The 44004-nt window shown below is 35.9% G+C and carries 34 protein-coding genes; 14 read left to right on the top strand and 20 right to left on the bottom strand.

The genetic code is table 11. From position 1 onward, the window contains the following. Nucleotides 1-131: 131 nt before the first annotated feature. Nucleotides 132-512 carry a transposase gene (locus tag IRZ78_RS26295; RefSeq protein ID WP_255552390.1) on the bottom strand — a complete coding sequence of 127 codons (381 nt, stop codon included), beginning with the start codon at nt 510-512 and terminating at the stop codon, nt 132-134. Beyond that, on the bottom strand, nt 478-684 hold the full coding sequence (locus IRZ78_RS26390) for a transposase (protein ID WP_194620125.1): 207 nt from the start codon (nt 682-684) through the stop codon (nt 478-480). Before IRZ78_RS26390 ends, IRZ78_RS26295 begins: the two co-directional genes overlap by 35 nt. Nucleotides 685-1294: 610 nt before the next feature. On the opposite strand from IRZ78_RS26390, the gene IRZ78_RS25015 reads away from it, so the two are divergent. Then, nucleotides 1295-2461, top strand: coding sequence for a serine hydrolase domain-containing protein (locus IRZ78_RS25015; RefSeq protein ID WP_194620116.1), 1167 nt, complete (start codon nt 1295-1297; stop codon nt 2459-2461). Between the two features lie 834 nt (nt 2462-3295). Beyond that, nucleotides 3296-3592 carry a hypothetical protein gene (locus tag IRZ78_RS25010; RefSeq protein ID WP_194620114.1) on the top strand — a complete coding sequence of 99 codons (297 nt, stop codon included), beginning with the start codon at nt 3296-3298 and terminating at the stop codon, nt 3590-3592. A 397-nt stretch (nt 3593-3989) separates the two neighbouring features. On the opposite strand, the gene rsgA is transcribed toward IRZ78_RS25010, so the two are convergent. The 5 genes from rsgA to IRZ78_RS24985 all read right to left on the bottom strand — a co-directional run bounded on the left by rsgA (nt 3990) and on the right by IRZ78_RS24985 (nt 10102). Further along, the gene (rsgA, locus tag IRZ78_RS25005) at nt 3990-5042 is read right to left on the bottom strand and encodes a ribosome small subunit-dependent GTPase A (protein WP_194620112.1); all 1053 of its coding nucleotides are present in this window, start codon (nt 5040-5042) and stop codon (nt 3990-3992) included. 450 nt (nt 5043-5492) lie between these two features. Beyond that, on the bottom strand, nt 5493-6251 hold the full coding sequence (locus IRZ78_RS25000; protein ID WP_194620110.1) for a glycosyl hydrolase: 759 nt from the start codon (nt 6249-6251) through the stop codon (nt 5493-5495). A gap of 328 nt (nt 6252-6579) precedes the next feature. Further along, a complete protein-coding gene (locus IRZ78_RS24995; protein ID WP_194620108.1) occupies nt 6580-6951 on the bottom strand; it encodes a CAP domain-containing protein in 372 nt (123 codons plus the stop codon). 250 nt (nt 6952-7201) lie between these two features. Next, nucleotides 7202-8236 carry a hypothetical protein gene (locus IRZ78_RS24990; protein WP_194620106.1) on the bottom strand — a complete coding sequence of 345 codons (1035 nt, stop codon included), beginning with the start codon at nt 8234-8236 and terminating at the stop codon, nt 7202-7204. A 348-nt stretch (nt 8237-8584) separates the two neighbouring features. After that, nucleotides 8585-10102 carry an amidohydrolase family protein gene (locus tag IRZ78_RS24985; protein ID WP_194620104.1) on the bottom strand — a complete coding sequence of 506 codons (1518 nt, stop codon included), beginning with the start codon at nt 10100-10102 and terminating at the stop codon, nt 8585-8587. A gap of 421 nt (nt 10103-10523) precedes the next feature. Here IRZ78_RS24985 and IRZ78_RS24980 point away from each other — a divergent pair, with 421 nt between their 5' ends. From IRZ78_RS24980 to IRZ78_RS24970, 3 genes are all read left to right on the top strand, one after another. Continuing rightward, a complete protein-coding gene (locus tag IRZ78_RS24980; RefSeq protein ID WP_194620096.1) occupies nt 10524-14522 on the top strand; it encodes a hybrid sensor histidine kinase/response regulator transcription factor in 3999 nt (1332 codons plus the stop codon). Between the two features lie 168 nt (nt 14523-14690). After that, entirely contained in the window at nt 14691-17126 is a 2436-nt protein-coding gene (locus IRZ78_RS24975; protein WP_194620094.1) for a TIM-barrel domain-containing protein, read from the top strand. A 197-nt stretch (nt 17127-17323) separates the two neighbouring features. Beyond that, nucleotides 17324-17695, top strand: coding sequence for a helix-turn-helix transcriptional regulator (locus tag IRZ78_RS24970; RefSeq protein WP_194620092.1), 372 nt, complete (start codon nt 17324-17326; stop codon nt 17693-17695). 725 nt (nt 17696-18420) lie between these two features. On the opposite strand, the gene IRZ78_RS24965 is transcribed toward IRZ78_RS24970, so the two are convergent. From IRZ78_RS24965 to IRZ78_RS24955, 3 genes are all read right to left on the bottom strand, one after another. Continuing rightward, nucleotides 18421-20865 (bottom strand): TonB-dependent receptor, encoded by a 2445-nt coding sequence (locus IRZ78_RS24965; protein ID WP_194620090.1) that lies wholly within the window; start codon nt 20863-20865, stop codon nt 18421-18423. Nucleotides 20866-21157: 292 nt separating this feature from the next. After that, nucleotides 21158-21751: a hypothetical protein gene (locus tag IRZ78_RS24960; protein WP_194620088.1), complete on the bottom strand. Its 594-nt coding sequence runs from the start codon at nt 21749-21751 to the stop codon at nt 21158-21160. Between the two features lie 637 nt (nt 21752-22388). Next, on the bottom strand, nt 22389-23396 hold the full coding sequence (locus IRZ78_RS24955) for an NAD-dependent epimerase/dehydratase family protein (RefSeq protein ID WP_194620086.1): 1008 nt from the start codon (nt 23394-23396) through the stop codon (nt 22389-22391). Between the two features lie 573 nt (nt 23397-23969). Here IRZ78_RS24955 and IRZ78_RS24950 point away from each other — a divergent pair. The 3 genes from IRZ78_RS24950 (at nt 23970) to IRZ78_RS24940 (ending at nt 28920) form a co-directional block, all read left to right on the top strand. After that, a complete protein-coding gene (locus IRZ78_RS24950) occupies nt 23970-25112 on the top strand; it encodes an FIST N-terminal domain-containing protein (RefSeq protein WP_194620084.1) in 1143 nt (380 codons plus the stop codon). A 2-nt stretch (nt 25113-25114) separates the two neighbouring features. Continuing rightward, a complete protein-coding gene (locus IRZ78_RS24945) occupies nt 25115-27775 on the top strand; it encodes a PAS domain S-box protein (protein ID WP_194620082.1) in 2661 nt (886 codons plus the stop codon). 92 nt (nt 27776-27867) lie between these two features. Beyond that, nucleotides 27868-28920: an alpha/beta hydrolase gene (locus IRZ78_RS24940; protein ID WP_194620080.1), complete on the top strand. Its 1053-nt coding sequence runs from the start codon at nt 27868-27870 to the stop codon at nt 28918-28920. Nucleotides 28921-28990: 70 nt separating this feature from the next. On the opposite strand, the gene IRZ78_RS24935 is transcribed toward IRZ78_RS24940, so the two are convergent. The 7 genes from IRZ78_RS24935 to IRZ78_RS24905 form a co-directional block, all read right to left on the bottom strand. Beyond that, nucleotides 28991-29470 (bottom strand): hypothetical protein, encoded by a 480-nt coding sequence (locus IRZ78_RS24935; protein ID WP_194620078.1) that lies wholly within the window; start codon nt 29468-29470, stop codon nt 28991-28993. 89 nt (nt 29471-29559) lie between these two features. Then, the gene (locus IRZ78_RS24930) at nt 29560-30744 is read right to left on the bottom strand and encodes a DUF3570 domain-containing protein (RefSeq protein ID WP_194620076.1); all 1185 of its coding nucleotides are present in this window, start codon (nt 30742-30744) and stop codon (nt 29560-29562) included. 18 nt (nt 30745-30762) lie between these two features. Beyond that, the gene (locus tag IRZ78_RS24925; RefSeq protein ID WP_194620074.1) at nt 30763-30996 is read right to left on the bottom strand and encodes a DUF4266 domain-containing protein; all 234 of its coding nucleotides are present in this window, start codon (nt 30994-30996) and stop codon (nt 30763-30765) included. Then, the gene (locus IRZ78_RS24920) at nt 30993-31886 is read right to left on the bottom strand and encodes an FAD:protein FMN transferase (RefSeq protein WP_194620072.1); all 894 of its coding nucleotides are present in this window, start codon (nt 31884-31886) and stop codon (nt 30993-30995) included. The genes IRZ78_RS24925 and IRZ78_RS24920 overlap by 4 nt, the downstream gene beginning before the upstream one ends. 40 nt (nt 31887-31926) lie before the next feature. After that, nucleotides 31927-32361 (bottom strand): thioredoxin family protein, encoded by a 435-nt coding sequence (locus IRZ78_RS24915; RefSeq protein WP_194620070.1) that lies wholly within the window; start codon nt 32359-32361, stop codon nt 31927-31929. A gap of 113 nt (nt 32362-32474) precedes the next feature. Next, entirely contained in the window at nt 32475-33164 is a 690-nt protein-coding gene (locus IRZ78_RS24910) for a VIT family protein (protein ID WP_194620069.1), read from the bottom strand. Between the two features lie 9 nt (nt 33165-33173). Further along, nucleotides 33174-33569: a hypothetical protein gene (locus IRZ78_RS24905; protein WP_194620067.1), complete on the bottom strand. Its 396-nt coding sequence runs from the start codon at nt 33567-33569 to the stop codon at nt 33174-33176. A 187-nt stretch (nt 33570-33756) separates the two neighbouring features. Between IRZ78_RS24905 and IRZ78_RS24900 the strand changes: the two genes are divergently transcribed. After that, nucleotides 33757-34194: a hypothetical protein gene (locus IRZ78_RS24900; RefSeq protein ID WP_194620065.1), complete on the top strand. Its 438-nt coding sequence runs from the start codon at nt 33757-33759 to the stop codon at nt 34192-34194. 344 nt (nt 34195-34538) lie between these two features. Here the strand turns inward: IRZ78_RS24900 and IRZ78_RS24895 are convergent, their stop codons facing one another. Next, nucleotides 34539-35003, bottom strand: coding sequence for a hypothetical protein (locus IRZ78_RS24895; RefSeq protein WP_194620063.1), 465 nt, complete (start codon nt 35001-35003; stop codon nt 34539-34541). A gap of 529 nt (nt 35004-35532) precedes the next feature. On the opposite strand from IRZ78_RS24895, the gene IRZ78_RS24890 reads away from it, so the two are divergent. The 3 genes from IRZ78_RS24890 (at nt 35533) to xseB (ending at nt 37532) form a co-directional block, all read left to right on the top strand. Further along, a complete protein-coding gene (locus tag IRZ78_RS24890; protein WP_194620062.1) occupies nt 35533-35790 on the top strand; it encodes a hypothetical protein in 258 nt (85 codons plus the stop codon). 121 nt (nt 35791-35911) lie between these two features. Beyond that, nucleotides 35912-37348: an exodeoxyribonuclease VII large subunit gene (gene xseA, locus IRZ78_RS24885; RefSeq protein ID WP_194620060.1), complete on the top strand. Its 1437-nt coding sequence runs from the start codon at nt 35912-35914 to the stop codon at nt 37346-37348. Further along, on the top strand, nt 37326-37532 hold the full coding sequence (xseB, locus tag IRZ78_RS24880; protein ID WP_194620059.1) for an exodeoxyribonuclease VII small subunit: 207 nt from the start codon (nt 37326-37328) through the stop codon (nt 37530-37532). Before xseA ends, xseB begins: the two co-directional genes overlap by 23 nt. Before the next feature lie 855 nt (nt 37533-38387). Here xseB and IRZ78_RS24875 read toward each other — a convergent pair. Further along, nucleotides 38388-38717, bottom strand: a complete 330-nt coding sequence (locus tag IRZ78_RS24875) for a YegP family protein (RefSeq protein WP_194620058.1) — start codon at nt 38715-38717, stop codon at nt 38388-38390. 326 nt (nt 38718-39043) lie between these two features. Further along, nucleotides 39044-39583: an NAD(P)-binding domain-containing protein gene (locus tag IRZ78_RS24870; protein ID WP_194620057.1), complete on the bottom strand. Its 540-nt coding sequence runs from the start codon at nt 39581-39583 to the stop codon at nt 39044-39046. Nucleotides 39584-40550: 967 nt separating this feature from the next. Here IRZ78_RS24870 and katG point away from each other — a divergent pair. Then, a complete protein-coding gene (gene katG / locus IRZ78_RS24865) occupies nt 40551-42824 on the top strand; it encodes a catalase/peroxidase HPI (RefSeq protein ID WP_194620056.1) in 2274 nt (757 codons plus the stop codon). A gap of 175 nt (nt 42825-42999) precedes the next feature. Next, nucleotides 43000-43602 (top strand): 2,3-bisphosphoglycerate-dependent phosphoglycerate mutase, encoded by a 603-nt coding sequence (locus IRZ78_RS24860; RefSeq protein WP_194620055.1) that lies wholly within the window; start codon nt 43000-43002, stop codon nt 43600-43602. The last annotated feature ends 402 nt before the right edge of the window (nt 43603-44004 follow it).

Below are 44004 nucleotides of genomic sequence, written 5' to 3'. Positions count from 1 at the left end.
AAAAATACTGCAGTTATGTAGCGAGCCGTGATAACGGATGGCCACGGAAATCTCAGGAGCAGTAAAAATTAAGCATAAATATTAGTTAGCCTAAAAAGGAAGTATTCTATATTTCTAACATCTCTGAATTTTCATCTGAATGCTTTTATTTTAGCATTGAATGATTCTGCAGAAGCATTTGTGCTTCTGTTGTCAAAATAATTCAATATGGTTTGATAATGATTCATAATGGTAGGAGAAATTGTACCGAAAGACTTAAACCCAGATTGATTTACTTTTTCATGCCATTTGGCTAATTTTGCAAAACCAATGATTTTGTCTTTTTTATTCTCAAAGATACTACGGAGCTCTTGAGTTAGACTATATCTTTTTGAATCAGGATATAATTCAAATAGTAACGCAGCACGTTCTATTTGCTTTGAAGTCCATTTCCATTTGGTTTTGTACAAGAAATAGCGGCTTCTGGCTAGTAATTGTTTAAGGGTATCCCATTTGAAGTGTTTTAGATTCAAAATTTACTTTTGATTTTTTGGCTTTTTCAATAACATCATTTTCCAGGTCGATAACTTCCCAACGATATTTAATGCTGATTTCCTGCAGGGCCTCTGTAGCTAGCTTTTGAACATGGAATCGGTCTGTAACGCTAGTAGCATTAGGAAAGCACTTTTTAGCTATCAATCCCATGTTTCCCGGAAAGGATAAACATACCGAATTACTTGCTCTCGTTTAAAAAATTGCTTACTATTCGCATTTTTACAATTTAATGGCATTTCGATCGAGTAATTTTACTTTCGGCAAAAATTGGAAAGTCAGAGTGGGCTCAAGTTAACACTTCCTCTATAAAGAAGCCACAAATGCAGCAGTTAATCCTAAATCCGGTAATTTTGAGAAAAAACAAAAATGAGCCAAGATGGATAGTTGTCAAAACCGAAAGCAACAAAGAGGTATCCAGGCTATTTTTTGACTTTGAGATGGAAATCTTCGAGTTGGAAGAATGCATAAAGATTAAATACGAAAATTGCGAACAGGTGCCCTCCATCTGCAGGCTGCTGGTGGATGCGAACATTGACATCTTGGAAATTTATCTTACTCACAGAATCTGAATATATTATATTTTGGATATATAATTCTAGTAATTTTAAATAACGTATGAATTATACGTTATTTGCTTAGGAAAAATTAAGGCAGCTTAATTAGTAGTATTGTAAGACTGCCCCGAAATGTAATTGTAAATATAAAAGTAGCAATATTAACGTGCCAAAATATTGCAACACATCTAAAAAACATAACTCAAATGAACCTCAGTAAACTTAATCATTTACTTATCACGTGTTGTATTGCAATTCTTTTTGCTTGCTCAACAAAACGTGACAAGACTGCAGCAAAAGAAAATAAAATCATAAAAGCAGATTTATTATCTATAGAGATTCAAAAATTAGGATTAGAATTTACCAGAAAGAACAATGTTCCCGGTATAGCTGTTGCTGTTATTCAAAATGGAAAAATCATATCGATTCAATGCATCGGTTATGCTGATGCGGCAACTAAAAAAAACATAACACCACAAACAATTTTTAATATTGGCTCAATTTCGAAGGTTGTATCCGCTTGGGGATTTATGCAACTTACTGAAAAAGGTCTTGTACAACTTGATGAGCCAATTAATCAATCTTTAACCCGTTGGCAACTGCCTAAATCCCAATACGATGTATCAAAAGTTACACTTCGACGCCTTCTCAGCCATACATCGGGTCTCTCCGTGCATGGATATGGCGGCTTTGAGCAAGGAACCAAATTATTAAGTTTAGAAGAATCCCTAAACGGAAAAACAAAAAGAAATGGAGAAAGTGTACATCTTATAAATGAGCCAGGAACAAAGTGGGACTATTCTGGGGGCGGTTACACTCTGGCGCAATTATTTCTTGAAGAAAAAACAAAGGAAAAATTTGCGGACTATATGAAAAAAAATGTATTCCAACCTTTGGGATTAGATGACACCTCTTATGAATGGACCGAAGGCATGAAAGCGAATTCTGCCACTGCGTACGACACGCTTGGAAATGCTATAAAAAACAGAATATTTACAGAACAAGCAGCAGCAGGATTACAAACATCGGTGCTGGACTTAGCACATTTTGCAGAGCTATCTATTACAACCGATTCTCGGAAGTTAAATAAAGTTTTACGGCCAGAGACAATACAATTGATGGAGCAACCTGTTTTTCCATATTCCAATGAAGGAGAAAGCGGTCTTGGATACCGATTCATGAATTATGAAGGTCTCCAAACAATTGGACATACTGGAGAAAACGTAGGCTGGAGTGCAGCAATGTTTTTACATTTACCCACCAAGAGCGGTATCGTGATGCTTTGCAATGGCTCCAACGGGGATCGTGTCTGGTTCCCAATCTATCAGAGCTGGGCAAAGACAATTAAGGCAAAGCAAACGCAGATCCACTGAAACATTAAAGCTGCTGGTAAAAAAAATAAAGAGTATTAGATAATCATAATCTACTCTATGTTATAGATAATAAAATTGAGTTTGTTTGATCTTATAAAAAATGGAATTAATACCACTTCACAAGATCTTTTTTTCATTAATCCTGTTTTGATTAAAATACCTCTGGCTCTCAAAATTGATTATACCCTCCAAGGGAAGTTCCAGAATGAGAGCCAGCTGTTCGAGTTTCTCCAGACTCAGGCTTGTTATAACCGGGTATAAGAACTCTTTTAAATCCCTTTGTTTTTTGATTTTTACCAATGTATTGTCTTATTGATGGTTATTATTTTGAAATAAAAAAACTTATAAATCGATCTCTAAGGTATATAATTGTTTAAAATGAGTTAGTTATTTTTTATTTAGATATACTATTTTTAACTTTAATAAAAAGTATTTGTATACAGAGTAAAACTTTTAATTTATTTGAAACGGACTCCATGTTCATGCTCAGAATTATAACAAGAGTTATAGTTTAGAAGACTTAACTGCAATTGGAAGTTGTATTTGAATTGATCATTATTCTGAGAAAGTAGCTATAGATGAGGAACGGGAAAACCAGGCAAAGTTTTTAGATGCCTTGATAAGATTAAACGATATAGGTTTAATCTTTTTAAATTCATCCCAAGATAAAAGTTCTATTAGTCTTAAAGGTTTAATTGCAGTTAATAGTGCGTTTTTTTTAAACTAATTTATCTTTGCTAATTAAAAATGATTGGATCAGGACTGTTGGTACTCTTTGATCTTATCGAGTTTTATGTTGCATTGTATTTTTTTTATATAAACTATCTTTATGTCATGGAAAGTAAGATTGATCAAATGCTCTTAACTTACGGACTGAGTCAAGAACAGAGTATTTTACCCCTGTTAGATGATTTTGAGCAACAAGAAATCAGGGAATATTGCTGGAAAATATTACGTCTTTATCCTGATCTGAAAAAAGAAGATTGGATTATTGGTATTGAAGGAGGAGATTTTATTTACAGTTTTGAGGGTAATTATATTTTTATTACAGACGATATCTGGAATTTTGATTTGATTGCCAAAGAGCCGGTTTTGGCACTATTGGCAGAGAAAATCAAAGTCTTACATTAATTTTTTTTTTTACTATTAATGTAGCTTGATAAAAAAGGTTTTTGAAATTCCCAGCCAAGAAAAATATCGCACTTTATCCCAATACAAGGTGTCCCTGTTCCCCCACAATTTTATGGAGCTTTGAAGATATTGACTTAATAGTGATAGATCATGTCTTTGTATATGATCATCAATTTGGAGTAGATATCCCATTAGGATTTATGGGAAAATTCATTTAATTCTAAAAATTATTTTGCAAAATGTAATCAGATGATTTGTAATTTATTTAGCTAAAAGAAAAAGGAACAGCCTTACCTTTTTGTGGCTAAAAAGTATTCGCTTCTAGGCACAAAGAGTATTTATTATAATACAGGTGTTCCAACAAATAGTGAAACACCTGTACTGAATAATAGAAAGATCAACGTTTTTTTATTCTCTTAGCCTCTTGTGAAATTTTAGCAAAAGATTTATCTCTTTGGCGTTTTTCATGTTCAGAACTAGAAAAATGCCATGACTCTTTTCGCAATTTAAGATAACTATTGTACACTTGCGGCTCTATGAGACCATTGTTTACAGCTTGGAGAACTGCACAGCCGGGTTCTTCAAGATGCATACAATTCTCAAAACGACAAGATTCTGCAAAATCAGAAACATCGAATATATCTTCTAATGTCTGGGAATTGTCTGAGGCTAAACCAAATTCTCTAACCCCTGGTGTATCTATTAAAATACCACTATGCTTCATAAGCACCATTTCTCTGCGGATTGACGTATGTCGGCCTTTACCGGAGGATTTACTTATTTCAGATGTAAAAAATACTGTGCGTTCACACAAGGCATTGATTAAAGAACTTTTTCCAACTCCTGATGATCCTACAAATACAATCGATTCTCCCGGCCTTATAAATGCTTGCAAAGGAAGTATTGTTTCAGGGGATAGAATACTTGTAAAAAAGATCGGTATTTGGTCCTTAAGATGTTTTAGAGATTCCTCTACATAATGGCGATTAAACTCCAAATCAGATTTAGTGAGGACCAATATTGGTTGAATATTTTCCTCTACAACCTGAACCATAAAGCGTTCGGTTCGGCGAACGCTGAAATTGGCATCAAGGCTTTGTACAATAAAAGCCTTGTTTAGATGGGATGCAATAGCTTGTCTGTCAGATATTGTACTGCTCCTTCTTCGGTATAATGTATGTTTACGTGGTAGAATATCAACGATTATTGCTTTGTTATTATCAAAAGGTTGAAAAATAACCCAATCGCCTGTACAGGGAAGTTCAAATGCTGACTTTCCATAAAGCACATTACCTGCCAATTCGCACAAGAGCCGACCACTCTGCGCAATGACCTCATAATTGGTTTTATTTACTGCGGCAACACGACCATGGAAAAGATGTTTGTACTGTGATGCTTGTTTGAGTTGAAACAGAGTATCGTTCCAACCATATAATGATAAGTTATTCACTGTTTATTAATTTAAAATGATGAAATAAAATTGCTTAATCCTGTATCATCCAAGTGGTTTGCTCCATAGAAATCATCTTTGGTAATACGGAAACTACCAAACTAATGATTCAAGAAACAAGAACACCCGGAATTAGGCAATCATTCCAATCGTTAAACTATAATATGTGAATAGTTGTTTTTGCATAAGCCACAAAGATATAAAAAAAAATAATTCAAAACTTTAACTCTTTATTTACTAGCTATTGATGATAAAATTGCAGTAGTAGAAAGAGGGTAGCTTTTTTGATACCCTCTTTAAATGCGTCGTCTTTCTCCCTATAGTTGAACCAATATTTTGCAATGCACAGCAGAGATTTTCAATTTAAATTGATCATGCTCATGTGAAATTAATTAGCATAAATATCGTTAAATAACAAATGAGTTTAAGATTGCTTTTATCTTATATAGATTAATTACTAGTTACAGAATAACTATTACAAGTAAAGTTTGATCCATTTCCGTTTGTACCGTAGCAGGATGAGATTTCAAATCCATATTGTATGTCTCCAACAGTAACGTTACCAAACCATCCTTTATTTTTTATCCAATTATAGATTGCTTTTGCATCTATTGTGCCACTGTTGGTTTTGGTTGTACGCAAAAATGAATAAACATTATTAGATCCATTATTTCCACGGAATACATTCCAGGTATGTCCTCCTATGCTTTGGTTTGTGTATACCGGAACAGAAGCGCCAGTTGATGAATAATTATAAGAAATTGGTTTTACATTTCCCGAACCATCGGAATTTCCTGTGTAATTTAACCACAGCATTATTTCATTGGCTTTATTGCTATCCCAAAGATCATAAGCTGAAACCCAAGCTCCTCCACTAGGGGTAGTTGCATTAAAGCTGGTTGTAAGAGTATTGATTGTACTTAACACCTTACCTACATATTTGGTTGAATTGGGGTATGATTTAATACCGGCTGAATTGGGGTGGTTTGCCCAAATACCCCAATTACTGTAATTATTTGCCCATATGGACTGGCTTGCTGCGCCAGAGCCCCATATGTTATTATAAACGGTATAACCGCCATTTGACCAACTAGCATATTGATCAGATGATGACCATGCAGCTTTAACTTCTGATTCATTGCTTAATTCACTTGTTTCGCAACCCATAAACATTAGGCTTAATACTACAAATAAAATTGTTTTTTTCATGAGATTTTAATTTAAGGTTAAATGATTAGTTATGCTAATTTATTAATAATTAAGTATTTACCTTGTTTTTTATTGATCTGCAAGTGTATTTTTAAATTATAATTAGAAAAAACAGATTATAACGTTTTAAAATTCAAATATATTTTCAAGTTATGGTTAAAAAGACTATATGTAAAATAAAAAAATGAGAATAATATAATTTGTAAAATATAAAAACAGACTTATTCTCATTATAGTGAGAATAAATCTGTTTTTTTGTATTTATTTGTTGAAGAAAAAAAATGTTTGTTGTGAGATAGCAATAACAAAGCTGCAGAAGGAAATTAGTTTACTTACCTAAATTTACTACCCATATATTTCCTGATTTTCCCACACCCATTTCTACATAATTACTACTCATCATAGCCTTGCAATGGTCTTCGCTATTTTTCCAGCCCATTACAACCTGGAAAGAAGTACTGTAATTGCGAGCAATTACTTCGCCTACATATTTTCCGGTATATCCGACAGCTGCTGCTCTTTGTATAGGACTTGTACCTTCAGGTGATATATGGGAGAAATAATTACGATCACTCATATCTTTAGCATAATTGAAGGCTGTTTTTGTCAATAATGAATTGCTTACCAATGCAGATACAGCAGGCATATTATCGTTTCCGCATTTACATCCCGCTGTTCTAAGTTTATTTATTTCAATCAAAACAGAGTCGTTAAGGGGTGTCTTGTCAATGGGAGTATCATTATCACTATTACAGGATATAAATAATAAGCAAGTCAAAAAAATATAAATAACACACTTTAGAGACATAATCGATTATTTAAGGGCAAGGTATAAAGATTTTTTAATTATTGTTTTAAGATTTCCCCAAAGTTAAGGATCATTATTTTTCTTATAGATATTTCACTCAAAAAGGTATTTTTTTTTAGTTTTTATTAAAGATAGGAAATCTTTAATAAAAGCGGTAGGTCACCTCCAGGATGCGGTCCTCAAAGTATTGGGACATCTTAGCTGTATCGGATTTTCTTTGTATTGTTTTTAGAAAACCTCTTTTGTCATAAGACATTATCAGTTCGCTTACTTTTTGCCCACTCCATATATCCTCCATCAGCACAAGATTCTTATCTTTATTATAACTGTATTGTTCGTTTTTAGGCTCCATGTTGTTTGGTGAATCAGAAAGAGTGGAAAGAAAGCCTTCATTGAAGTGATATAACTCAGATGGAGTAGTTTTATCAGCACAGCCATTATGAAGAAACAAGGCGACAGGGAGCCCGCTTAAATAGTAATAAGTCTTTTTTTGATAACAGGTATCCGCATTGTCATTCTTCTTTAAAAAATCAAAGTATTCTGTACGCTCTTCCACTTCAAATTTATTTTCAATGTAATGGCGATATTGCCATGAAGAAAACTCGTTTTGGGTGATCATCTCATTGAAGAGGCTTTCATCTGGCAAGGTACCACCTATGACCATTTTGTCTAAGCCAGGAACGGCTTGCCCGAGCCAATCGCTATTTTGGGATCTATTGGGCATTTTGGAGTTCAATGAAAAAATCAGGATTTTATCAATTCTGTTTTTCTCATCATATTGATAAGAGCTAATCCTTACCACACCATCTCGATAATCAATTCTTGCTTTTTTATCTATCAGCCCTTTTGGATTGTAATAGTATCTTGTGTAAAAGGTGGTATCTGTACTTTCTTTCTCGTATCGTATGTTGGTTATGCTCACCATCTGGCCCTTTGGGTTAAAATCATAAGTATAATTTATGCCATTCGGGCCATTATTTTTAAGGACAATGCTTTTTACTTTATTGTTTGTGATAAAAACAGGATTGAAAGGAAAGACTGTTTTTGTAAAATAATTTTCTTCTTCAAAAGGAACAGGAATATAAAAAGGTACCCTCTGTGCTTTGACATGAACTATTGTAAAGCAGATAAAAAGACCCGTTAAAAAAGAAATAAATTTATATTTTGAGTTTATCATAATTTGTTTAGCTATATATAGTTGAAGATAATATATAGCAAAAATAATAAGGTTTTATTTAACTTTTACAGCATTGTTTTTTCTCAACACTTAATCCCTGTCCATAGATCAATAAGTGGGATATCCATTTTTGCTCCTATGCTAATTATAGTACATCAAAAGTTTTATTTTTCAAAAGATGTTCTTGAAGTGTTGTTGTTTGTTTGCATTTAAGATCTTAATGGAATTTACCCTTATTTGATTAATCAAACAGAGACAACATTATTTAATAGATTTTATACCACAGGATATAATAAATTAAACACGACTTTAGATCAGTTTTAAAGACCTTAAAAGCTCCCTTTGAAATTATAAGTATTGGTCAATTTTTATATTTCTGTTTTCATTGTTTGCATCTTCTATAGCTTTTAAAATAGTTTTAATTTGGATTTTATTGATCGTATATTGATCAAAAAACACATATTCAATAGTCTTAGTGTTTTTGATATCTTCTAATGGATTTCCTGCCAGTAGCACTAAATCAGAATGATATCCTATTTTTATTTTTCCTGTATTACTTTTCATCCAGTTACCTGGTGCAACAGTTGCTGAATATAATACCTGAGAATTAGTCATTCCAGCTTTAGACAAAGATTCTAATTCACTGTGAAGTGAAAACCCGGGCACAACAGTTGCTACATTGCTGTCTGTTCCTGCCATAATGGTAACTTTATGATCCACTAATGCCTTTGTCATGATATGAATTGCCTGGACATACGTATTCCAAAAGGTCTGTGATAATTTTTTGGCAGCATAATTATTTTTCCCGTCATATTCATATCCATTTGTACCTGGCAACCATCCCATTTTGTAAAGTATGGTTCCTTCCATAATTTTGGGGTTAACATACTGTAGTTTGATGTCTTTGAGCTTTGATTTTAAGTAAAACCTTTGCTCTGGAAAACTTTCGCATAACCAAACCGTTGACGTAACACTAATTTTATTCTCTTTGAGTCTTTTTGCAATTTGATCTGAGTGCATTTTTAAATATTTGAGGTACTCTTGCGGGTTTTTAGATATTGATTTTCCAAATTCGTCAATGGTTTTTATAGTTATTTCTTCGATATGAGCAATCTCACCCTGACCTGATGGATAAAAATTTTCTAAGTTAACTAATGGTATGTGACCAATAACTTTAAGATTATGCTTCTTAGCAATGTCTATTGTTGTTTGGAACATTTCTGTATTTACAAAACCATACATTTTAACCGCATCGTAGCCCTGTTCACTTATTTGTGATATTGCTTTCTCAGCATCATTTGCATTTGAATAATTAATGGCCTGCCTAGTCCAGCTGTAATAATAACCCGTTAATCCACTCTCACTAAATATAGGAGGAGATGCAATAAACATTCCGGGTCCAATACCATTTTTTTGTATTGATTTTCTCCATTCTAAAATCAGAGGACTTCCGGCCATTTCTCTAACATAGGTAACGCCATTAACCAGATATAAAAACAAATCATTTTTGCTTTCTTTTAAATGAACATGACTATCGACCAGACCTGGAATAAGAAACTTATTTTCACCATCAATAATTCTAGCTGTACTATCGAGTAGTTGATTTTTACCTAATTGAGTTATTATGCCGTTTTTTATTATTACATCTTGATTTTTTATAAAATAGCTGCAATCCTCAGAAAGTATATTGACGTTTTTTATTTGAGTTGTTTCAGCAGGTCTTAGTATTGAAGAAATATTTATAACTTTTGTTGACCTGCCCAGGACTTTATTTAATTCATTATCTGCCCATATAAAGGCAGCGATAAAAATGACAAACAATAGTAATGTAACATATAGCAATTTTCGAAACCATAGCTTTTTCATAAATTATTTAATTTAGATTCAGCAGGCAAACTAAAAGCAAAAATATCCGTATTTGGCATCTAATGAAGCATTAGGTACGAAATGTATCGTTTTAGGTATGAAAAATCTAAAGGCCATAAATGCTGTTTATAATCTTCATGGCTAGTTTTCTAATTCTTGAATTGTCTTGATAAGTTCTTTTGTGAGAAACAATATTTTGTCTCCATCTTGAGTTTATATTGATTTATCCCCAAGGTAAATTAGCTAAGGTTATTATTCTTACAAAAGTTTCTATTTTCAATTTAGAAAGAAAAATCATCCATTTTAATTATCCACCTATTAAAAAACTGATGTTCATTTGATCCATAATATCATTATTAAAATTAGAGAGTATATTTACAACTCGATGTTAGTATTTTTTATAGATGCAACCTTTAAATAAATGACAAAATTATTATTTAAATTTTTGTGGCAGAGTCTGAGAAAAGAAAACGGCATTTTGCGAGTCTCTGCCCATGGATATTTTTTTCTTTGCACCATCTTTTTTTCTTGCAGTAGTAAAGTTTTCCCACAAGATCTTTTATTCTCTGCAATGGAAAACAGACATCAGCTCAATGAAGAGAAAATCAGGAATTTTATTGAACTCCAGGATGGGAGAATAGGTGTTTTTACCGAGGGAATGCTTAACTTATATGATGGAGCAGATTTTAAGACAATAGAAATTGACGATGATAATTCCGCTGCTCTTATCTCCTATAGGGGATTTCATCACAGTTATGCAGAGAAGAATCGCATTTGGTTCAAGCATAAAGGGGAGATCAGCCTGATTAATCTCTCTAAAGAAAGGAGCCAAGCCGATCCAATTAAAACGCTGCGTTTTTTAGGATTTAAAGGCACTCCGGTGGATTTATTTGTTGATGAGAAAAAAGATATATGGGTGGTAAATGACTTGGGCGAACTGCTTTGTTACAAGCAGGATTCTAAAGAAGTGGTCTGCTTTTTAAAGAGCATTTTTATAAAGGGAAGCCCTGATGAACTGCTTTATGATCTTGTTGCCGATCAAAATAAGGTATATTTAATTTATAAATCAGGATTAGTGCGTTGTTTTGACCGCTTGACCTCAAAAGAGATTTACAAAGTATCTATTGTAAAGGATGCTTTGGGTGATTTTAATGATTGGAATCATACGACAAGGGTCGGTAAATATCTATATGTTGTCAGGTCGGGAATCGCAAAAGGACAATTGATCCGATTTAATACCCAGACCAAAGAGTCAGTGGTCTTATTACAAAGCCATACTTATTGGCTTAACACTTTTGCCGCGAATAAGAATGGGGATTTTATCATTAGCTGCAGCAAAGGACTTTGGAACTTTAGATCGGGCAGTACTCTGGGTAGGTTTTATCCAGAGCTGAATTTAAAAGAGAAAAACAAGATAAAGACCGAGGTAAGTACTGTTTTATTTGATTATCAGGGAGGGCTTTGGATAGGAACATTAAACAAGGGAATTTATTATCATCATCCGGATCGTTCCCGTTTTAAATATTATCAAAAAAGTAATTTTAACTTAAAGGACAATAAGGAATTCCAGGTCAATTGTTTTGAACAAACTCCCGGTGGTAAATTGCTGATCGGTACCAGTGAGGGGCTCTATATAGCCGAACTTCCTCTCAATGATACCAAATCATTCCAGGTTGTACTCTCCCAATTGCATTGTTATTCTCTCTTAAAGGATTCTGCGGGTCAAATATGGATTTCCACCAGTAAGGGACTATATGTACAGGGCAGAGATGGCCTTATAAAGCAATATACAAAACAATTGACCAATTGCGCCTATCAAAGTACTCAGGGAGAAATTTTTATCTGCACTGAGACTGGAATTTTTAAGTGGAATAAATCTTTGGAGTCTTTTGGTCTTTCCTTTTTGATGCATTCTCCCCCCGATGTATTTCAAATTACCCAGTGGAATAATCAATTGATTGGTATTTGCTCCAATGGGCCTTTTATGATGGATATGGCAGGGGATAAAATTATCATGCCTTTGGTAAAAGGGCATAAGAGAATGTCCATGTTTAGCCAGAAGAATCATAAATACAGTTGTCTTTTATCTGACTCTGAGAAGGATTTGTGGCTAGGGACTTATAACGGCCTTACCATTTGGGACCATAAAAATCAAAAGTTATATGAATTAAATACCGATAAGGGGTTAGTAAACAATAGCATTAAGGCGATAGTGCAAGACATTGATCGTTCATTTTGGGTTACCACCTCACGCGGGGTGAGTCATATCATTAAAAAAAGAACAGCAAAGGGACTTAGTTTTAGAATTGTAAATTATGATAAATTTACCGGAGTGCTCGAATATCCATTTACGGACTGCTCAGCGCTTATTTCTTCAAAAAACGGATTGTTTATCGGGGGAATAGACGGTATGAATAATCTAGAGAGAAATCATGCCATAGACACTCAATATGTGCTTAATCCCATATTATGTAATTTCAAATTGTTTGGTAAAAACTTGACAAGTGGCCAGATGATAAACCAGGAGATTGTTTTAAATAATGCCATCGCATCAACCGATACCTTACGGCTGAAGCACAATCAAAACTTTTTTAGCATCGGGTTTTCCGGACTCAATTATATCAATGAATCCCGCACGTATTTCAGATATAAACTCGAGCATATTGACCCCAATTGGCGCAGTGAGAATTCTGTCTCAGGGGTAGGGGAAGCCAGTTATACCAATTTAGCTCCGGGTCGCTATCTTTTTATGGTTAAGGCCAGCTCTGATGGTCTGCACTGGCCTGGAAGAGTGAAAAATCTTTTAATTATCATCGAGCCTCCTATATGGAATACCACTCTTGCCAGAGTACTTTATTTGGTATTATTAGGTTTGGGGATTGCTTTAATTTCTAAGGCTCTTATAAAGCGTAATGCCCGGGTGCGCAAAAAACAGCAGGATTATGCCGTAGAGAGGGCAAAGTCTGATTTTATAACCAATATGAGTCATGAGTTGCGTACCCCCCTTACCCTTATCATAACACCCTTAAAATCGCTGCTTGCAAGGGTGGAAGATCAGAAAATAAAAAAAGAACTCCTGCAAATCAGCTCCAGTAGCGACCTTTTACTGGATACTGTCAATCAGTTGCTTGATTTTAAAAAAATAGATACAGGAGAAGAAATATTACATCGCAATTTTTATGATAGTCTTTCATTTATCACTGAATTGTGTAAAGCCTACCAGCCACTGGCAGAGGAAAAAGAAATTGACTTTACCTGGGATATCGACCCGCAAAACGATGATTTGTATCTGGACAGGCAAAAAATTACCAGAATAGTAATTAACCTGCTTTCTAATGCTTTTAAATTTACAGGCTCGGGCGGCTGGGTTAAATTCTCGGCAGTAATTGAGAGTAAGGATAAAATTATGGTCATTTTGGTAGAAGATTCAGGCATTGGAATCTCTCCAATAGAGATAGATAATATTTTTAATCGTTTCTATCAGGCAGACAATCAAAACAGGGGATCCGCTGGCAGTGGTATAGGACTCTACATGGTGAAATATTACGCAGCAATGCATGGCGGATGGGTCAGGGTAAGGAGTAACCCAGGGCAGGGAACTTGTTTTAAGGTACTATTACCCGTTGGTAAAGAAACACAATTGACCTCTTTTAAAGAAGGGAAAGAATCAGTAAGAAAAAATATACTTATTGTTGAGGATCACATTCTTTTTAGAGGGTATCTGCTCGATGCATTGAAAAAGTATTATAATGTGATTACAGCCCATGATGGGCAAGAAGGTTTAAAGAAAGCCATTATGCATCTTCCGGATCTTATCGTAACAGATATGATGATGCCCCAAATGGATGGCCCGCAATTGAGTCAATCGATTCGAAATACGATCGCGGTGAGTCACATTCCCATTATTATGCTTACCGGAAGAAGCTCTGATGAGGCCCGCTTTGAAGGTTATAGTGCTGGAATTGATGCTTATATGGTAAAGCCCTTTGATATTAATTTGCTGGTGCTGCGAATTGATAAACTACTGGAGATAAACGAGACCAGAAGAAAAATGTTCAGCAATAAAAAGGAAGTGCAAGTAAATGCCTTGACCGATAATCCCATTGACCAGGAGTTTTTAAAACGAGCTTTTGAGTGTGTTTTGGATAATTTGTCAAATTCTGATTATACCGTAGAGAAGTTCAGTGAGGATATGAATATGGACCGTACTGGTTTATATCGAAAACTTATGGCCCTTACGGATCATTCTCCCACCAATTTTATCCGTAGTCTGCGGTTAAAAAAAGCAGCTGAATTATTACTAGATAAAAAACTCACCATTGCCGATGTATCGGATCAGGTAGGTTTTAATAGTATTTCTTATTTTACCAAATGCTTTCATGATACCTTTGGTAAAACACCCAGCCAGAGCAGGGAGTGAAATTTTTCCATGTAATAAATTGATTTTTTTAAGGTATTGATTATTAATGCTTTGTAGTAGATTTCTCTCTGATTTCAACATGAGTTATAATTATTTCAACATAGTTTAAAGGAGGTAAAAATTACAAAAGTTATTTTTATTGGACTATAACTATTTAACTCAATTGAAATGAAAATTATCTACTCCTTATGCACTGTGTTGCTTTTTTGCCTTCACAGTAATGGGCAGAAATTCCAGAAAACCATTCAGGGAATCACCACTATGGCCAATGGCCATAACATAGAAATACAGTTTTACAGCCCTACTATTGTCAGGGTTATTAAATCTCCGGTAAAGAATTTTTCAAAAGAAAGTCTCTCGGTGGTTTTAAAGCCTTCTAAAACTGCTTTTAGTGTCAAGACTAGTGGCAATAGTATCTTTTTAAAGTCAGATCAATTAAGCGTTAGTGTAAATACTGTTTCAGGAGATGTAGCATTTGCAGCCTTTGAAAATGAATTATTAAAAGAAAAACCCCAAGGAACCAATTTTGAACCTTTTGATGATACAGGAGTAAAGACCTTTACAGTGACACAATCTTTTATTTTAGATAAAGAGGAACCTATTTATGGTTTGGGACAGCATCAAAGAGGAGATTTAAACCAAAGGAACCAAAAATATCACCTCGAGCAGGGTAATGTGGATGATGCGGTGACTTTTTTTCAATCCATAAAAGGCTACGGACTTTATTGGGATAACTATTCTCCAACAGAATTTACAGATGACTCCAATCAAACTTCGTTTAAATCTATTGTGGGAGATGCTGTGGACTATTATTTCATGTACGGAGGCAATGCAGATGGGGTAATTGGAAAAATGCGCGAATTAACTGGACAAGTACCAATGTTTCCTTTATGGACCTATGGCTTTTGGCAGAGTAAAGAGCGATACAAAAGTCAGAATGAATTGGTAGAAGTAGTTAAAAAGTATAGAGAGTTATCAGTACCCCTTGATGGAATCATACAAGACTGGCAGTATTGGGGCAACAATTATCTATGGAATGCAATGGAGTTTTTGAATCCGGAATATTCAGATCCCAAAAAAATGGTGGATCAGGTTCATGATCTTAATGCCCATATGATTATCTCGATTTGGTCTTCCTTTGGTCCGCAGACAAAGCCTTATAAAGAAATGGATCAAAAGGGAATGTTATTTAATATTAAAACCTGGCCGGAATCTGGTTCAGAGATATGGCCTCCAAATGCGGATTATCCCTCAGGGGTTAGGGTATATGACCCTTACAATCCTGAGGCGAGAGATATTTACTGGAAATATGCCAATAAGGGACTATTTTCTCAGGGAATTGACGGCTGGTGGATGGATTCCACAGAACCCGATCACTTTGAGGCAAAACCAGCAGATTATGATACAAAGACCTATCTGGGATCTTTTAGAAAAGTGCGAAATGCATATCCTTTAATGACTGTAGGTGGAGTGTACGAGAATCAGCGCAAAACCACATCAGAGAAGCGTGTATTTATTTTAACCCGATCTGCCTTTGCAGGCCAACAGCGCTACGGGGCCAATACATGGTCTGGTGATACGGGCTCGAGCTGGGAAACCCTTCGCAATCAGATTCCGGCTGGTCTGAATTTTACCCTTACAGGCATACCGCATTGGAATTCAGATATAGGAGGTTTTTTTGCAGGAGCCTACAAGCAAGAATGGAATGCGAAATCAGGAGCCCAAAATCCTCTTTACCAGGAACTCTACGTGCGTTGGATTCAGTTTGGTACTTTTAATTCCATGATGCGTTCTCATGGCACAGACGTTCCAAGGGAGATTTATAATTTTGGTATAAAAGGTGAGCCGATCTATGATGCCATAGAGAAATTTATTAATCTTCGTTATGCGCTTCTTCCTTATATTTATTCCACATCATGGGAAGTTAGCAGCAGGCAGTCGAGTTTTATGCGGGCATTGTTTATGGATTTTCCAACCGATAAAAAAGGATGGGATCGAAAAGATGAGTTTATGTTTGGCAAATCAATTTTGGTAGCTCCGGTGGTCCACGCACAGTATACTCCCGAGAAAATAGTAAAAGTTAACGAATCAACGGGCTGGGAGCAGCAAGGAGATAAAAAAAACACAGATAAAACAACAGTAGACTTCAGGGCTGAGAAGTCCAGAAATGTATATCTTCCCGCTGGTACAAATTGGTATGACTTCTGGACCAATGAGAAAATTAAAGGCGGTCAGCAAATTGAGCGAAAAACCACCATTGACATGCTGCCTCTCTATGTAAGGGAAGGAGCAATTATTCCCTTAGGTCCCAAAGTGCAATTTGCAACCCAGCAAAAGTGGGACAACTTGGAGATAAAAGTATACCCGGGTAAAGATGGCTCCTTTGTGCTTTATGAGGATGAGTTTGACAATTACAATTATGAGAAAGGATTGTATTGCGAAATTGAATTTTCCTGGAATGAGGCCTCAAAAAAGTTAACGATTTCCAATAGGAAAGGACAATATAAAGGAATGCTAAACAGCAGAAAATTTACCGTTATAATGCCAGATGGAACCACCAGGATTATTAATTACAATGGTAAGAAAGTGCAGGAGCGATTTTAATGATAATTCATTAGAGTTTTTTTCTAATACTTTACCCGGTTATATAGATCCGGGAAACAGGACATTTATTGCCTGATGGGGGGCTAGGGGAGCAAGCTTTTGGCCACTCGCGGCTCTTTGCACTGCTATGCAGGGTTATTTTATGAATTTGCGCTAGATGATGTAGTTTGAAATGTAAACTTATAAAACCAATTCAAATGCCGGGAAAAATAAACGAAAATATAAAAAGCATCAGGGAACTCAAAGACTACACCCAGGAATATATGGCCTTAAGACTTAATATTACCCAGGCGGGCTATAGTAAAATTGAAAAAGGCACCATAGCGCTGAGTTGCGATAAATTAGAAGAGATCGTCTCTATATTTGAAATGGATCTCATTAGCATTATAGGCTTTGAAAGGGGACTTTATTTTAAGAGCGATTACCTAAAGTCCAAGTCACCTGTAGGGCAGGATAATCTTTCTAATATTGAGGTGCTCTACAGGGATAAAATTGCCCTTCTGGAGAGACTACTGGATCAAACCGATAAGGAACTTAAAAATTACAAGGATAGATATGGAGGTCTTTAAATATTGTCTTTTGCAGGTTTTCTCTAAGTCATCCCGCTGAGGATAAAAAAGCAAGTAGAGACTCAGTGCAAGGGGTGTTGAAATGTTTCTATGCAAGGGGGACTTGATAACTAAATGGTTTTGCTGCCTTTATGATGGACATTATTGTTAATTATTACCCTGAGTTATATTTTATATCCTCTGCAAGAGCCTTATAAGGTTAAAGTGCCGTAGTATTGCAAAGTGGGCTTCACTTTTTCTATACATCGGAAAAGGTTTTGGGATTTGCCCTATTTTAAGTTTGATAGGAGAAGTTAATAATATAATAAAATCAATTGTATGGTTAACCCTGGTTCGGATTTGATTTTAATTGGCATTGCTCTTGCCTACGGATACTATGTCACGATGATAAAAAAGAACAAAAGGTAGCTGGATTACATCCTTACCCTTTAATAGAACAGATAGAAGCATAAAATGGAAGATTATGTTTTTATGGACAGCCGTCTTGTATTTCATGCAAGGCGGTTTTTTTTTGGGCTATGCCGTTCTTTTTTCTGATCGGTTTTGTTTTTGGATATACCAGGGGTAAGGCATAATTCTTTCTGATACCCCATTACAATTAAATTCCGCTCTCTGAAATAATCCTGCAAGTTTGCCTCATTCATTACTTGGGTAACCCCTTAAGGGGTGCCATAAAAAAACATTAGCCCGGAGAGAACCGGGCTAATAATGCAATAAAGCATGTGCTAAAATGAGTATCCTAAGGTTAAGAGCCAGTTGGAAGGCGCACCAGGAAACAAACGGATATAATCGTAACCTCCAACCCAGTAGGTTTTATTGGTTAGGTTGTTTGCGTTGAGCTGAATTTTAAATTTATTGATATTGTAGTACAAGGCTGCGTTATACAAGGTGTAACCAGGAATGGTCTGTGTTATTGTCTGGCTTAAATTACGTGTGGTAACAAAATTGGTTCCAAAACCAAGACCAAAATCTTTTAAAGCGCCATCTGTAAAGTTATAACGTGTCCAGACATTTCCTTGTTGTTTTGGTGTATTTGGTTTTTGCCTGTCTATCTCAGATGCTTCAGGACTCTCTGTAATAGCTGCTTGATTGTATGAGTAAGCCGCAGAAATACTCCAGTTACGTGTAATACTTCCGTTTACATCAATTTCAATACCTTTTGATTCTTCCTCTCCAATAGCTCTCATCAAGTCTGGGTTTATAGCATCGTTGGCCGGGTATAGCGTGTTTTTCTGCTGAATTTTAAATAAAGCCACAGTGACAAAGAGTTTTTCCTTAAACCAGGAAGACTTTGCTCCAAACTCCACCATATTGCTCTCCAAGGGATCAAAAGGCCCGCCCGCATTTGGGTTTGATAAAGAAGAGGCGGTCTGTGGATTGTATCCCTTTACGTAAGTTCCGTATAAATTAATGTTTGGGTTAAGGGTGTAGGTAAGTCCAAAACGAGGAAGGAAAGAATGTTGTTTTACTTTCTTTTCTGTTGCTTTTTTATAATTTTCCTTATCGGTATACTCATCGTAACGAATTCCAATTAAGGCCTGAAAAGCGCCAAATTTAATATGATCCTGAAGATAAATTCCGTACAATGAATAATAAGTTGGGTCAAAGGGACGAGCTGAATAAAAATATTTGCTCATGTCTTTTAATTGCTGTGATGCCGATGGATTTGTCAGGTCAAAGTGCGCCACATTGGGAACTGGATTTCCTTTTGAATCCAGTAGGTAAAGATTCTTTTTTGCCGGATCATAACTAGCAATTGATCCGTTATTTGCCGCATTTCTATAACCAGTTGCCTGTAATTGAGAACCTCCGGAGGGAACCTGCTCCTGGGCATAATCATAACCTGCAATTAAATTATGATCCAGAGCTCCCGTTTTGGCCTGATATTTAAAAAAAGCAGAAAGATTATCAATATAACGTTTACGTTTACGCTGGAAAACCTGCATTTCAATTGCAGTTGGGATAGTAGATCCATCCCCGGCTGATGCATATTTATTAGCACCGCGGTGTTCGAGAAGATCTTCTGTATAACCGGTACGAATGTAAGAAGTCGAAAACGATAAACGATCTGTAAACTGGTGATTTAATGAAGTGGTAACAATATAGGTTTCTTCATTTAAATAATCATTGGTAGAATTCAGTGAGTTGGAAGTTTTAGTGGAGAATAAATTATTCTCATAGGTGGATTGTCCGCGGTCCAAGATACTTTTTGAACCCGTATAAATCAAGTCAAAGTTTACACTTGTTTTCTCATTTGGAAGAAACGACAGGGAAGGAGCAATGACAATATTTTTATCGAATTGTAAATCCCTAAATGAATTTGCATTTTCATAGCCTAAATTCAAACGGTATAAAAGGGATTTGTCTTGTGTTAAAGGCCCTGTGAAATCGGCTAAAGCTCTTAGGGTATTGAAACTTCCTGTAGAAAAACTTACGCTGTTTGCCGGCTGATCCAAAGGCTTTTTAGTGACTCTGTTTAAAACTCCTCCCGGAGAGGCATTACCAAACAAAGCCGATGAAGGGCCTTTTAAAACTTCAACACGCTCCAGGTAATTGGCAAGGGGTTGTTTCCAGAATCCGGTAGAGGTTCTCATTCCGTTGAGCAGCTGGGTATTGCTTCCTCCGTTAATTCTAAATCCTCGAATCGAAATATCATCATAAAAAGTAAACTGGCTAACCCCGCTGAAGTTTTTTACTATTTCGCCTACCCGGATCGAACCCTGGTCTGCGATTAACTCTTTTGTTGCGTATGAAACAGCTTGCGGAAGATCTTTTAAAGCGATTTCGGTTTTGGCCCCAATAAAAGATTTGGTGTTCTTGTATGATTTCTCTTTTCGTCCGGTAATCTCTACAGTCTGTAAAGTATTGATGTTTTCCTGTAAAACAATGGAAAGGTCTAGGTTCTCACCCTCATGGAGTTCAAGAGTTTTTTGCTCAACAGAAAAACCCATTGCAGAGAAATACACTGTATAATTTCCTGATGCGAGGTTGGTGAATTCAAAGTTTCCTTTCTCATCAGAGGTGGTATTTTTTTTAAGGCTTTTAATAGATACAGAAGCATAAGATATAGCTTCATTATTCTGCGAGACGATCTTTCCTGTAATTGTAGCATTTTGCGCCTGGCTAAGGTTAAAAAAAGCCAACAGCAAAAATAAGTAAGTGAATTTCATGGCGGTTATTTATATTTTAGGCTGCAAATTTATATTTATTTAGATTAAATACAAATTAAAATAAACAAAATTACTCATTGATCCAGATGCTTCCCAAATTTTTGCAGTACTTCTTTTATCTACTGGAATCTCCCGTATACCAATATAATTTCCACAATAAAACGGGACTATCTAGATACTGGAAATGGTAATAACTTCATTTTTCATGGTAAGGGTTTACGCACTCGGGTGAGTGAAAGTAAGATTAATTTTAAATTTTATAAGACAAATTCAGAATGAGATAATTTAAATTTCAGGAATTCTTTACATTTAAGAAATCTAAAACTTTTGGGGAAACTCTCAAATCAGATCTAAACTTTAAAATACCCTTTATGAAATGTGTTTTTAATTCTTTTGCATTGCCTATTGAAAATGAAGTATTAAATATAAGGGCTTTATAAAGTATTGTCTGGGTAGCCTTATCGAAATAATAAACACAAATATCATCTGCTACATCTTCACCCTGAGATAAAACCACATCATAATTCTTTAGATCGGGATTTGGGTATAAAGATTTAAAAGTTAGGGATTCAATAATTATCTCATCATTACAATGATGCAAACCATTTTGATCAACTATTACTTTGGTGATTTTGTTTTTTCGGTTAATAATTATATCCTTTAAAACGAAATACACCAAAAAAGATAAGAGAACTACTGCTAGCAGCAGAGAAGAAATTTTAAATTCGGCAGATAATTTTCTAGATTCAAAAATAATTATCTCCAAATTAATTATTGCAAAAATTGTACTTACAAAAATAAATACTCCTACTGCCTTTGCTATAAAAGTTATTTTTTTTGATTTTAATGATTCTATTTTTGAAAACTCATTATTGTGAAAATCCATTTTTTGTCAGAATTGAGAAATGAAACATTAGAGTTGTTGGATCAAATTTAAGAAAGATAAATTTATTTTTTAGTTTTTTGACATTCTCTCGCCTTAAAAGTTAAGTTTTATATTTTTTTTATTAATCAATATCAAAGCTCATTAAAATGGGAAGTCTCTATTCCCGGAGGTAGTAAATTCAAATCTTGAAGAGATAATTGAAAATATGTGCAGGTCAGGTTGATCCACTAAAGAGAGCAACATTGGGTGTATAAGTCTAGAGGATTAATGCAAGATACATGAAAAAAAAGCAGATTATTTGGAAATAGTTGCAGAATGTATGAGACCTATATTACAAGTAAAGCACAAAGATGTATTGGTAATTTGTTAAATATTTTTAGTAGTAAATTAGTTTTTTTTTGTATTTTAGTATGTGATATTTTTAAGAAGATATAGTTTCTGGATTTTTTATGGTGAAATTTATAGAAACTAAATAGTAGCTTCTTAAAATACTAATTGCTAAAAAGATGCACCGGAGTGATGCATCTTTTTTTGTACCATTCCAACAGTGGCAAAATTGGAAAGACAGATTCTTTAAGTATTCTTTAGTTGCAACTTGCACAAAATCCATATTAATCACATAGTGGTCTTACCGGTTTTAATGGTTTTTGTTTTCTTGTAAATACAACATGGCTTCTTTGACTGCTTGTATGGAGTTTTTTGGATTAAAACCCAACTCAGTCCTTGCTTTTGAGATGTCGAAGTTTTGTTGAAGTCCTGAAAACATCGCGATATCTTTTACACTCAATAAAGGGGCTTTTCCATTGATCTTACTGCCAATTTCCATAAACCAGGCAATTATAAATAATATTGGTTTTGGAACTGCCATAGGAAGTTTTATTTTCAAATCCGGAAATAACTCGCGGGCCAGTTGTGTTGTTTCTTTTATGGAAATACATTTTTCATTTGCCAAGATATAACGTTCGCCATTTTTTCCTTTTGTTGCCGCTAGATAACAACCTTGAGCAACGTCTTTTACATCAATCCAATTTAAAGTGATGTTAGTCTCAACAGGTATTTGCTTTTCAAGAATTAAAGAAATAATATTATAAGAAACACTTAAAGGTTTGAAAGCCGTACTGCCAATCATGGCAGATGGTAAAACGGCAACCAATTCTATATTATGCTTTCTAGCCAATTCAAAAGCTAGTTTTTCCCCGTCATTTTTTGAATTGTAGTACATATCCCTACGGTCAGGATTCTGTCCATAACTTTCTTTAGTGGGGAGCTTGGAATAGTTTAAAGCTGCAATAGAACTTACGTACACAATTCTCTTTACGCCTGCTTCTGCTGCGGCTTCAACAATATTTTTTGTGCCTAGAATATTGACATCATAAATTTCTTTTTTGGGGTCTTTGGCCCAAAGTTTAAAGACCGCTCCAACTGCGTAAAATATCTCGACACCTTGCAGGGCGTTTACTAAGGACTGTTTGTGGGAAATATCAGATTCTACGACTTCACAATTTAAACCAGTAAAGGGTTCTTTGTTTTTGATGTTGCGAACCGAAGCTCTTACCGGGATGCCTTTGTTGATAAGTAATCTTACTAGGTTGTTGCCAAGATGCCCATTTGCTCCTGTAACTAATGCTAAATTTTTCTGTGCCATTTTATTTGTTTTTATTACGGCACAAAATTGGGAGATGATTTTTTTAAAATACTTCGCAAATGTTACTTAATTATTTGCTTTCTAATTCTGCTCAACCGCTTTGGGTTCATTCCTAAATCAAGCAATGTATGGAAGAGGAACATTATAAAGGAGAATAATAGAGCACAGTTGCTTTTAGACGGTTTTAATTTTATCCTATTTTGGATGCACTTAATCTTACAATTTTAAATACCGATATAGTTAAGAATTCAGTAGTAGCACAAATGATTTGTTTTGATGTATTCAAACTTCCTAATTTTTTTAAAAAGTGCTATATGTCATGTAATGCATCTGTTTTGTAATACTTTGAAAAAAAGTAAAAATTTCTTTTCTATACAATAATTCTTTTTAAAATAAAATATGTAGGATTTTTTTTGTAGTTTGGTGTGGCTAAAAACCTAAAAGGTTACAGATGAAATATTTAAAAAAAATAACAATAATGAAGATGTACTAAAAACAGCAAAACAACTAGATATCGGAAAATCTACAATTTGTAATCCAATGCAATCCAGTCAAACTAAAAAAAAAATTTAGATGAAAACAGCTACAGTTTTATTTGAAAATAATTCTTTTATAAGAGAAGTGAATGATGATAATTTAGATTTCGTTGATTTGGACTTAGTATTGGGTTTTGGTGCAAGAGATTTGTTATCAGACCAGAAGATTTTCAATGAGCTAAAAAATAAATTTCCATCTTCAGAATTGGTTCTGTGTTCTTCAGCGGGAGAAATTTATCAAAATGAAGTTTTAGATAATACTATATCTCTCACGGCAATTAAATTTTCTTCAACGCAAATTAAAACTTGTGAAGTTGATATAGCAGATTTCCAAAACAGTTTCCTGGCAGGTTCTTCTTTAATTAAGAAATTTGATCAGGAACATTTAAAATTGGTACTGGTACTCTCAGACGGGGGAAAAGTAAATGGAAGTGAGTTAGTTAATGGAATGAACGCAGTAAAAAAAGAAGAAGTATTAATCGTTGGAGGGCTGGCAGGTGATGCGGCAAAATTTGAAAAAACACTCGTTGGATTAAATGAAACCCCACAACAGGGCAAAATTATCGCTATAGGTTTTTACGGTGCAAAACTATTGGTGTCTCACGGATCTTTAGGGGGATGGGAAAGCTTTGGATTGGAGCGGATTGTGACTAAGTCAGAAAGTAATGTTTTATATGAAATCGATGGGAAAAATGTACTGGATCTCTATAAAATTTATTTAGGAAAGTATGCAGAAGAATTACCGGGTTCGGCATTACTCTTTCCATTGTCAATCAAAATTGATGGAGTTGACGAGCCGGTTGTCAGAACTATTTTATCTATAGATGAATCCAATCAGACCATGACCTTTGCAGGTGATGTACCCAAAGGGAGTAAAGTACGCTTTATGAAAGCCAATTTTGACAGATTAATAGATGCGGCAAGTCAGGCTGCTGCTTGCTGTTTGGAGTTAAATAGTTTTAGTCCAAAATTAGCTCTTTTAATTAGCTGTGTTGGACGAAAGCTAATTCTGGGATCCAGAATTGATGAAGAGGTTGAGGCTGTTTCAGAGATTTTCGGAGACAAAACCACTATTTCAGGTTTTTACTCCTACGGAGAAATTTCGCCTTTGAAACCATATGGTGAGTGTATACTTCACAACCAGACTATGACCATTACCTGTATTAATGAAATAGACTAGTTATGGATCTTCATAAACTTTTACAGAGACAAATAAATAAAAATGTACCTGCCGAGCTTCAGGATAATGCATATTTTCAATCCTTTATAAAAACGGTTAATGATTCTTATTTATCTTTTGAAAGAGATAAGGATTTGATGGACCATTCTTTTAAGGAAAGCGAAAAGGAATACAACGATGTACATGAGAATTTAAAGAAAGAATATGAATTAAAACAACACTCTATTTTAAATCTTTATGAAAGTCTTACCCAGTTAGATCAGGGATACGGATCCATAAATGAAGAAGAAAAAAATGATCTTCTCTTTATTTCAAAATATATCAGTGAACAAATTACTAAAAGAAAGCAAACCGAGAAAAAGTTATTTGAAACCGTCCAGTTTTTAAAGACATTATTAGGCAATTTACAGTCAGGAATCTTAGTGGTAGATAATAATGATAGTATCTTATTTGTAAATCAGCATTTATGCGATATGCGCAATATTTCTGCTTCTCCCGATGAAATGATTGGCAAAAAAGCCAATGAATACATAAGTGATACCCAGGTATTGTTTAAAGATTCTAAAGTGTATAGAAAAAGAATTGAGGAAATTTTAATTGGCAAAGAAATCATTACAGGTGAAATACTTGAAACAATAGACAATCGTTTTTTTGAAAGGGATTACATTCCTATTTTCATCGAAAAGGAGTGTATTGGGCATCTTTGGAAGTCTACTGATGTAACCCAAAGAATTAAAAGTAAAAATTTACTCAAACAAAGTGAAGAGCGTAATCGTATTATTATGAATTCTTCACTAAATGCCATTGTTACTATTGATAATACCGGAAAAATAACTTTTTGGAACAATCAGGCGCAAACTATTTTTGGATGGAGAAAAGAAGAGGTTCTGGGTAAAACATTAAATGAAACTATAATTCCTAAGCGACATAAAAAAGGACATGAGCAAGGTCTTAAATATTATAGTAAAACAGGCAAAGGACCGGTTTTAAACAAACAAATAGAGCTGCCAGCAGTTAATAATATTGGACATGAATTTCCTATAGAGATTTCCATTATACCCCTGGAGCAAAATGGGGAGGTATTTTTTTGCTCTTTTATACAGGATATCTCAGAGCGAAAAAAAACAGAAACAAAACTAAAGTTTCAAGAAGAAAAATATCGCAATATTATTGCCAACATGAATTTAGGGCTTATTGAGGTTGACAACAATGAAATAATTCAATTCGCCAATCAAAGTTTTGCCGACATATCAGGATTTGAAATTGAGGAATTAATTGGTTTGAATCCTTCTAAAACATTTGTATTTGGAGAGAATATTGAAAAATTAAAATCTAAGAATAAATTACGGAAAAAAGGAGTATCGGATGTCTATCAAATTCCGGTAAAAAATAAAACAGGAGAGTTAAGATGGTGGGCCATTGGTGGTGCGCCCAATTATGACGATAAAGGTAAACTAGTGGGATCTATCGGGATTCACCTGGACATTACCGAGCAAAAACAAATGGAAATTGAGCTTGAGAATGAAAAACTCAAGGCAGAGCAAGCTTCCAGGGCAAAAGAAGCATTTTTGGCCAATATGAGTCATGAAATACGTACACCTCTTAATGGTATAATTGGTTTTTTAAGGGAACTAGAGCGACAAAACTTAACAGAGCTGCAAAAAAAATATGTGGAGAACAGTTCTCTAGCTTCAAGGCATTTATTGTCTATTATCAATAATATATTGGATATCTCTAAAATTGAGGCAGGAGAAATGTCACTTGAAGTGGAGGATTTTGTTTTTGATAATGTGATAGGCAATGTGATAAATGTCCTTGAGCCATTAGCAAAGAAAAAAGGATTAAAACTAATAAAACAGATTTCCAGAGATGTTCACGATGTCTTAAAAGGAGACATCTTAAGATTAGAGCAAATATTATTTAATCTGGTGGGCAACTCTTTGAAGTTTACCCATAAAGGTAAAATATTTTTAAAATGTGAAGTATTAAAAGATACCAAAGCCAGTCAGAGATTGCAAATTTCTGTTGTGGATACTGGAATAGGAATGCAACAAAGCTATGCTGAGAACATTTTTAATAAATTTTCTCAGGAGGATAAAGAAATTACACGAAAATTTGGCGGTACTGGCCTGGGTATGGCCATCACTAAGGAACTTATCCAGTTAATGAACGGGAAGATAAAGGTTCAAAGCCAGAAAGGCATTGGTACCACCATTAGTTTTATTATTGATTTGCAAAAAGGAAGCATCAATAATATTAAAAAAGTTCAAGAGGAAATTAATGTAGATATTTCAGGTATTAATGTTTTACTGGTAGAGGATAGTAGTATTAACAGGATGGTAGCCATTAATTCACTTCATTATTTTAATTGTGTTGTAACCGAGGCAGTCAACGGTATTCAAGCCATTGAAATTCTAAAACTTAAAAGCTTTGATATCATATTAATGGATGTACAAATGCCTGAAATGGATGGTATAGAAGCTACCATTAAAATCAGGGAAGAATTGAAATTACAAACCCCTATAATTGCCCTTACTGCCAGTGCTTTTAAAAGCGAATTTGATAAATGTAAAAATGCAGGTATGGATGATTATATTACAAAGCCTTTTGAAGAGTTTGATCTTATTGAAACCATTTCAAGGTATACCATAAAGAGGACATAAATGATGCTACAAAGAAAAAAAATGAGAAATTCTGTGATTAAACCATTTTAAAGAAAAGCAGTCTTATTAAAATAATCTTAAAATGCGTGAGAATGAAATCCCCAATTTTACTTTTAATCTCTTTTTTTCTATTATTATCCTGCTCAAAGCATGACCCAGATGAATCAAATCAAGATGCTGCTTCTATAGATGATGATTTGGCAGGACCTATTTCGAGACCAAAAACCGGATATGGTTCGGATGGTAATTATCAAGTAGCAAAAATTAGTTTTCCAAGCCCTTTATATAGTGGGAAAAATGTTGAAATTTTTTACCCAAAAGGAATAATTTCACCAAAACCTGTTATTTTTTATTCGCATCCTTACGCAGGTGAACAAAGCGAGTATAATATAGGATTGTATGAGTTTATTGCAAAGAAAGGATATGTAGTGGTATTTGCACCTTACCCAACCACAGGGGTTACAGTAGAAGAAAGATACGATACCCTATGGCAAAGTTTTAAAAAAGCAGTGAGAGATTATCCTGGAATAATTGATACAAAAAAAGTAGGTTTCATGGGGCATTCATTTGGCGCAGGAGCTTGTTTTGCTTTAGCGCACAAGGGCTTTCTAGATGAAGGCTGGGGAGAGAACGGACGTTTTATCTTTGCAATGGCGCAATGGTATTCATATGAAATTACACAGGCAGAATTGCAGCGTTTTCCAGAGAATACAAAACTGATCACCCAAGTCTATAACGATGATACAACCAATGATCATAGGCTGGCAATTGATATTTTTAAAAATATAAATATTCCAGATACTGAAAAAGATTTTATTTTAATAAAAAAATCAGTTTTACCTGCATTTACTTACACGGCAGAGCATAATCTTCCCAATACGCAAAGCTCCTATGATGCATATGATTACTATGGGATTTACAGATTACTTGATGCATTGATTGATTATAGTTTTAATGGAAATGCAGCGGCCAAAAATGTAGCACTTGGAAATGGATCTAAAGAGCAGGTAACCATGCCAAGTTATAACGGGCAGGCGTTATCGCCCCTGGAAGTAACCGATAATCCTTCTGCCTTATATCCACAGAGTAAATATTCTTTTCAGTGTGGTGCATTAAATAATCCCAGAATTGCAAATTGTAATTAAAGCTTTGGATATCCAATGGATATTTAAGTGTAACATAAAAAAAGAGGCTCAAGTAAGAGCCTCTTTTGAATTAATGTTTCCCATTTCCTTTTCCTTTACCATGTCCATTATGGTTTCCATTATCGTGGTGGGGATTGTCTTTGCCTTGTTTGTTATTTCCTCTACCAGGCTTTTGACCAATTGTTTTTTGAGGCTTACCTTTATAACCTTTTGCGTATTTTACTCTATGGGTTTTAAAATTGTCATAAGGTCTCTCTCCTCTGTAATCGGTTAAGACTACTTTGTAGTGGCTGTAAAGATCATAGTTTCTGTAAGCAGAAGGCAGTGATCTGGTTCTGACCCATCTTCCGTTATTCAAATAAACATAGTTTGATGTATTTACATCATAATAAGTTTCCAGGTCAGGCAGGTAATAATATCGAACATCTGTATAACCAACCGGTCCCCATGACGGTGGCGTACCTATGTTAACATTGACAGATACCTGAGCTTGAGAGTAACTAAAAGAGAGAAACAGAACTCCGATCAAAAAATATTTTAAAGTTTTCATAATTTCATTTTTTTAATTCATAACTGTTTTTATAATAAAACAAGAAACGTGCCTAAATTTTTAAACACGAATAACTCGTTGATTTTGTGTTATTTGTATTTGATGTTAATGCTGATAATATCCGAGGTCATATTGGTTGTTCTGGTATAATGACCGTAACGAATCTCTAGAGTATTCCAGTGTTTCAGGCCAAATATTCCGTTAAGGGGCGTGAATTTCATTCCCATCCCAAAGAAACTGCTGTCAAACTTAGACAAATCATAATTACTGGTATAGTACTCATCGGCTGCTGTGTGTTCACCGTAAGGTTTAAAATACTTCGTGCCAGTTTGGGTATAATACCTGTAAAAGGGACTTATAGAAAATGTCTGAGTTAACTTCACAGGAATTTCAAGATCGGCGGTATGCGCTTTGAGACTCCAGTTATCAGTGTAATACCTGTAGTAAGCTCTAATGATCATATTATCCCCTAAAAAGTAGCTGGCTCTGATTCCCAGTGGAATTTTAAGTCTTGTATCGGGCATTTTCTCCTGATGTACAGATCCGTCTGTAAAATATACCCTGTGAAAGGGAAGACTCAGATAGCCATTTTGGCTAATGAGATCCCCTACAAGTAGTACTTGCAGATTTTTGTTTACTACCTGAGAATAGCTCAGAGTTCCGGCAAAAGTATTTCTATTAGCGCTATCATAACCTCCACTTCCCGGGGCACGAAGCTCAACGGGTTCAATTAATTTTAACTGATCGATAAAGGTTTGGAATTTAGCGGTAAATTCTCCGTTTCTGTCTTTGGTTTTTTGCGAGAAACTAATATTTCCTCCAAAAGACTGATAATCAAACTCTGTTGATGATGAAACTCCAATTCCAATAGTTCGTCCCTTGGCTTCGTTTTCTCTGATATAGGTCAAAGAAGGATAGAAACGATTATCGGAAGACGAAGCAGATGAGTTGGCGCTCAGGTCAATCATATCTGAAGATGCAGAGGTATAATGATCAATACCCGCTTCAATATCAAAGGTATGCTTGATTCCTGTCTCTGCGTACTTGACCAGTTTAACATCGATGGTATTGGCAATATCGGTTAAATGCTCAGAACCAATTCCGCCTGTAACGGCTGAGTTGTCTCCGTTTTGTTTGTAATAACTCGAGACCAAATTTACCTCTTCGAGTTTTAATTTTTTGCTTTTGTAAGCTGTGGAATCAGTAGGAACATTTTGCGCTCTTAGTTGAAACAATCCCAATAAAGCAAGTCCTGTTATGAATATTCTTTTCATTTTTGAATAGTATCAAAATTAGTTACAGCCACAGCCACCGCCGCTTTTTCCTGAATTGGCTCCGGAAGCTCCCTCTCGGTAGGATTGAAAACTGAGTTCTGTCTTTTCGATTTTCCTGTTGGAGAGCACCATTTCAGAATCGTTGATTTTTCCTTTCTGATATTCTTTTACCGAAGTACACGAGGTGAGTAGAATGCCTGTAAAAGCAATGCTACAAAATAATAGGAGCGCTTTTTGTTTTGGCTTTTTCATTTCAGGTTGATGTTTTTTGAAGTGTAAATTTTGTTGTTATCATCTATTATTATGCAATATAGATCTGGTATCTGATCTATTAAAAACAAGCCAGCCTTAATACCCATAACGGCAATTGGAGTAGCCATTGCATCTGCAAATTCTGCATTTGAAGCCATAATGGTCACGCTTTTTATTCCAGTTATCGGGAGTCCTGTTTTTGGGTCAATGGTATGGGAATACTTTTTTCCCTTGATGGTCACAAACTTTTCATAATTGCCTGAGGTTGCCACTGCTTTATTGGATATTTCCATATAGGAGAATGCTGCATTTGGAGCATCGGGATTGGCCACGCCAATGGTCCATTTTTTGCCATCAGGTTGTAATCCCCAGGCAGAGAGATCTCCGCTGGCATTGATAATACCGCTCTGAACATTATGTTTTATTAGGACTTGTTTGGCCATCTCAGCGGCATAACCTTTTCCGATTCCGCCAAAACCAATCCGCATTCCTTTTTCTTTTAAAAATACGCTTGTGTTTTCTTTATCTAAAATGATATTGTGGTAATTGATAAGGTGTACCATTTTCAGCGCCGTTTCGGGATCAGGTAATTGGGTCATTGATTTGTCAAAATTCCAAAGGCTTTTATCGATGCTGCCGTATGAAATATCAAAAGCGCCTTGTGTAATTCTGGAAATTCCAATACATCTTTCAATAAGATTAAAAACCTCGGGGTCTACTTTAACAGGTGCAATTCCTGCATTCTGGTTAATGAGATTGGTCTGGCTGTCTGCTTTATAAGTGGTCAGCAGTTTTTCAATGCGTCTGATCTCCTCAATGGCAAGATGAATATTCTCATTTGCTGTTTTCTGGTTTTCAGCCACAACAGTAATGGTAAAGTTGTTGCCCATGAGTTTTAGGGACTCAGAGTACTTTTTATTTTTTAATATGTTATTTTCGGCTCTCACAGATCGCTTTTATCTCGGCAGTCCACTCATCGGGTGTAGTTTGAGGTTTTCCGTGCCAGGTTTTAAGAACTTTTCCATCGGCATCAAGAAGCAAGGTTAGAGGAAAACTACCCTCTTTGTTATAAATTTCGGCTAAATCCTCGTTTCGCTTTACCTGCTGGGGTGTTCCTATGTTTTTCTTTTTTCTTGGAAAATCAGCATTAACCAGTACCAGATTCTCATTGGCCATCTCTGTGAATGCCGGACTTTCAAGATAATCTCTACGCGTTACAATACAAGGCCCGCACCAGTCTGAACCCGAGAAGTTTAGCAGAATTAATTCGTGCTTTTCCTTTGCCACTTTTTTGGCAGTATTAAAGTCAGGTTCCCAATTGATGGGAAGCACTGTCATTAAAAGCAATATTGTAATTAGTTTCATTTCGAAGTGTTCTTTTTAGATACTTACGAAATAACGAATTGTTAGGGATCTTATTTTTTTTAATTGCTTAAGATTCGATTAATATTGGGATGCTATAAAATTCAGGACATATTTTAAGTAGTCTGAACACCAAAAAGATAACCAACTAGTGCTGAGGTTGCCATAGCAAAAGTGCCCCAGATGCAAATGCGCAATACTGCTTTTATTGTTTTTGATCCGCCTGCCTTTGCGGCTAATATTCCTGAGAATGCCAGAAAAAGTATTGAAAAGCCATATTGATAAAACACCATTTGTTTTAGAGGAGCAAAGATCGCCACCAAAAGAGGCAATAAACCTCCAATAATAAAGGAAATTGCCGATGCAAAAGCGGCAGTTAGAGGATTTGCCTGGGTAATTTCATTAATACCCAGTTCATCGCGCGCATGGGCTTCAAGAGCATCATGAGCGGTTAATTCGATGGCAACTTGTCGGGCCAGTTCTTTATTTAATCCTCTTTGAATATAAATATCGGTTAGTTCTTCGAGTTCTTCTCCCGGCAGGGTTTCAAGAGCGAATTTTTCTCTTTTTAAATCAGCAGTTTCAACATCAGACTGCGAACTTACCGATACATATTCACCCGCTGCCATAGAAAGTGCACCGGCCACCAAACCGGCCACTGCGGCCAGTACAACAGGCTCTCTTGTAACACTTGCCGCTGCTATGCCAATAACCAGACTGGTCGTGGATAAAATCCCATCATTGGCTCCTAGGACAGCAGCCCTGAGCCATCCGCTTCTGTTGATGTAATGGTTTTCAATGTGCATACTGCTATTTTATATTAGTTTAATCCAATTCGGATCTTCAGCGTTTTTTGGAACGCCTCCAAAATTTGTTCTGAGCAATTCCCTAATTTGAAATTGTGTTTTATTGCGGGTTGTGTTTTTCCAATCCTTAAAATCATAAATATGAATCTGCTCTGCATTTGGATTTACAGTAAAGTAGATTCGTGCTATTGATTCGTTGTATTTCTTGAACTGATCTAAAATATTTCGGCTCGCTACCACAATTAGTATGTTTTCCCAATTCAGGTAATCACTAGCGATATCATTTCTTTGATTTAATCCCAGCGATTCAAAAAAGGCTTTTATTTTTTGATCGTTTAATTGATCAATTTTTTTGTCTATATTTTTAAGAGTGTCCTCTAAGGCCTCTTTATCACTAAGATTCATTTTTATAGTTTATATTTCTAAATAAAATTACTCTAAAATACCTTGAGTTATAAAAGCAATGCCAGTAGAATGATTCTAAATGTAATAACGGATTATTTTTCAGTATTAAATTACAGTAAATTAGTAGTGGAAATATAAGATTTTAACTAACTTTTTAAGAAATAATGATTATCAATCAGACTCATTAATGTACACTCTAAATACACAACTGACTTATTTTAACTACGGTGTTAATTCTAAAAGATTAATTGTAAATCTTAAATGGTATAAACTTGAGATGTTTACTAATTTTAGCCTGCAGGGACTTTGTTTTACAGGGGCAGAGCTTGAAGAGTTTAAGGGATTCATAGATCAAAATACACTTAATTTTCCGGGTTCTTGTTTTGTTGAGCAAACAAACGCAAGTGGTGTTGATTTACTTGTAACTAATGATTTGACTCAAAGTGCATTTCCGTATTATCTTATTTTATCCAAAAATCCAAAATTAAACCAGGGAAATTCGATTTGTCAAGCAGAAAATATTATCCTGATGGATGAAAATTATAAATACACTATTGACTATCCATTGGATTTTGATGTGATTGGCAAAATCGAAATTTATAAAAGCGTGGAAGAAGGCAGATAGCAATAAAATAATTAAAGACTTTTAGGCCATTAAGGGCCTGGCAACCTGATTTGTTTATTGTTATAAAATATACTTTTGTGCCCAGATCCGTGCGCGTAGTTTTACCTGTTTTTGCAATTGTAGGGGATTGGCAGGTAGTTGGTGCTCTTTGGAGTGTCCTTTTATGTGTTTTACCTTACTTAAAAGTCTTATTGATTTGCTAATTTTAGCTTCACTTTTTCTCACTGATGACTTTGGCCACCCATAGTGCTCCCTGTGATTTTAATATCACATTGATCTTTTTTAGGCGGCCATAATCCTGCTGTGCTATCTGGTGTTTTTTCTAACCAAAGCCATTACCTATCTTATTGTCTTTTGGTAGCTGGTATGGAGGGTGTGGATTTTTGCGCGCCTTTTTCTCTGGTCAGGACTTTAGCAGTGGATGCAGTAGCAGAGGTATTAGTGGTCTGAAAAGTCTTCTGTATTTTACCTTTATTCTCTTTTGGATACCTGGCTAAGTGTGATTTGTGATCCCTGTAAGGTTCATTTCCATTGTAATCATTTATAATTACTTTGTACCCATTATAAAGATTGTAGTTTTTATATCGGGCAGGCAATGTTTTCTCGGCGAGCCATTTGCCATTTTTGGCGGAGATAAAATTACTCTTTTCAATATCATAGTAGGTATCGATATCGGGCAGATAGTAGTATCTGAAATAACTGCTGCTAATTGGTCCCCAGTCAGGACGGACAGCTGATTTTGTAACAGCATGTTTTTGCCCGTAAGAGATAATGCTTGTTAAGACAAAGCATAAAATTAATTTTCTCATAATTGTATTGTTTTAAGTGGTTTATAAGGCTAAATTATAGACAAATATTCAAGTGATGTATTCTATTATACCAATTGATCAATAGTCTCGACTAATAACTCTTTTATCCCGATTACGACAATTTTTTCCTATGTGCTACTCAATATGTATTTCTTGAAATTTAGTTATAATCTTTATAATGAGATAATAAACCCCAGGGCTGTTAAGTAGGAACAAAGTTCTTATCAAAGACACTATTTTACATGAAACAAAGTAAAGTCAAGAAAGTTTTTCTCTTTTAGCCCAAATGAATAAAATTTTTAATCTTTCGTGTTTTTATTGCAACGCCCTGTTATTACTATTTTGATTTTTATTAATTTAGGTGTCCAAATAATGACAAGCACCGAAATTCTCTTTTAAGGGAGTTTATCAGGGGTAAACTTCAGACAAAGTGAAGACAGGGCGCATGATTAGTGAAAGAAAAGAATATCTTTCTGTTTTAATTTTTAATAATAGTAGTTTACAGATTATACAACAAATACCCAATACCATGGATAAAACTATACAGCTTCGCGTGAGAAAACAAATAGACAATAGCCGTGAGCTTAAGGTATTAAAACTAAAAGGAACCTTAATCTCTAAAGGCTTTACCCAGATTATCCACATAGCCGATCAGGATGAGGATTTTTATCTTAATTCATTTTCAACCTCGCCGGATTGTAAAAAACAGGCCGAAGATTTTGTACTGGACTATATCTCCAGCCATGATCTTGGCGATACCATTTCGCTTCTTAGCCCCGTGAAGTAATTGCGGGGGAAATACTGCTGAGAATTATTTTTTAAAATACAACCAATTATAACTAATTATCGAATCCTATTTGCCTTTAGGATGCGCTCAATTAAAAAAACATTTTAGTTCGCTGCTTTTTATGGGACCCCAAAAACATATCAAACTCTCGGAGCTCAACAGCAAGATCAGCGATGCCCTAACCGACCGGTTTAAGGGGCAGACTTTTTGGGTGGTGGCCGATATTACCAATCACTCTTATAAGGCCCAGAAAAAAATCCATTACTTTGAGCTGGTAGAGAAAGGCACTACATCCAACAGCATTGTGGCTAAAATTATCGGCAAGGCCTGGGGGGCAGGATCGATGCATCTTTCTGATTTTGAAAAAAATACAGGACAGCGCTTCACCAATAACATCAATGTACTGGTGCTGGTCAGTGTGGACTATCATCCCTTGTTTGGCCTCTCGCTAAATGTCCTGGATATTGATACCAATTTTACCCTTGGCATCCTGGAGCAACAGCGCAATGCGACCCTTAAAAGGCTTGTGGATGAGAATGATTTTATTGAAAAAAAACAAGAGCAGTATATCACCACAAACAACCAGCTACAACTACGGCCGGTGATTCAAAGAGTAGCGGTGCTCTCGGGGAGCAACTCGGCCGGGCATGAGGATTTCAAGCATACCCTTGAGCATAATGATTTTGGCTATGTATTTCAAATTGATGATTATCCAACCATTGTCCAGGGAGATAATAATGCCAAGCTTTTCCTTGGTAGACTAATTGAAGTATACAATAGCGGGATTCCCTATGATGCCGTTGTAATTACAAGAGGTGGAGGGGCGCAATCGGATTTTCTGATCTTTGACAATTATAATATCGGTCGCGCTGTGGCTAAGTTTCCAATTCCGATAATCACTGGAATCGGGCACCAGAAAAATGTAAGTATAACTGATCTCATGGCCCATACCCATACCAAGACCCCCACTAAAGCCGCCGAGTTTATCATTGCCCATAACCGCAGTTTTGAGCAAAGTATTCTATTGCTTCAAAAAAATATTGTCATTAAATCCCAGCAGCTATTTCTCTTGAACTATCAAAATCTTTCAAGACTCAAGAGCACTATTTCCAATAGTGCCAGAGAGATGATCTCTGTCCATAAGGATGCCTTGGGGGCCATTAACCAAAACACCATTAACAGTTCCAAGTCAATACTGTACCAGAAGCATCGCCATTTGGTGAGTCTCTCTCATCAGATTGCAGGGAAGCCCAGGATTATTCTCTACAACAGGATCAATGATATTGAAAATACCATCAGTAATTTAAAAACATTCACCAATCAGTATCTTCGCAATCAAAGTAAATACCTGGGACATTACAGGGCGAGTATGCAGATGATCTCCCCTGAGAATATCCTTAAAAAAGGATATGCCATAGTGAGGGTCAATGAGAAGATCATCAGTAATGCCGATACAATAGAGGTAGGAGATACCATTGATGTGGTACTCTCCGATACAATTTTAAAAACCACCGTGAGGGAAAAAACAAAATACAATGGAAGAGAAACTCACTTATGAGGCGGCATATGCCGAGCTTGCAGCAATTGCAAAGGAAATAGAGAATGAAACCATTTCGGTTGACGCCCTGGCCACAAAGGTCAAGAGAGCTTCTGAGCTTATTGATTTTTGCCAGGGTAAACTCAAATCAACCGAAAGCGAAGTCAACAAAATTATCAGCCAGATGGAAAATCCATCAAGCTAACAATACTCCGGTGGATAATAATTGAGCTGTTTTATGCGTTATTTTATGATATACTCCGATATAAAATACAATATCGGGCTCTAAACCCGGTATTGGAATTATAAGCCTATAACCTATATAGATATGCCCATAGCAGATTGTTTTATGGGCATATTTTATTATCTATCTAATGCAGCATTATTCTTCTCAATGCCCCTTCAAAAAAAAACTTTTTAAATATTTTACTGTACGACTATTATTTTTTAGCTCAGGAAAAGACCTTTCCTTTATTTCTTTTACTCTTGTTGGGCTTTGGTAGTCTCTGAAAGATTGCGCTTTACGTGCTGATAAAAATCCTTAAGGTGCCACAGGGCCGGACACATCTCAGGGGGACCGTTAAAATTGCGTATTCCTATGTAGCAGCTTTCCAAAAAAAGCTTTGAATCGCTAATTTTGGCCCATGGTTTCCATTGCACCTGCTCAGGTGGTGGCGTGCTTTCAAAATAGCGTTTTATTTCTTCGTGACTCATGGGGCAAAAATAGGCAAAATCCCAACATTAGTCAAGGATTGGACCGCTTTAAGAGCGTGAAATTATACTGGTTTTTTATCTTTTTTCATTAGTCTGAATATAAGGGTATTATTGATAGAGGCATTGAAGTAATACCCTTTACTGAATCATAGCGTAAGATTTGATAGCAAACAAACTTTAAAGATTTAAATAGCGCTTGTCTCTTTTTTGCCCGTTGATCTTTTTTTAGTAGGTGAGTCCTTTTTTAAAAGGATACTTCTAAGATCAGCAATCTTAAATTATAAAGGCCAGTTCAAAGACAAGATTTTTTTGTTGTTTTTCATCAGTATTATTTAAAAGATAAATCTTAGCTCTGATCCTCTACAGGGGCAAATGGTGCAATTTTCCTCACCCTTGTGATCGCCTGTTCGCGAGAGAGGTTCGTGGCGTACTTTTTACTGATGGCTATGGCTTTTCCACTGGCTGATTTGAGATAAAAGTAGAGTTCCCAGTCCACTGTTGTTTTTTTCTGGAATTTCCCGGAGTCCTTTGCAAAGGTCCTTAATTTTTCGATGGTCCTCTTGCAGCTGATCTTGGTGAGATACTCATCACTGCTGAGCAAAATCTGCCCTGCTTTTGATCTGAGCTGAACCTGAAACTTTCCACACTGCTTTTTGGTAATTACAAATTTTTCCATGTCAATATGATTTGAGGTTATCAGTATTGGGTAGGTTGTCGTATAAAAAGAGGGAAGATAAATATACAAAAAAAATGAAGTATTTCAACGTGATAAAAAATGACGCAGATAGGCAAGATCCTTTGCAAAGTAAGTCAAAAGCAGAAGGTGAGAATAATTATTCATTCCCGCTAGATAATAGCAAGGCGGCGCACTGTTATTTCTAATCTTTTCCTGTTTTCTTTTTCATAAGTCTGGTTTTGCAGTAAGGGCTTCTGGGGTGAGTTTTGATCTATAAATTAAATTTGTCTGTGCGCGATAATTATAGGGGCCTTTCAAATCTTTTTTTAAGTGTTGAGTTTTTTTAAATCGGTGAGCTCAATTGGGGTAAAATTCAGGGTATCTAGATAAGTTTTGACATTCTTTTTTACTTTGTGATTCTCTGTGGTAAAAAAGATCTTGGTACGATCCTTACTTTGATATTTGGAGCCTGTCAGGCAGTGCAATGGATTGAAGAGCTTTACAATAAAGCAATCTGGCAGCAGGGAGGCAACAAGGTCACTTGATGAGGGACCTGAGGTGATATCGAGAATCTCATTGAGATTAAAAATAGGATTGTTGGTGTGCAGTATAATTTTTCCTTTCATATCGGGAAGGATTCTCAGCGCATTTTCAAGATCCTCCCGATTTAAAAATAATATGATAAGCTCTGCTTGGGCGGCCTTCTCCATAGGGACAAGTTTGACATCTTTGCCTATATGGCAAGTGAGCTCCTTTAAAACATTAGTGCCCCGGGGATTACTAATGAGCACCTCATATCCAAAGAGGGCAGAGCGGGTGGCTAGTTCCAAAGTAATGTTTCCAATTCCTATTATCCCTATTTTCATAACTTTAATTTTTTAATTCTTACAATGATAACAATGCTATAATTAGAGCCCTTAATAACTTAATAAGTATCAAGTAGTTCATAGGTAGGTACTTATGAAAAAGGAAAGTTTTTTACCTGAGGTCTAATTTAAAAAATTCTGATGATATTTCTTACCGTAAAAACACCTGTTTTTAAATCTGGACTCTCAAAGAGTTGTTGCTGGTAATTTTTTATTAGGACTCAACGGATTTTAATACATGGGGGAGCTATGGGAAATTTCACAGAATTATTTTAAATATTGTGTATTTCTTGCCTATGAGCTACTGATGAGCAAGAGGAATTTAAATAAGCAAAAATTGCTAAGACCGGTGCGTTTAAAAAAGAAGAAATAGAAAGACTTTTATAAGAAATATTGTCCTGCCTGGATCCTGATTGCTTTGTTTGAAGATGAGTGAATTTTTGGGTATTTAAAAAAAATCAAATACAAAAGGCACAGGAACGCGCATAAAAAAAATGTACCTCCAAGTCCTTTGTTTTAATATCAGCAACGAATCAAACATTTAGGGCAAGGAAGTATAAGATGTATATGTTAGAATCTTTACTTAAAGTTTTTTCTCATCGGCTCTAAGACATTTAAAAGATAAAGATATAAATTACTTTATGAAATTTAATGCTCTGATAGTTATGTAAATACACAAAGAATCGATTTTGATTTTCTTATAGAATTAAAGTCCCGCGTTACAAAATTAGGAGGAGTTACATGCTCACAACAGAGTCTACACTGTTAACTTTTAAATTATGAACATTGTTACTATCTTTATTATGCTATGATTTTAGTTGTTTTTATGAAGATAAAATATGGCTATAAAGATAAATAACTCCCTTGTGATAGATTTTATCTATAAAATAAGAATTATTTATGATTCATCTTGATACCATTCTGCTAATTTCCTTTGTAAATTAGTATCAAAATAAAATTGAAAACTATGGACAATAATTCTAACGACATCAGTAAGTGCCCATTTCATAATGGGAGCATGGATAATGAGGCGGCAAGCGGTACAAAAAATCGTGATTGGTGGCCCAAACAGCTAAAGGTAAATATGCTCAGACAAAACTCAGCATTGTCCAATCCTTTAAATAAGGACTTTGATTATGCGCAAGCTTTTAAAAGTCTTGATCTTGAAGCGGTAAAAAAAGATCTGCATGCCCTTATGACTGATTCCCAGGAATGGTGGCCGGCAGATTTTGGCCATTATGGAGGTCTTTTTATCCGTATGGCCTGGCATAGCGCGGGAACCTACCGCGTACATGACGGGCGTGGTGGCGCGGGCGCGGGTCAGCAGCGTTTTGCTCCCTTGAATAGCTGGCCTGATAATGTAAGTCTGGACAAGGCCCGAAGATTGCTCTGGCCCATAAAACAAAAATACGGACAGAAAATCTCCTGGGCAGATCTTATGATCCTCACAGGAAATATTGCCTTGGAATCTATGGGATTCAAAACCTTTGGTTTTGCAGGAGGACGCGCTGATGTCTGGGAGCCCGATGAATCAGTTTACTGGGGATCGGAAACTACATGGCTTGGCGGAGATGAGCGCTATAGCGACGGCTCTGATGGCGTACCCAAAGATCATGGGGTAGTATCCTCAGATGATAATGCCGATGGTCATATTCATAGCAGAAACCTGGAAAAACCATTGGCCGCTGTACAGATGGGACTCATCTATGTTAACCCTGAAGGCCCTGATGGCAATCCTGATCCTATTGCCGCTGCAAAAGATATTAGAGATACCTTTGGGCGTATGGCCATGAATGATGAGGAAACCGTAGCTTTGATAGCAGGTGGACACACCTTTGGAAAAACCCATGGAGCAGCTCCTTCTGATAATGTAGGCAAGGAACCCGAAGCGGCCGGTATCGAGCTGCAGGGATTAGGCTGGAAGAACAGTTTTGGTTCAGGAAAAGGCCCTGATGCCATCACAAGTGGACTGGAAGTTACCTGGACTACAACACCCACCCAGTGGAGTAATAATTTCTTTGAGAACTTATTTGGCTTTGAATGGGAACTCTCCAAAAGTCCGGCAGGCGCGCATCAGTGGGTAGCCAAAGATGCCCCGGCGATTATTCCCGATGCTTTTGATGGTTCAAAAAAACATCTCCCAACGATGCTTACCACTGATTTATCGTTACGATTTGATCCAGCCTATGAGAAAATATCACGCCGATTCTTAGAAAATCCCGATGAATTTGCAGATGCTTTTTCCCGCGCCTGGTTTAAACTGACCCATCGCGATATGGGACCACGCTCTCGCTATCTGGGAGGGGATGTTCCAGAAGAAGAACTCCTATGGCAGGATCCTATCCCGAGTCTCAACCATGAGCTAATAGACAAGGGGGATATCACACAGTTAAAAGAAAAAATACTCTCAACAGGTCTTAGCATCTCTGAGCTGGTGGGAACGGCATGGGCATCGGCCTCTACTTTTAGAGGATCCGATAAACGTGGTGGGGCCAATGGCGCTCGCATACGATTCGCTCCTCAAAGCAACTGGCAGGTTAATAATCCTGCAAAACTGGCAAAGGTTCTGGACAGGCTAGAGCATATTCAGGCAGAATTTAATGCCTTGCAAAACGGGGGCAAAAAAGTATCATTGGCTGATTTGATTGTCCTTGCCGGCTGCGCAGGGGTGGAGAAAGCAGCAAAAGATGCAGGACATTCAGTTGAGGTGCCTTTTTTCGCAGGACGAATGGACGCTTCTTTGGAACAGACAGATATAGAATCATTTGAATATCTTGAGCCCAAAGCCGATGGCTTTAGAAATTACAGAAAAACAAAATCACAAGTCTCCACAGAGGAACTCTTAATTGATAAGGTCAATTTATTAACCCTTACCGCCCCTGAGCTTACCGCGCTTTTAGGAGGACTTCGCGTTTTGGATATTAATACTGATGGAAGTAAAAATGGTGTCTTCACAAACCGTCCTGGCCAGCTGACCAATGACTTTTTTGTAAACCTTCTTGATATGAATACCCAGTGGCAGGCAGTCTCTGAAGACAAGGAGCTCTACACAGGAAACGATCGCAACAGCGGCCAGCCTAAATGGATGGCAACACGCGCAGATCTTGTTTTTGGTTCTAATTCGGAATTAAGAGCCATCGCTGAGGTATATGCAAGTAGTGATGCCAAGGAGAAATTTGTAAATGATTTTATCTCGGTATGGAACAAGGTAATGAATCTGGATCGATTTGATCTGGCTTGATTCTATTGACTCAGAATTTTTTCTGAGCTGAAAAGTCCTCTAAAAGACTTCAGCAAGAAAATCTAATTATAATTGAAATAAAAAAAAACTATAAGCCCGATTACAATCGGGCTTATATCATTAGTATCGCATCACAAGACTCTATTGGCTTTGATATGTTTTTAAATAAAGAAAAATGGCGCAGTTAATTTTCGTCCGACACGGGCAATCCCTTTATAATTTAGAGAACCGCTTTACAGGAATTCTTGATGTGGCCCTTACCGATAGTGGAAAAGCGCAGGCAAAGCTCGCCGGGGATAAACTCACTGGGTACACTTTCGATATTGCCTATACCTCGATGCTTAAAAGGGCGCAGGAGAGTCTGCAGATTATCCTTAGTGAGATGAAGCTGCATATTCCCATTGTAAAGGATAAGGCTTTCAATGAGCGAATGTACGGTACCCTGCAGGGACTCAATAAAGCAGAAACGGCGCAAAAATACGGCCTGGCTCAGGTGGAGATCTGGAGGAGAAGTTATGATGTGTGCCCTCCAGGAGGTGAAAGCCTTTTGGATACCTATAACCGGGTGGTTCCTTATTATAAAGCGCAAATAGAACCCGAGTTAAAAAAAGGGCAAAATGTATTGATAGTAGCCCATGGCAATAGCCTTAGATCCCTTAAGATGTATCTGGAGAATATTAGTCCTTTGGATATTGTAAATGTAAATATTGCAACGGGCATACCAAGGGTGTATACCTTTGATGCTGAGTTAAAAATTACTGATGTAAAAGATCTTTAGTCCTATCAGGTACTTTTATTAGGGGAAGTATTCGTCTAAAAAATGTTTTTAGCCTGAGTAAAGCCCATTAAATCCAGGAATACGCGTGGATATTATGCCCTGCACAGGCAAGCAGAATTGTTCTAGTAAAAAAACAATAGTCTATTGCACTGATTTTAAATCATAAGCATATTGGGTTTACAAGCAAAGTATGCTCAAGATTAAGGTTAAAATTGACAAGCCCGTTGAGCAATCTGCTTAATGGGCTTATTTATGATTTAGCAAAAGGGATTCCGATGAAAGAGAACTAAATTAAAAAGAGAAACCGGACTGGTAAATCCTAAGAGAAGATTAAAGAACAACAAATTGCTTAATAGATTAATTTCTATTAGGCATTTTTTATTTAATGGCTAAAACGAATTG

The organism is Flavobacterium sp. CSZ, assembly GCF_015350725.1.
GTDB lineage: Bacteria > Bacteroidota > Bacteroidia > Flavobacteriales > Flavobacteriaceae > Flavobacterium.
The sequence above is the reverse complement of the archived record's forward strand: the minus strand, read 5'-3'. Positions and strand labels throughout refer to the sequence as shown.

Bases quoted from the DNA above. Each gene is read 5' to 3' on its own strand.
- IRZ78_RS26390 (WP_194620125.1), bottom strand. From the start codon at position 684: ATGGGATTGATAGCTAAAAAGTGCTTTCCTAATGCTACTAGCGTTACA.
- IRZ78_RS25015 (WP_194620116.1), top strand. From the start codon at position 1,295: ATGAACCTCAGTAAACTTAATCATTTACTTATCACGTGTTGTATTGCA.
- IRZ78_RS25010 (WP_194620114.1), top strand. From the start codon at position 3,296: ATGGAAAGTAAGATTGATCAAATGCTCTTAACTTACGGACTGAGTCAA.
- IRZ78_RS25000 (WP_194620110.1), bottom strand. From the start codon at position 6,251: ATGAAAAAAACAATTTTATTTGTAGTATTAAGCCTAATGTTTATGGGT.
- IRZ78_RS24990 (WP_194620106.1), bottom strand. From the start codon at position 8,236: ATGATAAACTCAAAATATAAATTTATTTCTTTTTTAACGGGTCTTTTT.
- IRZ78_RS24985 (WP_194620104.1), bottom strand. From the start codon at position 10,102: ATGAAAAAGCTATGGTTTCGAAAATTGCTATATGTTACATTACTATTG.
- IRZ78_RS24980 (WP_194620096.1), top strand. From the start codon at position 10,524: ATGACAAAATTATTATTTAAATTTTTGTGGCAGAGTCTGAGAAAAGAA.
- IRZ78_RS24975 (WP_194620094.1), top strand. From the start codon at position 14,691: ATGAAAATTATCTACTCCTTATGCACTGTGTTGCTTTTTTGCCTTCAC.
- IRZ78_RS24970 (WP_194620092.1), top strand. From the start codon at position 17,324: ATGCCGGGAAAAATAAACGAAAATATAAAAAGCATCAGGGAACTCAAA.
- IRZ78_RS24965 (WP_194620090.1), bottom strand. From the start codon at position 20,865: ATGAAATTCACTTACTTATTTTTGCTGTTGGCTTTTTTTAACCTTAGC.
- IRZ78_RS24960 (WP_194620088.1), bottom strand. From the start codon at position 21,751: ATGGATTTTCACAATAATGAGTTTTCAAAAATAGAATCATTAAAATCA.
- IRZ78_RS24955 (WP_194620086.1), bottom strand. From the start codon at position 23,396: ATGGCACAGAAAAATTTAGCATTAGTTACAGGAGCAAATGGGCATCTT.
- IRZ78_RS24950 (WP_194620084.1), top strand. From the start codon at position 23,970: ATGAAAACAGCTACAGTTTTATTTGAAAATAATTCTTTTATAAGAGAA.
- IRZ78_RS24945 (WP_194620082.1), top strand. From the start codon at position 25,115: ATGGATCTTCATAAACTTTTACAGAGACAAATAAATAAAAATGTACCT.
- IRZ78_RS24940 (WP_194620080.1), top strand. From the start codon at position 27,868: ATGAAATCCCCAATTTTACTTTTAATCTCTTTTTTTCTATTATTATCC.
- IRZ78_RS24935 (WP_194620078.1), bottom strand. From the start codon at position 29,470: ATGAAAACTTTAAAATATTTTTTGATCGGAGTTCTGTTTCTCTCTTTT.
- IRZ78_RS24930 (WP_194620076.1), bottom strand. From the start codon at position 30,744: ATGAAAAGAATATTCATAACAGGACTTGCTTTATTGGGATTGTTTCAA.
- IRZ78_RS24925 (WP_194620074.1), bottom strand. From the start codon at position 30,996: ATGAAAAAGCCAAAACAAAAAGCGCTCCTATTATTTTGTAGCATTGCT.
- IRZ78_RS24920 (WP_194620072.1), bottom strand. From the start codon at position 31,886: ATGGGCAACAACTTTACCATTACTGTTGTGGCTGAAAACCAGAAAACA.
- IRZ78_RS24915 (WP_194620070.1), bottom strand. From the start codon at position 32,361: ATGAAACTAATTACAATATTGCTTTTAATGACAGTGCTTCCCATCAAT.
- IRZ78_RS24910 (WP_194620069.1), bottom strand. From the start codon at position 33,164: ATGCACATTGAAAACCATTACATCAACAGAAGCGGATGGCTCAGGGCT.
- IRZ78_RS24905 (WP_194620067.1), bottom strand. From the start codon at position 33,569: ATGAATCTTAGTGATAAAGAGGCCTTAGAGGACACTCTTAAAAATATA.
- IRZ78_RS24900 (WP_194620065.1), top strand. From the start codon at position 33,757: ATGTACACTCTAAATACACAACTGACTTATTTTAACTACGGTGTTAAT.
- IRZ78_RS24895 (WP_194620063.1), bottom strand. From the start codon at position 35,003: ATGAGAAAATTAATTTTATGCTTTGTCTTAACAAGCATTATCTCTTAC.
- IRZ78_RS24890 (WP_194620062.1), top strand. From the start codon at position 35,533: ATGGATAAAACTATACAGCTTCGCGTGAGAAAACAAATAGACAATAGC.
- xseA (WP_194620060.1), top strand. From the start codon at position 35,912: ATGGGACCCCAAAAACATATCAAACTCTCGGAGCTCAACAGCAAGATC.
- xseB (WP_194620059.1), top strand. From the start codon at position 37,326: ATGGAAGAGAAACTCACTTATGAGGCGGCATATGCCGAGCTTGCAGCA.
- IRZ78_RS24875 (WP_194620058.1), bottom strand. From the start codon at position 38,717: ATGGAAAAATTTGTAATTACCAAAAAGCAGTGTGGAAAGTTTCAGGTT.
- IRZ78_RS24870 (WP_194620057.1), bottom strand. From the start codon at position 39,583: ATGAAAATAGGGATAATAGGAATTGGAAACATTACTTTGGAACTAGCC.
- katG (WP_194620056.1), top strand. From the start codon at position 40,551: ATGGACAATAATTCTAACGACATCAGTAAGTGCCCATTTCATAATGGG.
- IRZ78_RS24860 (WP_194620055.1), top strand. From the start codon at position 43,000: ATGGCGCAGTTAATTTTCGTCCGACACGGGCAATCCCTTTATAATTTA.